Genomic DNA, 47,101 nt, shown 5'->3' on the forward strand with positions numbered 1-47,101 from the left:
GGTGGAGATCGGCGGTTTGGGGCGTGAGGCGGCGGTGGTCGGGCTCTGTGTGTGGGGGGCCGCTCTGGCCTGCGGGACGGCCGCCGGCGGCGATGTTTCACGTGAAACATCGCCGCCGGCGGCCGTTTGCGGTCCCCCTCACACGAGACGCCGCTCCTGCCGGCCCAGCAGCACCGCGGTCAGGGCGTAGAGGGCGGACACGCAGAGGATCAGGGTCACGGACCGTCCGTCGGCGGGGAGCATCAGGGAGGCCACGGCCGCCGCTCCCACGAAGGCGACGTTGAAGAGCACGTCGTAGACGGAGAAGACGCGGCCGCGGTAGTCGTCGTCCACCCGCGACTGCACCTCCGTGTCGGTGGCGATCTTCGCGCCCTGGGTGGCGAGGCCGAGCACGAAGGCGGCGACCAGCATCGGTCCCGGGGCGAAGAACAGGCCGAGGGCCGGCACCAGGACCGCGGCTCCTGCCGAGCAGGCCGTGATCCAGCCGAGGGTGCCCAGCCGGCCCGCCAGCCAGGGGGTCACGACGGCGGCCGCGAAGAACCCCGCTCCGGAGGCTCCGACCGCGACGCCGAGCAGGGCCAGCCCCTCGGCCTCGTTGTCCGACCAGGAGTAGCGGCAGAGCATCAGCAGCATGACGAACAGGGCCCCGTAGCAGAACCGCATCATGGTCATCGCGGCGAGCGCCCGGGCCGCCTCGCGCCGGCCGGCCAGGTGCCGGAGGCCTTCGGCCATGCCCCGCACGGTGAGGGCGGCCCCTTCGAGGACGGAGGGGTGGACCCGGCCGGCGGGATGGTCGGGCCCGAGGAGGCCGATGGCCAGGTGCAGGGAGACGAGGGCCGCACACAGGTAGAGCCCCGCCCCGAGCAGGACGACGAGGGCGTTGGAGTCCGAGGCCAGCAGCCTGACCAGGAAGGCCAGCCCTCCGCCGGCGACCGCCGCCAGGGTTCCGGCGGTGGGGGAGAGGGCGTTCGCGGTGACCAGCTGGTCGCGGCCGACGACGCGGGGCAGGGAGGCGGCGAGACCGGCCAGTACGAAGCGGTTGACGGCGGTCACGGACAGCGCCGAGGCGTAGAACAGCCAGTCGGGTACCTCCGCGACGATCAGCATCCCGGTGACGCAGGCGAGGAAGGCCCGCAGCAGATTGCCGTAGAGGAAGACCTGACGGCGGCGCCAGCGGTCGAGCAGCACTCCGGCGAAGGGGCCGATCACCGAGTAGGGCAGCAGCAGTACCGCCATGGCCGAGGCGATGGCCGCCGGCGAGGTCTGTTTCTCCGGGGAGAAGACCACATAGGTGGCGAGGGCGACCTGGTAGACGCCGTCCGCCGCCTGGGAGAGCAGCCGTACGGCGAGCAGATTGCGGAAGTCCCTCAGGCGCAGGAGTACGCGCAGATCACGTACGACAGGCATGAGGGCAAGGGTCACATACGCGGAGGGTCCCCGGGCATATTGCCCGGGGACCCTCCGCGGAAGAACAGTCGAAGTCCAGGTGTCCTCGCGGACCCTTGGGGTTCGACTAGCGCTCGACCTCGCCCTTGATGAACTTCTCGACGTTGGCGTAGGCCTCGTCGTCGAAGTACTGCACCGGCGGGGACTTCATGAAGTAGCTGGACGCCGACAGGATCGGGCCGCCGATACCGCGGTCCTTGGCGATCTTCGCGGCGCGCAGGGCGTCGATGATGACACCGGCGGAGTTCGGGGAGTCCCACACCTCGAGCTTGTACTCGAGGTTCAGCGGGACGTCGCCGAAGGCACGGCCTTCGAGGCGGACGTAGGCCCACTTGCGGTCGTCGAGCCACGCGACGTAGTCGGACGGGCCGATGTGGACGTTCTTCTCGCCGAGCTCACGGTCGGGGATCTGCGAGGTGACGGCCTGCGTCTTGGAGATCTTCTTCGACTCGAGGCGGTCGCGCTCGAGCATGTTCTTGAAGTCCATGTTGCCGCCGACGTTGAGCTGCATGGTGCGCTCGAGACGGACACCGCGGTCTTCGAACAGCTTCGCCATCACGCGGTGCGTGATGGTGGCGCCGACCTGGGACTTGATGTCGTCGCCGACGATCGGGACACCGGCCTCGGTGAACTTGTCGGCCCACTCCTTGGTGCCGGCGATGAAGACCGGGAGGGCGTTGACGAAGGCGACCTTGGCGTCGATGGCGCACTGGGCGTAGAACTTCGCCGCGGCCTCGGAACCGACCGGCAGGTAGCAGATCAGGACGTCGACCTCGCGGTCCTTGAGGACCTGGACCACGTCGACCGGAGCCTCGGCGGACTCCTCGATCGTCATGCGGTAGTACTTGCCCAGGCCGTCCAGGGTGTGGCCGCGCTGAACGGTCACACCCGCGTTCGGGACGTCACAGATCTTGATGGTGTTGTTCTCGCTGGCGCCGATGGCGTCCGAAAGGTCGAGGCCGACCTTCTTCGCGTCGACGTCGAACGCGGCGACGAACTCGATGTCACGCACGTGGTAGTCGCCGAACTGGACGTGCATCAGACCGGGGACCTTGGCCGCCGGGTCGGCGTCCTTGTAGTACTCGACGCCCTGCACCAGCGAGGCGGCGCAGTTGCCTACGCCGACGATGGCTACGCGAACCGAACCCATTCCGGTTGCTCCCTGTTTGTTCTCGGACGAGGTCTGCGAGATGCAGGCCTCATTTTTCAGTTTCGTCGGACGGCCCGGGTCGCATCCGATCCCGTCCCGCCCGCTCACTCTCGATGAGCTCGTTCAGCCAGCGCACTTCGCGCTCCACCGACTCCATGCCGTGCCGTTGCAGCTCGAGCGTGTAGTCGTCGAGGCGCTCCCGCGTTCGGACGAGGGAGGCGCGCATCTTCTCCAGACGCTCCTCCAGCCGGCTGCGGCGGCCCTCCAGCACCCGCATGCGCACCTCTCGTTCGGTCTGGCCGAAGAAGGCGAAGCGGGCGGCGAAGGACTCGTCCTCCCAGGTGTCGGGGCCCGTGTGGGAGAGGAGCTCCTCGAAGTGCTCCTTACCCGCGGCCGTCAACCGGTAGACGATCTTGGCGCGGCGCCCTGCGAGTGAAGCGGCGAGAGCGTCCTCCGGGGCGTTGCCCGGTTCTTCGATCAACCAGCCGTTGGCGACCAGCGTCTTGAGGCAGGGGTAGAGCGTCCCGTAGCTGAAGGCCCGGAACACCCCCAGCGAGGTGTTGAGCCGCTTGCGCAGCTCGTAGCCGTGCATGGGGGACTCGCGCAGCAGGCCGAGGACGGCGAACTCGAGGATGCCTGAGCGTCTGCTCATCCGCCTGCCTCTCCTCCGCCCCTGAGTCTTTATGCCGAGCTGATGTATCGACTCGATACATCCAGACGATAGAACGGGGCGCCCTGATCGACAAGGGGTGATCTGGTGACCGGTGTCACATCACCAATTCGCACCAGGAGAGTTGCCTGATTTGGGGTGAACTTCGGCACTGGTCAGGTTTTGACCGTGCGTAGTCTGTGCGCCATGACACCGGGGGAACCGGAATTCACCTGCCGCTTCCAGGCCACTCGCCTGCCCGAGGAGTAGTCGTTCGATGAGCGAGCACCGCCGCAAACCGCCGCAGCCCCAGGGTGGCGGGCGGGCCTCGGCCCGCCGCGCCGCTCCGCAGCGCCCCGGCAGGGGCGCCCCTGCCGGACGTGACGTCCCCACGGCGTCACACAGCGGCCCGTACGAGCAGCCCGCGCCGCACAGCCGCGCCGAGGCCCGCCGCGCCACCCAGAGAGGGGCCGGGGGCCGCGGCAGAGGCGCCGCGAACGCCGCTCGCGGCACGGGCCGCCCGGACAAGCGGCTGATCAACTATCCGCGGTCCGACCGGGACGGCTGGAAGCGCTTCGTGCCCTCCTGGAAGCTCGTCTCGGGCACCGCCCTCGGCTTCTTCGCGGTCGTCATCGCGGGAGCCGGCGTCGGCATCGCCATGGTGGGCACCCCGGACCCGAACAAGGCGGCCAAGGCGCAGAACAACGTCTTCTACTGGGCCGACGGCAGCCAGATGGTGGCGACGGGCGGTTCGATGAACCGGCAGATCGTGCCCATCTCGAGCATCCCCCGGTCGATGAGGGACGCCGTGATCGCGGCGGAGAACGAGTCCTTCGAGACGGACAAGGGCGTCGACCCGATGGGTGTCGGCCGCGCCGTCTGGAACATGGCCACGGGCGGTTCCACCCAGGGCGGCTCGACCATCACCCAGCAGTACGTGAAGAACACCTACCTGGACTCCGACCAGACGCTGAAGCGGAAGGTCACGGAGCTCTTCATCGCGATAAGGCTGGGTGTCTCCAAGCCGAAGGACGAGGTCCTCGCGGGCTACCTCAACACCGCCTACTACGGGCGGGACGCCTACGGGATCCAGGCCGCGGCCCGCGCCTACTTCGGCAAGGACAGCCAGGACCTGAACCCCGCCGAGTGCGCGTTCCTGGCCTCCGTGCTCAAGGGCCCGAACCTCTACAACCCGGACGGCGGCATCGGCGCCCAGGCCACCCCCGAACTCAACGAGGGCCGGGCCCGCGAGCGCTGGGCCTGGGTGCTGGACCGTGAGGTCGAGGTCGGCCGGATGGACAAGGCCGAGCGGGCGAAGTACAAGGACTCGGACTTCCCCGCACGCGTCGAGTCGGAGCAGGCCCGCGGCATGACCGGCCAGATCGGCTACCTGGTCGACACGGCCAAGGCGTACGTGATGAAGAACACGGGCGTCACCGCCGAGCAGATGGCCCTGGGCGGCTACCGGATCAAGACCACCTTCCAGAAGCCGAGGGTGGACGCCCTGTCCAAGGCCGTGGAGGACATCCGCAACGGCTTCATCGACGAGAAGAAGCGGCCCGACACCGACACCTTCGTCCAGTTCGGCGCGGCCTCCGTGGACGTGAAGACCGGGGCGCTCGTGGCCCTGTACGGCGGTCCGGGCTGGGACCAGAAGTACTTCAGCAACAACGCCAACACCAGCGGTGTCCCGGTCGGCTCGACCTGGAAGCCGTACGTGCTCGCGGCAGCCATGCAGCACGGCACCCAGAACTCCAACGGCCAGGGCATCTCGGCCGACAGCAAGTACCAGGCCAACGACCTCACGGTGATCAACAACCGTGAGGGCAGGCCGCTGCGCGACGCCAAGGGCCAGCCGTTCAAGCAGAAGAACGAGAGCCCGACCGCCTACGGGTACGTCACCCTCAACGAGGCGATGGAGAAGTCCATCAACGTCCCGTTCGCCCAGCTGATCTTCGACGTCGGCCACAGCAAGGTGCGGGAGCTGGCCAAGTCCACGGGCATCCTCGACGAGTCGATCAACCCGAACCCGGACGCCTCCTCCGCCCTCGGCACCTCGACCCCCAGCGCCATCCGGATGGCCGACTCGTACGCCACGTTCGCCGCCTCCGGCACGCACCACGAGCCCTACTCGGTGATCGAGGTCGAGAAGGACGGCGAGAAGCTGTCCGGCTTCGAGCCCCCCAAGGCCCAGCGGGCCATGGACAACGCCGTCGCGGACAACATCACCAAGGTCCTGGAGAACGTCGTCCAGAACGGCACCGGCAAGAAGGCCAAGAAGCTGGGCCGGCCCGCCGCGGGCAAGACCGGTACCACGGACGAGAACAAGTCGGCGTGGTTCGTCGGCTACACCCCGGAGCTGTCCACCTCCGTCGCCCTCTTCCGCACCGACCCCAACTCGCAGGACCGGAAGCTGCAGTCCATGAACGGCGTGGGCGGCATCCCGTCCATCCACGGTGGTGACATCCCGGCCGAGATCTGGACCGAGTACATGAGCGAAGCGCTCAAGGACACTCCGGAATCGGACTTCCCGGAGCCCGACGACGCCGGCGTCACCGCCGACTCCGCCGGTGCCCCCTCCCCCACGCCGTCGGCGCCCGCCTCGCCGTCCCCGTCCCCGTCGGCGACCCCGTCGCCCTCCCCGACGATGCCGTCCCCGACCCCGTCCAAGGGCGGGAAGCCGTCCTGCAAGCCGTGGGAGCTGTACTGCGACCCGGACGACCCCACGCGCGGGACGACCAACGGAGGCACGAACACCGGCACCAATTCGGGGGTCATCGCCGGCACCCAGGGCGGGCCCAGCGGATCGCCGTCCCCGTCGGGCACCGGCAGACCGGGCCGCCCGGGCGGCACCACCGGCACCGTGCCGGACTGACCCGCCGGACCGACCCGCCCCACCGCCCAGTGAACAGAGGAAGGCCGTCGCACCCGCCGTGCGACGGCCTTCCCCCGTGTCCGGCCCCGTACGGCAGGATGACCCCCATGACCCAGGTGCACGAGGACCGTCCCGTACCGCCGACGCAGCAGGACGAGGTCGCCGCAGCCGGCAGTGAGCTCATCGGAGGCCCGCTCGGCCGCTACGCGCGGCTCGGCGGCCACTGGCTGGGGCCGGTCCGCGTCGTGGCCCTCCTCGCCATCGGCATGTTCGCGCTCGGCATGGTGCAGAAGCTGCCCTGCTACGACTGGGCGTGGTTCCGGGGAGCGGGCTCGCAGTACACCCACGCCTGCTACTCCGACATCCCGCACCTGTACGCGGTACGCGGCTTCGCCGACAACCTGACGCCCTACTTCGACCGGCTGCCCGGCGACATGGAGTACCTGGAGTACCCGGTGCTCACCGGGCTCTTCATGGAGATCGCCTCCTGGCTGACCCCTGGCAGCGGCTCCATGCAGCACCGCGAGCAGATGTACTGGATGGTCAACGCCGGCATGCTGATGGCCTGCGCGGCGGTCATCGCCGTGTGCGTCGCGCGCACCCACCGCCGCCGGCCCTGGGACGCCCTGCTCTTCGCCCTCGCGCCCGCCTTCGCCCTGACGGCGACGATCAACTGGGACCTGCTGGCCATCGCCCTGACCGCCGCCGCGATGCTCATGTGGTCCCGCAGCCGGCCGGTCCTCTTCGGCGTCCTGATCGGCCTCGCCACCGCGGCCAAGCTCTATCCCGTCCTGCTGCTCGGGCCGCTGTTCGTGCTCTGCTGGCGGGCCGGGAAGTGGCGCGAATTCGGCTTGGCCACCTTCGGAGCGGCCCAGGCCTGGCTCACGGTGAACCTGCCCGTCATGCTCTTCGCCTGGGACGGCTGGAAGAAGTTCTACACCTTCAGCCAGGAACGCCCCATCGACTTCGGCTCCGTGTGGCTGCTGATCTCGCAGCGCTCGGGCAACCCCCTGGAAGACGCCAACACGTACGCGTCCGGGCTGACGCTCCTGCTGTGCGGGGCCGTCGGACTGCTCGCCCTGACCGCCCCGCGGCGGCCCCGGTTCGCGCAGCTGGTCTTCCTGGTCGTCGCCGCCTTCATCCTGTGCAACAAGGTCTACTCGCCCCAGTACGTGCTGTGGCTCATCCCGCTCGCCGCGCTGGCCCGGCCGCGCTGGCGGGACTTCCTGATCTGGCAGGCCGGCGAGGTCGCCTACTTCCTCGGGATCTGGTTCTACCTCGCCTACACGACCAGCGGGGACAAGCACCAGGGCCTGCCCGTGGAGGGCTACCAGCTGGCGATCGTCGCCCACGTGCTGGCCACCCTGTACCTGTGCGCGGTCATCGTCCGGGACATCCTGATGCCCGAGCGGGACGTCGTACGCCGCGACGGCTCGGACGACCCCTCGGGCGGCGTCCTGGACGGGTCCGAGGACGTGTTCGTGCTGTCGGACGCGGCGAGGGCGCCGCGGTACGCGGCGCCCTCGGAGGGACAGCGGGTCGACTGGGGCACGGGCCCCAAGGACTGACGGGCCTGCTCAGGCGTCGAGCACCCGGTCGAACTGCGTGGTGGTGTGGCGCAGGTGCGCCACGAGCTCGTCGCCGACCTTCGGCTCGCTCGCGTCCGAGGGCACGAACAGGATCGACACCTGCATGTGCGGCGGCTCCGCGAACCAGCGCTGCTTGCCCGCCCACACGAAGGGCGACAGGTTGCGGTTGACGGTGGCCAGGCCCGCCCGGGCGACGCCCTTGGCGCGCGGCATCACTCCGTGGAGCGCCTTGGGGGCCTCCAGGCCGACTCCGTGCGAGGTACCGCCGGCGACCACGACCAGCCAGCCGTCGGAGGCGGCCTTCTGCTGGCGGTAGCCGAACCGGTCGCCCTTGGCCACGCGCGTGACGTCGAGGACCGCACCGCGGTACTCGGTCGCCTCGTGGTCGCCCAGCCACAGCCGGGTGCCGATGCGGGCCCGGAACCGGGTCTGCGGGAACTGCTGCTGGAGCCGCGCCAGCTCCTCGGCCCGCAGGTGGCTGACGAACATGGTGTGCAGGGGCAGCCGGGCCGCGCGCAGCCGGTCCATCCAGCCGATGACCTCCTCGACGGCGTCCGAGCCGTCCGGGCGGTCCAGGGGCAGGTGCAGGGCGAAGCCCTCCAGCCGGACGTCCTCGATGGCCCCGTGCAGCTGGCCCAGATCCTGCTCGGAGATGCCGTGGCGGCGCATCGAGCTCATGCACTCGATGACCACGCGGGCGCCGACCAGACCGCGGACCCCGTCCAGCGAGGACACCGAGCGGATGACCCGGTCCGGCAGCGGCACCGGCTCCTCGCCCCGCCGGAACGGGGTGAGGACGAGCAGGTCGCCGCCGAACCAGTCCTTGATGCTCGCGGCCTCGTACGTCGTGCCGACGGCGAGTACGTCGGCGCCCATCCGGGTCGCCTCCTCGCACAGCCGCTCGTGGCCGAAGCCGTAACCGTTGCCCTTGCAGACCGGGATCATTCCGGGGAACTGGTCCTGGATCTGCTTCTGGTGCGCACGCCAGCGCGCGGTGTCGACGTAGAGCGTGAGCGCCATGGCCCGTCCGGCACCTTTCTCGATAACAGCGGGGGTCAGGGGATCAGCGGCGCGACATGTAGATGTCGAGCGCCTTGTGCAGCACCTTGTTGAGCGGGAAGTCCCACTCGCCGACGTACTCGACGGCCTCGCCGCCCGTGCCGACCTTGAACTGGATCAGTCCGAACAGGTGGTCGTTCTCGTCCAGCGTGTCAGAGATGCCGCGCAGGTCGTAGACGCTGGCACCGAGTGCGTACGAGTCGCGCAGCATGCGCCACTGCATCGCGTTGGAGGGCCGGACCTCGCGCTTGTGGTTGGCGGAGGCGCCGTAGGAGTACCAGACGTGCTGGCCGACGGTGAGCATCGTGGCGGCGGCCAGCGGCTCCCCCTCGTGCGTGGCGATGTACAGGCGCATCCGGTTCGGGTCCTCGGCGTTGAGGGCCGTCCACTGGCGCTGGAAGTAGCTGAGCGGGCGCGGGCGGAACTTGTCGCGCTCGGCCGTGATCTCGTACAGGTGCTGCCAGGTCGGCAGGTCGTCGTAGCCGCCCTGGACCACCTCGACGCCGGCCTTCTCGGCCTTCTTGATGTTGCGGCGCCACAGCTGGTTGAAGCCCTTGAGGACGTCGTCCAGCGAGCGGTTGGCCAGCGGCACCTGGAAGACGTAGCGGGGCTGGACGTCGCCGAATCCGGCGCCGCCGTCCTCGGCCTGCTGCCAGCCCATGCGGCGCAGCTTGTCGGACACCTCGAAGGCGCGGGGCTCGATGACCGAGGCCTCCACGTCGCGCAGGCGCTTGACGTTCGGGTCCTGGATGCCGGCCTTGATGGCCGTGGAGTTCCAGCGCCGGATGACGACGGGCGGGCCCATCTTCACGGTGAAGGCGCCCTGCTGCTTGAGGTGGGCCAGCATCGGCTGGAGCCACTCCTCCAGGTTCGGGGCGTACCAGTTGATGACCGGGCCCTCGGGGAGGTAGGCGAGGTATCGCTTCACCTTGGGCAGCTGGCGGTACAGCACGAGGGCGGCACCGACGAGTTCATTGGACTCGTTGAACCATCCGAGGTTCTCGGAGCGCCACTCGTTCTTCACGTCGGCCCACGCCGGGACCTGGCAGTGGCTAGCCGAGGGCAGGCTCTGGAGGTAACCCAGATGCTGCTCTCGGCTGATGGTCCTCAGGGACAGGCTCATGCGGGGCGTCTCCTCCGGCGGCTTCGCTGGCTATGGCGCGAAGCCTACTGCGACAGGGGCGCCACCCTTCTGGGGGACGGGCCGTGGGCCCGGGCCGGTGCACGGCCGGCGCCCTGCCGAGGAGGTTGCCCGGCCGGCTCGGTCAGCCCCCGAAGAGGCCGCCGTGGAACATGCCCAGGTAGAAGCCGATGGCAGACGCACCAAGGCCGAGGATCAGCGCGAAGCGCTCGCGTGTCGTGACGGAGACGAACTGTCCGTACGCGCCGGTCAGGATTCCGATCAGCCCGGCCCACGAGCTGATCAGGTGCAGGTTGTGGAAGAAGGCCGTGACGAACGCCACGGCGCCGAGGACCAGAGTGACCGCCATCAGGGCGTCCTGCAGCGGGTGGGGCTTGCCGTCGGTGGAGAGCAGCGAGATCTGAGGGGTCTGAGGGGACCGCATTGCCTGTGCCATCGGAAGGCACCTCCTGGCTGACGCAGAACGGTGTGGGGAGCCGCCCCGGCAGGGGCCGGGGCATAGCACCGGGCACACCCGATGGATACAGATTGGGGCCCTCTCCCGCCGGATTTCAACCGGAAGGAGTCGAGGAGGTAGTCTGTACAGCTGCGCGGTGTCTGCTTGCGGACACCGTGCGCACGCATCACGACCCTCCTGCCACGGAACGACCGTGGCCGCTGAGTCCAAAGGAGGTGGGTTCCACATGCGTCACTACGAAGTGATGGTCATCCTCGACCCCGATCTCGAGGAGCGCGCTGTCTCCCCGCTGATCGAGAACTTCCTCTCCGTCGTCCGTGAGGGCAACGGAAAGGTCGAGAAGGTCGACACCTGGGGCCGTCGTCGTCTCGCTTACGAGATCAAGAAGAAGCCCGAGGGCATCTACTCGGTCATCGACCTTCAGGCCGAGCCTGCGGTCGTCAAGGAGCTTGACCGACAGATGAACCTGAACGAGTCGGTTCTCCGGACCAAGGTCCTTCGCCCCGAGACCCACTGAACTTCGGTTCAGCGGTAATCGGGACCGAGTAGCACAGCAGCCCAGCAGCAATCCCCGCCGAGAGGTTCATCCATGGCAGGCGAGACCGTCATCACGGTCGTCGGCAATCTCGTCGACGACCCCGAGCTGCGCTTCACCCCCTCGGGTGCGGCGGTCGCGAAGTTCCGTGTCGCGTCCACTCCCCGCATCTTCGACAAGCAGACCAATGAGTGGAAGGACGGCGAAGGCCTGTTCCTGACCTGCTCGGTCTGGCGTCAGGCGGCGGAGAACGTCGCCGAGTCCCTTCAGCGGGGCATGCGCGTCATCGTGCAGGGCCGGCTGAAGCAGCGGTCGTACGAGGACCGTGAGGGTGTCAAGCGCACGGTCTACGAGCTGGACGTCGAGGAAGTCGGCCCCAGCCTGAAGAGCGCCACGGCCAAGGTCGCCAAGACCAGCGGTCGCGGTGGCCAGGGTGGGTACGGCGGCGGTGGCGGCCAGCAGCAGGGTGGCGGCGGTGGCTGGGGCGGAGCCCCCAGCGGCGGCGCCCCGCAGGGCGGCGGAGGTCCCTCCGACGACCCGTGGGCGTCCAGCGCGCCGGCCGGTGGCCAGCAGCAGGGCGGCGGCGGGGGCGGCTGGGGCGGAAGCTCCGGCGGCTCCGGCGGTGGCTACTCGGACGAGCCGCCCTTCTAGGGCAGCTCGCATCCCCACTTCTTGATCACACAGGAGAGACACAATGGCGAAGCCGCCTGTGCGCAAGCCTAAGAAGAAGGTCTGCGCATTCTGCAAGGACAAGACCGCGTACGTGGACTACAAGGACACGAACATGCTGCGGAAGTTCATTTCCGACCGCGGCAAGATCCGTGCCCGCCGCGTTACCGGCAACTGCACGCAGCACCAGCGTGACGTCGCCACGGCCGTGAAGAACAGCCGTGAGATGGCGCTGCTGCCCTACACGTCCACCGCGCGATAAGGAAAGGGTGACCGACTAATGAAGATCATCCTGACCCACGAGGTCTCTGGCCTCGGCACCGCCGGCGATGTCGTCGACGTCAAGGACGGTTACGCTCGCAACTACCTGGTCCCGCGTGGTTTCGCGATCCGCTGGACCAAGGGTGGCGAGAAGGACGTGGCGCAGATCCGCCGCGCCCGCAAGATCCACGAGATCGCGACCATCGAGCAGGCCAACGAGGTCAAGGCCAAGCTCGAGGGCGTGAAGGTGCGTCTGGCCACCCGTGCGGGTGACGCCGGCCGTCTCTTCGGCTCCGTGACCCCGTCCGACATCGCCACGGCGATCGAGGCTTCCGGTGGTCCGAAGGTCGACAAGCGCCGCGTTGAGCTGGGCGCCCCGATCAAGACCCTCGGTTCGTACCAGGTCTCCGTGCGTCTGCACGCCGAGGTCGCCGCGAACGTGGGCATCGAGGTCATCGCCGCCTAAGGGCTGCGCGTGAAGGGCCGCACCCCTCGGGGTGCGGCCCTTCGTCGTTTCCGGTGCTTCCCAGTGCTTCCCGGTGCTTCCCGGCGCCGGCCGATGTTTCACGTGAAACATCGGCTAGCGGGTGGCTCCCGCGATCAGCCAGCGGCCCGAGCGGGCGCGCACCCGGAGGGTGATCATCCGGACCAGCATCATCAGGGTCATGGCCCACCAGAGCGTCGTGATGCCGCCGCCCACGACCGGGACGAGGAGCGCGGCCGGGACGAACGCGGCCAGGGTCAGGAGCATGGCCCGGGCCAGGTAGCGGCCGTCGCCCGCGCCCATGAGGACCCCGTCGAGGACGAAGACGATGCCCGAGACCGGCTGGGAGAGGGCCACGACCAGCAGGGCGGGCAGCAGGGCCGCCTCGACCGCCGGATCGCTGGTGAACAGCGGAATGAACACCGGGCGGGCCAGGACCACCAGCAGGCCCAGTACGACGCCCGAGGCGATGCCCCACTGCACCATGCGGCGGCAGACGGCCTTGGCGCCTTCCGTGTCCCCCGCGCCCAGGTAGCGGCCGATGATGGCCTGCCCGGCGATCGCTATGGCGTCGAGCGCGAAGGCGAGCAGGCTCCACAGGGCGAGCAGGATCTGGTGGGCGGCGATGTCGGCGTCGCCGAGCCGGGCGGCGACGGCGGTCGCGATCATCAGGATGGCGCGCAGGGACAGGGTGCGGACCAGCAGGGGCGCTCCGGCCTGGGCGCAGGCCCGTATGCCGTCGGGGTCCGGGCGCAGGGAGGCGCCGTGCCGCCGGGCTCCGCGGACGACCACGACGAGATAGGCGGCTGCCATCGCGCACTGGGCGATGACCGTGCCCCAGGCGGAGCCGGCGATGCCGAGGCCCGCGCCGTAGACGAGGGCGGCGTTCAGGCCCACGTTGAGGGTGAAGCCGCCGATGGCCACGTAGAGCGGGGTGCGGGTGTCCTGGAGGCCGCGGATCACCCCGGTGGCGGCCAGGACCATGAGCATCGGCGGGATGCCGAACGCGGAGATCCGCAGATAGGTGACGGCGTACGGGGCGACGGTGTCGGAGGCTCCGAAGAGGGAGATCAGCGACGGCGCCGCGGGCAGCACCACGGCGACGACGGCCGCGCCGAGCAGCAGGGCGAGCCAGATGCCGTCCATGCCCTGCCGGATGGCCGCTTGCAGGTCGCCGGCGCCGACCCGGCGGGAGACGGCCGCGGTGGTGGCGTAGGCGAGGAAGACGAAGACGCTCACGGCGGTGGTGAGCAGTGCGGCGGCGATACCGAGGCCGGCGAGCTGGGGAGTGCCGAGATGTCCCACGATGGCGCTGTCGGCCATCACGAAGAGGGGCTCGGCGACGAGTGCGCCGAAGGCGGGGACGGCGAGCGTGAAGATCTCCCGGTCGTGCCGTCTCGGCCCAGCCTCGGGTGCGGTGAGGGCCTGTGTCATGCGCTCAATCTAATCTTCCACAGGTAATGGATGCAACCTAGCTGTGATCCTTACTGTGGCGTCGGTGTGAGCCTTCTCCGCGACTCGTTGGAGGCGATCTCGAGACCGTGGCCAAGATTTTTCTTCCCCACCGTCTCTGGAGAGGAAAATCCCAGGTCAAGTGGGGTAACGGGGTGGCGCGGGTGATTTTGTCCACAGCGTCGTCCCCCGGTCCGTACACAGCTTCCGGCGAGTTACCCACAGCATTGGCGCCGTCATCCACATCTCATCCACACAGCCTGTGGATAACAAGATTGGCTGACGCCGCTCCCGGCCCTACCGTGGTGCGTTGCCCGACTCGCCGACAGCCGATTCGGGTGCCCCAAATGTCAGAGCCGTGCCATAGAAAGAGTGGCACGGCGAGGTCCGCGTTGCGGACGGGAGGAGGCGCCCGGTGAGCATGCCCGAGCCCATGGACGACCCCTGGGCCGACAGCGGTCCAGGTGACCGTCTGCCCGCCCGTCCGCGCCGTAACAGCGAAGGCCGCGGCCGCGGGGACGAACAGCACGACCGGGGCCGCGAGGGCGGCTCCTGGGACGGCGGCGGGGGCGGCTTCGAGCGCGTGCCCCCGCAGGACCTGGACGCCGAGCAGTCGGTGCTCGGCGGCATGCTGCTCTCGAAGGACGCCATCGCCGACGTGGTCGAGGTCATCAAGGGCCACGACTTCTACCGGCCCTCGCACGAGACGATCTTCCAGGCCATCCTCGACCTGTACGCCAAGGGCGAGCCGGCCGACCCGATCACCGTCGGCGCGGAGCTGACCCGGCGCGGCGAGATCAGCAAGGTCGGCGGGGCCTCGTACCTGCACACCCTGGTCCAGTCCGTGCCGACGGCGGCGAACGCCGAGTACTACGCGGAGATCGTCCACGAGAGGGCCGTGCTGCGCCGCCTGGTCGCCGCCGGCACGAAGATCACGCAGATGGGCTATGCGGCCGACGGCGACGTCGACGAGATCGTCAACAGCGCCCAGGCCGAGATCTACGCCGTCACCGAGCAGCGGACCTCCGAGGACTACCTGCCGCTGGGCGACATCATGGAAGGCGCCCTCGACGAGATCGAGGCCATCGGCTCGCGCAGCGGCCAGATGTCGGGCGTCCCCACCGGTTTCACGGACCTGGACTCGCTGACCAACGGCCTGCACCCGGGCCAGATGATCGTCATCGCGGCCCGTCCCGCGATGGGCAAGTCCACGCTCGCCCTGGACTTCGCCCGGGCCTGCTCCATCAAGGCCAACCTGCCGAGCGTGATCTTCTCCCTCGAAATGGGGCGCAACGAGATCGCCATGCGCCTGCTCTCGGCGGAGGCCCGGGTGGCGCTCCACCACATGCGCTCGGGCACGATGACGGACGACGACTGGACCCGGCTGGCCCGCCGGATGCCGGACGTCTCCGCCGCCCCGCTCTACATCGACGACTCCCCCAACCTGTCGATGATGGAGATCCGGGCCAAGTGCCGCCGGCTCAAGCAGCGCAACGACCTCTCGCTCGTGGTCATCGACTACCTCCAGCTGATGCAGTCGGGCGGCTCGCGCCGTCCCGAGAGCCGTCAGCAGGAGGTCTCGGACATGTCCCGAAACCTCAAGCTGCTGGCGAAGGAGCTCGAGGTCCCCGTGATCGCGCTCTCCCAGCTGAACCGTGGTCCGGAACAGCGCACCGACAAGAAGCCGATGGTCTCCGACCTGCGTGAATCGGGCTCGATCGAGCAGGACGCGGACATGGTGATCCTGCTGCACCGCGAGGACGCGTACGAGAAGGAGTCCCCGCGCGCGGGCGAGGCGGACCTGATCGTGGCCAAGCACCGTAACGGCCCCACGGCCACGATCACCGTGGCCTTCCAGGGCCATTATTCGCGCTTCGTGGACATGGCCAACACGTAGCATCCGAGCATGGATGATCTTTCTGAGGACCTGGAACTGCTCCCCGCCACCCGGCGTGCTCTCAGGCACCGGATCGCCGTCGCGCAGAGCGAGGGGCGGGCGCCGTCCGTCGTGGCGGCCGTCGTGCGCGACGGTGAGGTGGTCTGGGAAGGCTCTCGGACCTCGGTCGAAGGGCACGGTCCGGACGGGAACGTCCAGTACCGGATCGGCTCGATCACCAAGACCTTCACGGCTGTTCTGGTGATGCGCCTGCGGGACGAGGGACTCCTGCGGCTTTCGGATCCGCTGGAGGAACACCTTCCGGGGACGGGCGCGGGCGAGGTGACCATCGCTCAGTTGCTGGCCCACACCGGCGGACTGGCGGCGGAGACCCCCGGCGAGTGGTGGGAGCGCACCCCCGGCGATCTGCGGCCCGAGCTCGCCGACGTCCTGGGGGAGGAGCCGTTCGCCCACACGCCGGGAAGCCGCCACCACTACTCCAACCCGGGCTACACCCTGCTGGGTTCGCTGGTGGAGGCGCTGCGCGGGCAGCCCTGGGAAGACGTGCTGCGGGCCGAGGTGCTGGAGCCCCTGGGGCTGGACCGCACGAGCGGGCAGCCGCAGGCCCCGCACGCGGGCGGCTGGGCGGTGCACCCGTGGGCGGACGTGATGATGCCCGAGCCGCTGGAGGACCTGGGGCTGATGGCCCCGGCGGGGCAACTGTGGTCCACGACCAGGGACCTGGCCCGGTTCGCCGATTTCCTGCTGCGCGGTGACGAGCGGGTCCTGAGCGCGGACTCCGTACGGGAGATGCGCACGTCGGCGGCGCCTCCGGAGCCCGGTTTCGCCGACCTCGGCTACGGGCTGGGGATGCAGCTGACGGCCGTCGGCGAGCGCAGGCTCGCGGGCCACAGCGGATCGCTGCCCGGTTTCGTCGCGGGGCTGTGGGTGAGCGAGGCCGACGACGTGGCGGCGGTGGTACTGGCGAACTGCACGTCGGGGCTTCCGGCCGCGACGGTGGCCGCGGAGCTCGTCAGGATCGTGGCGGACGCCGAGCCCCGGTTCCCCCGGCCGTGGCGGCCCTTCCTGGAGTCCGACCGGGTGCCGCTGGAGCTGTGCGGCCCCTGGTACTGGGGGACTTCGGCGCAGGTGGTGCGGCTGACGGCGGACGGGCTGCTGGAGCTGGGCCCGGTGGGCGCGACCGGGCGCACGGCCCGTTTCCGGCCCGGGCCGGACGGCACCTGGACCGGACTGTCCGGCTACTACGCCGGTGAGACGCTGCGGGCGGTGCGCCGCGAGGACGGCTCGGTGAGCCACCTCGATCTGGCGTCCTTCGTGTTCACGCGCGAGCCGTACGACCCCCAGGCTCCGGTGCCCGGCGGGGTGGACCCGCAGGGCTGGCGGGGCATCGGCTGACCGTCCGGGTCCGAACCGGCGCCGGGGCCAGGGCCGGGCCCCGGGCGGGGCTCAGGCGACGAGCTCGCGTTCCAGCGGGGTACGGAAGCGCGGGGTGATGCGGGCCTCGCCCACCCATGCGGCGAGGCGCGCGGCCTCGGCGGTGATCGCCTCCTCGGCGGCGCGGCCGGGGCTGCCCAGCAGCCTCCAGACGATCTCGCCGTCGGAGCGCTGGGCCCAGCCGCCGACGATCTCGCCGTTCCACCACACGGTGGGGCCGATGTTGCCGGCGTAGTCGAAGAGCGCGGGCCTGTGGGCGGGGTCGAGGTGGAAACCGCGGTCGGCCCAGCCCATTGCGGTCGGGTCGAGGCCGGGCAGCAGCGCGGCCCAGGGCTCCGGGGCCGGTTCGGGAAGGGTGTCCCCGGGGCCGACGAGGGCGGTGCTGCCGTCCTCGAGGCGGACCTGGTCCGGGCCCACGGCGGCGAGGGCCTTGCGGACGTCCGTGAGGGTCCAGCCGGTCCACCACTTGAGGTCGGCCTCGGTGGCGGGGCCGTAGGCGCGCAGCCAGCGGCGGGCGATCTCCGCGCGGGCCTCGACGGCCGGTACCGCGGGCCACGGCTCGGTGTGGACCCAGCGGTACTGGCTGGAGGTCCACGACCCGCGCGGCCGGTCGCGCCGGATCCGGCCGTCGGCGGCCAGCAGCCGGATGACACGGGTCGCGACACCGGTCTCCGTCTCGTACTTCTTGCCCCGGCCGATGGTGATCTTCCGGCGCAGGGCGGGCACGGCGGCCGACAACTGGCTTCCGGTGGCCGGCCCGTGGACGTCGAGGGCGTCGAGCGCGGCGGCCTCCGCCCGGGCCAGCCACTCGGCGTCGAGCCCCTGACCGTCCTCGTCGAGGTGCTTGAGGAGCGTGCGGCGCTCCTTCACGGCGATGGCCCGGGCGGTCGAGGCGTCGACATGGGGGGCGAGTTCCGTGGAGACCGCGAAGAGCGTGTTGCGCATGCTGAGCAGCCGCACGAGGCTGACGTCCTCGTAGAGCGCCCGCTCGACCACACCGGGACCGCCTTCGGCGAGTCGTGCACGGGCGGAGAGGAAGATCGTCGCGGCGTCGGTGGCGTGCAGGGCGACGACCGAGTCCGCTGCCTGCGCCACCGTGGCGGCGCGGGCCGAGGGAGCGAGGCGGTGCCGCCGGCCGAGCCGGTGGCGGCGCTCGGCGGTGGTGACGAGGGGGAGGCTGGGGCTCATCCTCCCGATCGTAGGCCGGGCCGCCGACACGGTGGCCCGGCCTGCCGGTCGGCGTGCTCAGAGCTGCAGCTTGAACCCGACGTGGGACGCGGTGAATCCGAGCCGCTCGTAGAAGCGGTGGGCGTCGGTCCGGGTCACGTCCGAGGTCAGCTGCACGAGGCTGCAGTTCTCGGCACGGGACTTCTCCACGGCCCATTCGATGAACCGGGTGCCCAGCCCGCCGCCGCGCTCGTCCGCGTGGACCCGGACGCCCTCGATGAGGGAGCGGGTGGCCCCCTTGCGGGACAGACCCGGGACGATGGTCAGCTGGAGGGTGCCCACCACACGGTCCGCGCGGACGGCGACGACCAGGTGCTGGTTCGGGTCGTCGGCGAGGCGCGCGAGCGCCGCGCGGTACGGGGCGAGGTCCTCCGGGGACTCACGGGTGGCGCCCAGTGGGTCGTCGGCCAGCATGGCGACGATGGCCGGCAGATCGGCCTCGGTCGCGGGCCGGATGGCCGGCTCGGGGGTGTCGGTCATGAGGGGCGCTTCCTCTCTCAGCCCGCGGCCACGGTGAGCGGAGCCCAGCGGCGGGTCCAGTCGCCGGGCAGGTCGGGGATGTCCCGGGTCATGACGGCGTTGAAGGCCACCGAGCCGAGACCGCGGTCCTTGAGCCAGGCGAGGAGCTCCTCGTGCCGCACGTCGACATCGGTGCGCAGCGGCCGGTCCGTACCCGCGGCGAGCGCGGTGACCAGCGACCGGGCGGTGCCGGTGTCCTTGGCGATCAGCGGGCCGATGACATGGGTGTCCATGTTGGGCCAGGCCGCCGCGTAGCCGGTGAGGGTGCCGTCTCCGCTGCCGTCCTCGGCGACGAGCAGCCGGTCGGAGAAGGCGGGCAGTCTGGTGATCATGTGGGTGCGGTCGGTGCCGAAGACCTCGGCGTCCAGACGCAGGATGCGCGGGAGGTCCGCGGCGGTGGCCGGCCGGATCCGCGGGGTGCCGGGGGCGGCGGGGGAGCCCGGGGTGCCTTCGGGCCGGAAGGTGCCCTTCAGCATCTCGGCTCGGCCCGTGGTCGTGAAGCCGAGCTCCTCATAGAGGGGACGCCCGTACGGAGTGGCGTGCAGGGTGAGCGGCACACCCTTGAGCACGTTGTCGCAGACGTGGGTCATCAGGCGCCGGCCGAGACCCTGACGGGCGTAGCGGTCGGCCACGAGGACCATGCCGATGGCGGCGAGCTCCGGGCCGGCGCCGGTGTGGCCGTACGGGGTGACGATGCACGCCGCCGCGAGTCCCCGGCCGTCCGGGGCGTCGACGCCGTACCCCGTTCCGGCGGCGAGGAGCAGACCCCACTTGTGGTCCTCGCGGAGCCAGCCGCGATCTTCGGAAAGGTCGGCGCAGCGGTGGAGATCGTCCACGGCCAGCGTCCGGATCGGCAGATCGGTGATGTGTGGTGGTGTCACCGCCTCAGACTGGATCATGGACCGGGAGCCGTCCAGAGGATTTGGGGGGAGATGTTTCACGTGAAACACGACCCCTGTTTCACGTGAAACGAACCCACTAACCTCGATGGCTATGACCCGCCTGCACCTCTTCGACCTCGACGGCACGCTGATGTACGGCTCGTCCGCGCCGGTCGAGATCTCCCGTCAACTCGGTCTGAGCACCGAGATCGCCGCGCTGGAACGGGCCTTCGGCGCCCGTGAGATCGGGCCGCACCAGTTCTCGGTGGCCGTCCACGCGCTCTGGGCCGAGCTCACGCCCGCGCATGTCCGGGCGGCGTTCGACGGGTCCCCCTGGCTCGCGGGAATCCGGGACGTCTGGCAGGAGATCCGGGAGCGCGGGGACTACTGCGCGGTGATCTCCCTGTCGCCGTCCTTCTTCGTGGAGCTGCTGCTGGAGTGGGGCGCGCACAGCGCGCACGGTTCGGTCTTCCCGGAGGTGCCGTTCACCCGGCCGGTGGAAGCTGCCGGGCTCCTCACGCCCGAGGGCAAGGTCACGGTGGCGGACCGGCTGTGCGAGCAGTTCGGTGTGAGCCGGGGCGACTGCGTCGCGTACGGGGATTCTGCGACCGACTCGGTGCTCTTCGAGGTGGTGCCGGTGTCGGTGGCCGTCAACGCGCGGCCCTATCTGGCGGAGCGTGCGACCCATGTCTACGAGGGCCGGGACCTGCGGGACGCATACCAGCTCGTAGGGGTGGCACGCCCGGGAGTTCAGGCATCTTAGGAGGAAAGTGGGTTCGAAACGCGGATTTTCCGCGTTTCCCCACCGGCCTCTGAGTCGGCTGGCACGCTGTGAAACCCGGAACCACGGATTCACAGACCGTGGCGTGTGCAGACCGACCGAGATGCTCGAAGCGAGGCACCGCATGGACGCTCCGCCCACCAGATCGGCCAGACGCGATGCGGCCCGGATACCGGCCGAGGGCGGTGGTGGTACGGCAGAGCCCTCACCGGATGCCGTCCTCATCCGCCGGACCCTCGCGGAGGTCGCCCCGATAGCCGGCAAGGTGACCTCCTACTTCTACGCTCTGGTGTTCACCGGCCACCCCGAAGTGCGGGGGATGTTCCCCGCGGCCATGGACGCGCAGCGCGACCGGCTGCTGAAGGCGCTGCTGACCGCCGCCGAGCACATCGACAATCCCGAGGTACTCGTCCCCTACCTGCGCCGACTGGGCACCGGGCACCGGAAGTACGGCACCATGGCCGGCCACTATCCGGCGGTCGGCGAGGCCCTCGTCGGGGCGCTCGCCCGGTACGCGGTGGAGAGCTGGGGGCCGGAGACCCAGGCCGCGTGGGTGCGCGCGTACACCGCGATCTCCCAGATCATGATCGACGCCGCGGCGGAGGACGAGGTGAAGGCCCCGGCGTGGTGGCACGCGGAGGTCGTCTCCCACGATCTGCGCACCGCGGACATCGCGGTGCTGACGGTCCGCCCCGACCAGCCGTACGCCTTCCTGGCCGGCCAGTACGCGAGCCTGGAGACCCCGTGGTGGCCGCGGGTGTGGCGGCACTACTCCTTCGCCTCGGCGCCGCGCGCCGACGGGCTGCTGTCGTTCCACGTCAAAGCCGTCCCCGCGGGCTGGGTCTCCAACGCGCTGGTGCGCCACGCCCGCCCGGGGGACGTGCTGCGCCTCGGACCGCCGGCCGGGTCCATGGTCGTGGACCACACCACGGACAACGGGATGCTGTGCCTGGGCGGCGGCACCGGCATCGCCCCGATCAAGGCGCTGATCGAGGACGTGGCCGAGCACGGCGAGCGGCGGCCGGTGGAGGTCTTCTTCGGGGCGCGCAGCGACCACGATCTGTACGACAAGGACACGCTGCTCGGGCTGCAGCGCTCGCATCCGTGGCTGTCGGTGCGCCCGGTGGTGGGCGACGGGCTGGCCGGTCAACTCCCGCAGGCCGTCGGTGAACACGGGCCGTGGAGTTCGTACGACGCCTTCATCTCGGGGCCGCCCGCGATGATCCGGAGCGGGGTGGACGAGCTCCTTCGGATCGGCATCCCCGGCGAAAGGATCCGCCACGACGCGGTGGAGGAACTGGTGGGCATCCCCGGCTGAGACCGGCGGGCAGCCCGCCGGTCCCAGTCCGGGCTCAGCCCAGGTCGGGAGCGTGCATGGCGCGTACGCCCTCGATGTTGCCGTCGAGGTAGTGCCGCAGGGACAGCGGGACGAGATGGACGGCGGCGATCCCCACGCGGCTGAAGGGCACCCGGACGATCTCGTACTCGCCCTCGGGTTCGTCGACCTCGGGACCGTGCCGCAGGCTCGGGTCCATCGATTCGAGGCGGCAGACGAAGAAGTGCTGCACCTTCACGCCGGTCACCCCCCGGTCGGCGATGTGCTCGACGGTGTCGACGAAGCAGGGCACCACATCGGTGATCTTCGCGCCGAGTTCTTCGTGGACCTCTCGGTGGAGGGCGTCGACGACGGTGGCGTCCGAGGACTCCACTCCCCCGCCGGGGGTGAGCCAGTACGGATCGACGCCGGGCTTGGTGCGTTTGATGAGGATCAGGTCGTCACCGTCGAGCAGGATCGCGCGGGCGGTGCGTTTGACCACGGGACGTTCGGTCATGGGAGAAGAGTGGCCCACCACTCCCCTTCTGAAACGCGCCACGGGCCGGAAAAGAGGGGCTCACCAGCGCACGGCGGCGTCCACCAGCCGGTCGTGCGCCCGCGCGAGGTGGGCGAGGGCGAGGCTCCCGGTCCGCACGACCAGGAACCAGGTGCGCAAGGGCGGTACGGAGGGCTCCGCCAGGGCCACGATGCGGCCGCCGTCGAGGGCCTCCTGGCACAGGTAGCGGGGCAGGACGGCGAGCCCGGCGCCGGCCCCGACGCATTCCAGTACGGCCCGCAGGTCGGGTGCCACCACGGTGGCGGCCAGGGACCGGGCATCGGGCCGGGTGTCGAAGACGGCGGCCCAGTAGCGGGTGACGAGCGGCAGGCTCTCGTGGACCTCCACGACGGGGATGCCGTCGAGTGCGGCCGGACCCTCTTCGCGCAGCCGCTCCGTGTCGACGAGCGCGGCCCAGTAGGGCGCGGCCACCAGGACCTGCTCCTCGTCGCACAGGGCGGTGGCGGTGAAGAGCCCGCCGCGCGGCTGGGCGGTGGTGACGACGAGGTCGTGGTGACCGGCGGCGAGCCCGTCGAGGGTCGCTTCGGCGCCGGTCTCCAGGGCGGCGCGCAGGGTGTGGCCCTGGCCGACGAGGGGCGCGAGGGCGGGCAGCACGCGCAGGCACAGGAACTCGGGTGGCCCGGCGACGTGGAGGGTGCGCAGCGCACCGGCGGCCTCCCGCCCGGCCTCGGTGATCCGCAGCAGCGCGTCGAGGTGCGGGGCGGCCTGGTGGGCGAGTTCGTCACCGACGGCGGTGGGGGTGACGCCACGGGCCCGGCGGTGGAAGAGGGGCCGCCCCAACTGGCGCTCCAGGGTGCGGATCTGCGAGGTCACGGCGGGCTGGGACAGGCCCAGGAGGGCGGCGGCACGGGTGAACGAGCCGGCCCGGTGAACGGCGACGAAGGTGCGCAGCAGGGCCAGGTCCATGGCGGCACCTCTCGGTGGGGGCCTTCAACTATAAATATGCCGATAGGCCCCTGTCGTTACCGTGATTGGACTCTGACGCAGAGTCAATTAGCCTTGTCGCGTGGTTCCTCGCGCGCGGAACCCGGGGCGGTCCGAGCCACGAGGGGGGAGGCTCGGACCGTCGTCCCAGGGCCTGCTCAGCCGGCGCCGCCTGCGAGGTCGAGGGCGCGCAGGACGTCCGCGACCAGGTCCTCGGTGTCCTCGGCCCCGGCGGAGAAGCGGATGAAGCCCTCCGGCACGGCGTCGCCGCCCCACCGTCCGCGCCGCTCGGCGGTGGACCGCACTCCACCGAAACTCGTGGCGTCCTCGACCAGGTGCAGGGCGGCCATGAAGCGTTCCGCGTGGGCACGGTCGGGCAGGGTGAAGGAGACCACCGAGCCAAAGCCGCGCATCTGCCGGGCGGCCGTCTTGTGCGAGGGGTCCGTGGCCAGGCCCGGGTAGCGCAGCCCGGTCACGTGCGGGCGGTCGGCCAGCGCCTCGGCGACGGCCAGCGCGTTGGCCCACTGCCGGTGCGCGCGCAGCTGGATCGTGGCGAGCGAGCGGTGGGCGAGCCAGGCTTCCATCGGGCCCGGGATCGCGCCGACGATCTTGCGCCAGCGCCGGACGCCGGCGGCGAGCTCCGGGTCGCGGCAGACCACGTACCCGAGCAGCAGGTCGCCGTGGCCGGTGAGGCCCTTGGTGCCGCTCGCGACGGAGAAGTCAGCGCCGAGCTCCAGGGGCCGCTGACCGAGCGGGGTGGCGAGGGTGTTGTCGACGGCGACCAGGGTCCCGCCGGTGTGCGCCGCGTCCGCGAGGCGCCGTACGTCGCAGACGTCGAGCCCGGGGTTGGACGGGGTCTCGATCCACAGCAGCCGGGCTCCGTCGAGGACCGCGAGCTGGGCCTCGTCGCGGGTCGGGGCGGTGCGCACGTGGATCCCGTACGCCTCCAGCTGCTCCCGCAGCAGGGGCAGCGCCTGGTAGCCGTCGTCGGGCAGGACCACGGTGTCGCCGGTGCGCGCCTGGGAGAGGAGGACGGCGGAGACCGCCGCCATGCCGGAGGCGAAGACGATGGTGTGCACCTCCTCGCCGGGGGCCTCCAGTTCCCCGATCGCCCGCTCCAGCAGGGTCCAGGTGGGGTTGGTGTCGCGGCCGTAGGCGTACGGGCCCTCGACGTCGCCGGGGAGGTGGAAGTGGGCGGCGAAGACCGGTCCGGGCAGGGTCGGTTCGTTCTTCACGGGCTCCGGCAGTCCGGCGCGGACGGCGCGGGTGCCGTCGCCGATCGCCTCGGCCCTTCTTTCGGGGGCGTACTCGTTCACGCGGTGTGCTCCTTCACGGCCTCGCGTACGGCGTCCAGCAGACCGGGGCTGGCCGCCTCGACCAGCTCCAGGCACTCCTCGAACCCGTCGAGGGACCCGTAGTAGGGATCCGGTACGTCGGTCTCCGCGGCCGCGGCCGGATCGTAGGACCGCAGCAGCCGGATCTTGGCGGCGTCCTGCGGGGTGGGTGCGAGTGCCCGCAGGTCCCGCAGGTGTCCGGCGTCGAGCGCGATGACGAGGTCCAGGCGGTCGAACCAGGAGGAGCGGAACTGCCGGGCCCGGTGGTCCTGCTCGTAGCCCGCGGCTTCCAGGACGGCGACGGTGCGCGGATCGGCGCCGTCGCCCTCGTGCCAGCCGCCGGTGCCGGCGCTGTCCACCTCGACCAGGTCGTCGAGGCCGGCCCGCGCCACGTGGGCCCGGAAGACGGACTCGGCCATGGGGGAGCGGCATATGTTGCCCGTGCAGACGAAGCAGACGCGGTAGAGGGGCGTCATGGGCGTTCCGTTCAGTTCTTGTCGGGCAGGACCATGTTCACGGCCCAGGAGACGATGGAGATGATCAGGCCGCCGAGGACCGCGGTCCAGAACCCGTCGACGTGGAAGCTGAGCTCGAGCTCCGAGGCCAGCCACGAGGTCAGGAGCAGCATCAGGGCGTTCACGACGAGGGTGAACAGGCCCAGGGTGAGGACGAACAGCGGCAGCGAGAGCAGCTTCACCAACGGCTTGACGATCAGGTTCACCAGGCCGAAGACCAGGGCGACCAGGATCAGGGTGAGCGTGCGGCGGCCCAGGCTGCTGCCGTCGTCGAGGGTGATGCCTTCGAGCAGTGCGATGGCGACGGCCAGGGCCGCCGCGTTGGCGAGCGTCTTGACTACGAAATTCATCATGTGTCTGATCGTGGCAGAGAAGATCCCGGTGGGACATCCGCAGATCAGCGGATGCGACGGCGCTACCGAGTACAAGGGGCACAACCACGATGAAAGCCTTCCGGCTTGACGAGCTCGAAGCGGAGCGGGCCGCCAACGACGGCGCCTATCTGCAGTTCCTGCGCGAGCGGAACATGTCCGTCGGGCTGTACGCGCTCGACGCCGGGCAGGTCGATCCGCAGCAGCCCCACCGCCAGGACGAGGTGTACTTCGTCGTGAGCGGGCGCGCCTCGATCACCGTCGGGGAGGAGACGACCACCGTGGCGCGCGGCAGCGTCGTCTACGTCCCGGCGGGCGTCCCGCACAAGTTCCACCACATCACCGAGGACTTGAAGGTGATGGTGGTCTTCTCCCCGCCGGAGAGCTGATCGGAGAGCCGAGCGCACCGGGCGGCTGAGGGTCGGGGTCCGGATTCCCCTAAGGGGCCGGTCAGGGGAGTCCGGGGGCTCGCGGGCCCCGATCCGGGGCCGTGGCCTCCTAGCATCGAGAGCAGGAAGTCAAGGACGAGGAAGAGGTCGAGGACATGGACGGCATCCGAGAGACGTTCGCAGGCATGCCCTGGTGGGTTAAGTGGGTCGCCGTTCCGCTGCTGGCGCTGTTCGTGTTCGGCGGTGTGATCACCAGCATCCTGACCGTGCTGATCGGCGTCGTCTTCAAGGTGCTCCTCTTCATCGGCCTCGTCGCCGGTCTGGTGTTCGTCGTGAAGAAGGTCGGCGGAGGCCGTACGAAGTCCTCCTCCGGCGACTGGTAGAGCGCGGCGGGGACGCGCCCGCCGGGGCCGCGATTGGGCCAGGTGAGGGAACGCGAGGCACTAAACCGCTCACACCCCCGGAACCGGCGGATAGAGTGGCAATCTGCGCCGGTCCCTGGGCATCGAAAGCCGGTACTGCCGCTCTGACCTGCGGTGATGCTAACGAGCCGCCGAGTACGACCCCCAGGAGACACGGCATGCGCGGGGGCGGCCCCCGCAGGGCGGGCCTCCCCGATGGCCCGTCGCCACGCCTGGGGGTGAGCTTTGTCTCCGGTTCACAACGCCGGTGTGCCGACGCTGATCGGCTCGGTCCAGAGGGCGCTGAGACTGCTCGAAGCAGTCGGGTCCCATAGTCAGGGAGCCCCGGCGAAACAGCTCGCGCGCGAGGCCGGGCTCCCGCTCCCCACCGCGTACCACCTGCTGCGCACCCTCACCCACGAGGGATATCTGCGCAGGGAGGGCGGAGTCTTCGTCCTCGGTGACGCCGCGGGTCGGCTCGCCGGTGGGGGACTCCAGCAGAAACGTCGCAGCATGATCCTCGACTCCCTCGCGCACTTCCGCGACGCGGTCGGGGCACCCGTCTACTTCGCGGTCTACCGCGAGGGTGAGATCGAGGTCGTGGGCGTCTCGGACACCCAGGCCAGTCCGGCCTGCGAGGAGTGGGCCGACTTCCGTGCGACCGGCCATGCGCACGCCATCGGGCAGTGCCTGCTCGGACAACTCGACGAGAAAACGCGCAAGGACCATTACGACCGATATCCGGTCGAGGCGATCACCGCTTATACCGTGCGGGATCTCCGGTCGCTCGAGGACCGGATCGGAGCCCTCGGTCGAATGCAGCCAGTAACCGAACGCCAGGAATATGCCCTCGGCACGGTCTGCGCGGCCATCCCCATCACAGCGGGCGATACCGCCGCAACCATGGCCATTTCTCTCCCCTTGCACCAGGAAGATCGATTGCGCTATGTAGTCGATCGACTACGGAGTGAAGTAGGCGCGCTGTTGAGTACCCTCTCGTTCTCTATCAGTATCTGAAAACTCACTCCTTGTGATCTGCTAGCGCTTCCACCACTCTTGTCAAGAGGAGCCTGGGGGATCATTCCTGGCCACTTCCACTACAGCGGGGTAGGCAATGCGCGAGTCGGTACAGGCAGAGGTCATGATGAGTTTCCTCGTTTCCGAGGAGCTCTCGTTCAGGATTCCGGTGGAACTCCGGTACGACGCCCGTGATCCCTACGCAGTCCGCCTGACCTTCCACCTTCCCGGAGACGCGCCCGTGACCTGGGCGTTCGGCCGGGAGCTCCTCCTCGACGGCATCAACAAGCCGTGCGGTGACGGCGACGTGCACATCGCCCCCACCGATCCGGAGGAGCTGTCCGACGTCCACATCCGGCTGCAGGTCGGCGGCGACCGGGCCCTGTTCCGCGCCAGCGCGGCGCCGCTCGTCGCGTTCCTCGACCGCACCGACCGGATCGTTCCGCTCGGACAGGAGCGGAACCTGGGCGACTTCGAGGAGAACCTCGACGAGGCGCTCGGCAAGATCCTGGCGGAGTCGAAGCAGAACGAGCAGAACGCGGGCTGACGCACGCGTCCACGCTCATCCGCCCCTCCCCATCGGGCATCCCCTTCAGCGCTTGCGCCGCCGGCCCCGGCCGCCGCGGACCGGCCCCGCGGCCGGCGCGACGTCCGGGGATCCCGGCCGGTCCGCGGAAACCACCAGCGAGGCCAGCGCCGTCGTCACGGGGACCGAGGCCACCAGTCCGATCGAGCCCACGAGGGTCCGTACGATCTCCACCGCGACCAGCTCGCTGTTGGCCACCGAGCCCATGCTGCTGTTCGCGATCGAGAACAGCAGGAGCAGGGGCAGTGCGGCGCCCGCGTAGGCCAGCACCAGTGTGTTGACCACCGACGCGATGTGGTCGCGGCCGATCCTGATGGCCGCCCGGTACAGGGCGCGCGACCCCATCGAGGGGTCCGCCTGGTGCAGTTCCCAGACGGCCGACGTCTGGGTGACCGTCACGTCGTCGAGCACGCCCAGCGATCCGATGATGATGCTGGCGAGCAGCAGACCGCTCATGTCGATGTCCGGGTACAGCCCGTGGATCAGCCCGGTGTTGTCGTCCGTGTTGCCGCTGAGGGACGCCCAGTCGATGAACACCGAGCCCAGCAGGCCGATCAGCACCAGCGAGACGAGGGTGCCGAGGACGGCGACCGAGGTGCGGGCGGTCAGGCCGTGGCACATGTAGAGCGCGATCAGCATGATGGCGCTCGCCCCGACCACCGCGACGACGAGGGGGTTCGAACCCTGCAGGATGGCCGGGAGGATGAAGAGCGTCAGGACGCCGAAGCTGACGATCAGCGCGATCAGTGCGAACAGCCCGCGCATCCGCCCGACGAGGACGACCGCGAGCGCGAAGATGCCGGCCAGCACCGCCAGCGGCATCTTGCGGTTCACGTCGATCACCGAGTACTGGAGGTCGCGGGGGGCGTCGGGCGCGTAGGCCACGACCACCTCCTGGCCGTCCGTCAACTGCCGCGGCGCACCCGGCTGGACGACCTCCACGAAGGTGCGGCCCTTGTCCGGACCGGTGCCGATCTCGACGGTGGCCTTCTTGCACTCGCCGGTCTGCGCGGCCTGGGCCTCACGGCCCTCGGGGGTGGTGGGGTTCGCGGTCGTCGGTACCTGAGCGGCGTTCACCGATTTGCAGTCGACGTGTTCGAGGGAGACGACCTTGCCCTGCTGGGTCTGCCGGTCGAAGCCCACCCCGGTGCGCTCGTGGGCGGGGGCGCCGCCCGGCCAGAGCACCACCATGCCGATGAAGACGGCCGTGGCGAAGGGGATCAGTACGGCCGCGATGACCTTGCGCAGGTGCTTCGAGACGGGAGCCGCCGGGCCGTGCCCGTGGCTGTGACCGTGGCCGTGGGAATGACCGGCGGAAGGGCCGGCGGAGGGCCCGGACGAGTGCCCGGCGGAGTGCCCCGGGCCGTCGTGCGCGTGGCCGTCGTGGCCATGGGGCTCAGTGGGCTCGTTGGGGGGCTGCGGCGAGGACGTCACCAGCAGATCATCGCAAGAGATGAGGGGGCCCACTGTTCAGCACGCCATGGATGACGCTAGCGTGGGGGCTACTTTGCACAACGCGGGAGCTCGGAGCACCGGGCTGAGAGGACGCTGATCACCGTACGCGCATCACGGATGCGTACGGGAAGAGGCTGCGTCGACCGCCGAACCTGTTACCGGGTAATGCCGGCGTAGGGAGATCAGGTCTCATGACCATTCAGGACGCACGCACGCCTGCCGTCAGCCAGGACGCCGACGGCCAGACCGAGCGCCAGCCCGGCTGGCACAAGGGCTACGTGGCGGGCTCCCGCCCCGACATCCGGGTGCCGGTCCGCCAGGTCCACCTCACCAACGGCAAGGACGTGACGCTCTACGACACGTCCGGTCCGTACACCGACCCGCAGATCGAGACCGACGTCCGCCGGGGCCTCGCCCCGCTGCGCGAGAACTGGATCATCGGCCGCGGCGACACCGAGGAGTACGCGGGCCGTCCCGTGCGCCCCGAGGACGACGGCATCAAGCACACCTCGCCGCGCGGTGGCCTCAAGAACCTCGACGCGGTCTTCCCGGGCCGCCCGCGCCAGCCCCGCCGGGGCCGTGGCGGCGCCGCCGTCACGCAGCTCGCGTACGCCCGCCGGGGCGAGATCACCCCGGAGATGGAGTACGTCGCGATCCGCGAGAACGTCTCTCCCGAGGTCGTCCGCGAGGAGATCGCCGCAGGTCGCGCCGTGCTTCCGGCGAACGTGAACCACCCCGAGATCGAGCCGATGATCATCGGCAAGCGGTTCCTGGTGAAGGTCAACGCCAACATCGGCAACTCCGCGGTCACCTCCTCCATCGAGGAGGAGGTCGACAAGATGACCTGGGCGACCAAGTGGGGCGCCGACACGGTCATGGACCTCTCGACGGGCCGCAACATCCACACCACCCGCGAGTGGGTGCTGCGCAACTCCCCCGTCCCGATCGGCACCGTGCCGCTCTACCAGGCGCTGGAGAAGGTCGACGGCCGCGCCGAGGACCTGACCTGGGAGATCTACAAGGACACGGTCATCGAGCAGGCCGAGCAGGGCGTCGACTACATGACGGTCCACGCCGGCGTGCTGCTCCCGTACGTCCCGCTGACCGCCCGCCGCAAGACCGGCATCGTCTCGCGCGGCGGCTCGATCATGGCCGCGTGGTGCCTCGCGCACCACAAGGAGAACTTCCTCTACACGAACTTCGAGGAGCTCTGCGAGATCCTCGCGACGTACGACGTCACGTACTCGCTGGGCGACGGCCTGCGTCCCGGCTCCATCGCGGACGCCAACGACGCCGCGCAGTTCGCGGAGCTGAAGACGCTGGGCGAGCTGAACACGATCGCCAAGCGGCACAACGTCCAGACCATGATCGAGGGCCCGGGCCACGTCCCGATGCACAAGATCAAGGAGAACATCGACCTCCAGCAGGAGATCTGCGAGGAGGCGCCGTTCTACACGCTCGGCCCGCTGACCACGGACGTCGCGCCCGCGTACGACCACATCACCTCGGGCATCGGCGCCGCGATGATCGCCTGGTGGGGCACCGCGATGCTCTGCTACGTCACGCCCAAGGAGCACCTGGGCCTGCCCAACCGCGACGACGTGAAGACCGGCGTCATCACGTACAAGATCGCGGCGCACGCCGCCGACCTGGCCAAGGGGCACCCCGGCGCCCAGGAGTGGGACGACGCCCTGTCGGACGCGCGGTTCGAGTTCCGCTGGGAGGACCAGTTCAACCTGGCCCTCGACCCGGACACGGCCCGCGAGTTCCACGACGAGACCCTTCCCGCCGAGCCGGCCAAGACCGCGCACTTCTGCTCCATGTGCGGCCCGAAGTTCTGCTCGATGAAGATCTCGCAGGACATCCGCCGCGAGCACGGCGGCGACCTGAAGGCCGACGAGATCCAGGCGGGCATGGCGGAGAAGTCCGCCGAGTTCGCGGCCTCCGGCAACCGCGTCTACCTGCCGCTGGCCGACTGACCCCCACGGTCCGTGTGAGCGGCGGAGGCTCCCGTCCGGGCTTCCGTCGCTCATCGCGCGCGGAGGTCACTCCGGGCGGTTGTCCGGACCGCCGAAGTCCGGGCTGGTGAAGTCCGGGGGTGTGTAGCCGGGGCGGGGGCTCTCCGAGGGGGAGCCCGGGCTGGTGAAGTCGGGACGGGTGTATCCCAGGTTGGGGATGCGCCCGGCCGCCGGCGTTCTGGGGGTCGGGAAGCCCGGCCCCGCACTCGGGTCGGCCAGGGCGTCCCGCAGGAACGGCATGATGCCCCGCTCCAGCAGCGCGTGCCGCCAGGCCTCGCGGGCCCGCGCCACCTCGTCGGGTACGGCCTCGGTCTCGTCCGCCACGACTTCGGTCGCGCTGTTGCGGACGGCCGTCACCAGCAGCCCGATCACCGCGAAGAGCAGCGCGGCCACGGTGAGCGCGCCGAACAGCCAGCCCGCCGTCAGCATGGTTTTCGCGAAGGCCGGTTCGGGCTCGATGAGCTTGAGGCTGTAGCCCACGAGCAGGAAGATCAGCATGGCGGTGCCCGCCAGGACGGGCGCGAGGACCGCGACCACGGCGCCCGCTCCCGCGCCGCCGCCCATGCCCTGCACGCCGTCCTCGTCCCCCGCGGCGCCGGGTGCGGACAGCACCTCGTCGCGTCGTTCCCCGCGGACCTTCACGTAGTGGCCGTACTCGGCCGCGGCCGCGGCCGCCAGCAGTGCGCTGGCCCCCTGGGCCATGGTGCGCAGCTGTTCGGCGTTCAGACGTTCGCCGAGGGTGGCGAGCTCGGGCCGTTCGTTCGCGGTGCGCAGCGCCTCGTCGAGGAGGCGGTCGAACTCCGGTCGGTCTTCGGTCAGCAGGTGCGGAGCGCTGGTCATGTGCATCCCCCGATACTCCGTAGAAGCCGGTATCCCCGCGTAGAACGGGGCGCCGGCACAAACGGAGGAGAGCCTGCTACGGATAGAGCGATGGTAGAGCGCCCGCACCACGCCGTGACAGGGGCTTTGCCGAAATACCCCCGTGGTGACAAACCTCAGTCGTTCAAGGGGAGCTGTACGACGAGCAGCTTGCCCGCCATCGTCACCCCACCGTCCATCGCGATGGCGAGCCCTTCCGCGTACACGTGCGGGCCGTCCACGGCCTCCGGGCCGCGCGACTCGTCCCCGTCCTCGGTGCCCACCTCGCCGAGCAGGTACGGGATGGGGCTGTGCCCGTGCACGACGCGGCTGCCGCCGTAGGTGTCGAGCAGTTCGCGTACGGCCTGCGGACCGGTTCCCTCGTCGCGGAAGGCGAACCGCTTGGTGAACTTGCGGAAGAGGTCCCAAGTGATGTCGGCGTCGCCCCGGTTGAGGAGCTCGTGGATGGTGTCGTTGACGTCCTCGATGGAGTCGCCGTAGTCGAGGTAGGCCGTGGTGTCGGAGTGCAGCAGCAGGTGGCCCTCCTCCAGGACGGCCGCGTCCAGCCGCGACATCCACTGCAGGTGTACGTCCTGCAGGCGCTCCATGTCGGAGCGCTGGCCGCCGTTGAGGAGCCACGCGGCCTGGAAGGTGGCGGTGCCGGCGCCGGAGACGACGGGGGTGTCGCCGAACCGCTTGGCGCCGATCAGCAGCAGCTCGTGATTGCCCATCAGGGCCTTGCAGTAGCCGCCGGCGGCCGCGGCCTCGGCGGAGAGCCGCATGACGAGGTCGATGACGCCGATGCCGTCGGGGCCGCGGTCGGTGAAGTCGCCGAGGAACCAGAGCCGGGCGTTGCCGGCGGACCAGCGGCGCTCCGCGTCGATGAGGCCCTGGGCGTGGAGTTCGGTGACGAGCTCGTCGAGGTAGCCGTGGACGTCGCCGACGACGTAGAGCGGGCCGGGGCCGTCGGCCGCGGCCTCCTGCGGGACGTACTGGACCTGCACGGTGTCGCCGGGGCCGCCGAGGGCACCGCGGCCGATGATCGGCAGGTCGCGGTGGGTCGGGGTGTAGCCCTCGAAGTCGTCGTCCTCGGGGGTGTGGCTCGTCGCGTGCACGGGATGCGAGGCCGGCGGTGCGGCGGGCGGCGTGGCGGGCGGTGCGGCCGGCGCCGGCGCGTAGCCGGGCTGCGGGGGCACGGCCGGTGTGCCGTCGTCGTAGTACGCCGGGTACTCGCCGTAGACGGGAGCCTCACCGGGATGCCCGGTGGATGCGGCGTACGCGGCGGGTTCGGTGACTGGAACCCGGAAGTCCCGCAGCGTGTCCGTCCGCATCGCGGGTCCCTGACCGGCCCCCTGAGTCATCGACCCCTCCACCACCGTCGCGCTGCCGTACACCTGCGGACCCTCCTGACCTCCGGGGAGGAGGGTCCGTGATGTCGTGCGCCCATCATAGGAATGCGGCTCGCGCTCTGTGACGCACCAGGGGTGGTGAATCCTTTGCGGAGCCGATCGTTCCTACCGCTTTCTACCGATATAGGTGTTGCTGAAATGCTCGGCCGGTTCGCCGACAGGCCGACCGGACGGTCTGGCGGTCAGTCCTTGGCCGGGGAACGCGGTGGGCTGACGGTCGTTCGCGGCTGCCTGCGCTGCGACGACGTACGGATGATGAGCTCGGTCGGGACCACCTGTTCGACGGGTCGTCCGGTGTCCACTCCCTCGATCGCGTCGATGAGCAGCTGCACGACGGCAGTGCCGATGCGGCGCGGTTTGAGGGAGAGGGTGGTGATGGGCGGCTCGGTGTTGGCGTAGACGGTGGACTCGCTGCAGCAGACGAGCAGCAGGTCCTCGGGGACGCGCAGGCCGTAGCGCCGGGCGGCGGCGAGCAGGTCGGTGCCGTTGGGGTCGAAGAGCCCGTAGACGGCGTCGGGCCGGTCGGGGCGGGCGAGGAGCCGGTCGGCGGCGACGGCGCCCGCGCACGGGTCGTGGGCGGGGTAGGACTCGTAGACGGGGTCCTGGCCGACGCGCTCGCACCAGTTGAGGTAGGCGGTGGTGGAGAGCCGGGTGTACGTGTCGGTGGTGGTGCCGGTCAGCAGCCCGATCCGGCGGGCGCCGGCGGCGGCGAGGTGGTCGAGCAGGCCGAGTACGGCGGCCTCGTGGTCGTTGTCGACCCAGGCGGTGACGGGGAGGGAGCCTGCGGGGCGGCCGTCGGAGACCACGGGCAGACCTTGGCGGACCAGTTCGGTGACGACGGGATCGTGGTCGGAGGGGTCGATGACGACGGTGCCGTCGAGGGCGACGTTGGACCACACGTCGTGGCGGGAGGTGGCGGGGAGGATGACGAGGGCGTAGCCGCGGGCGAGCGCGGCGGAGGTGGCGGCCCTGGCCATCTCGGCGAAGTAGGCGAATTCGGTGAAGGTGAAAGGTTCATCCCCGTACGTCGTCACGGTCAGGCCGATGAGGCCCGACTTGCCGGTACGGAGGGTGCGGGCGGCGGCCGACGGGCGGTAGCCCAGCCGGTCGGCCACCTCGCGAACGTGGCGGCGGGTGGCGTCGGGCAGCCGTCCCTTTCCATTGAGCGCGTCGGAGACGGTTGTGATGGAGACGCCCGCCGCGGCGGCCACGTCCCTGATGCCGGCCCGGCCCTGTCGGCCGGCGGCCCGCCGGGTGGTCTCGGTCCGGCTCACCTGATGCTTCCCTGCTGCTGTCATGGCGAGCCGATAGTAGGGCTCGGTGGGGTGGGTGGTCCGGGTGCATATGCACCCGTTGACAGGCACGATTCTGCATGGTTCGCCACCCCCAATGACCTTGGAAATAAAGGTATTTGGTCGCTGAGAGTGAGGGTGGGGCTTGTCGGCGGGTCCGGGCATGCCAAAACGGTGTGGTCTCGGGACGGTCTCAACTCACCTGCACGAGGGACGCGCGCCACGGCGCAGGCCACCGGCGCGCGCATATATGCGCGCGCTCCCCCGCATTCCAGGCGCCCCCATTCTCGGAACGGCGGAATCCTCATAAGGTGAGCAGTATTGAGTCGACGGCGACGTCGTACGGGACGGTCGAGGAGGACCTGCGGTGAGCGAGAAGAGCCCGAAGCTGCGCGCCGAGCTGGACGGCATTCCGACGTACAAGCCCGGGAAGCCGGCCGCCGCGGGAGGGCCCGTCGCGTACAAGCTGTCGTCGAACGAGAACCCGTACCCGCCGCTGCCGGGGGTGCTGGAGACCGCGGTCTCGGCGGCCGGCAGCTTCAACCGGTACCCCGACATGGCCTGCACCGGCCTCGTGAACGAGCTCGCCGAGCGCTTCGGGGTGCCGGTCGAGCACATCGCCACGGGCACCGGCTCGGTGGGCGTGGCCCAGTCCCTGATCCAGGCGGCGGCCGGCCCGGGCGACGAGGTGATCTACGCCTGGCGCTCCTTCGAGGCGTACCCGATCCTCACGCAGATCTCGGGCGCGACCTCGGTGCAGGTCCCGCTGACCGACGGGGACGTCCACGACCTGGAGGCCATGGCGGCGGCGATCACCGACCGGACCCGGCTGATCTTCGTCTGCAACCCGAACAACCCCACCGGCACCGCCGTGCGCCGCGCCGAGCTGGAGCGGTTCCTGGACCGGGTCCCGTCGGACGTCCTGGTGGTCCTGGACGAGGCCTACCGAGAGTTCGTGCGCGACGCGGACGTCCCGGACGGCGTCGAGCTCTACCGCGACCGGCCGAACGTGGCCGTGCTGCGTACGTTCTCCAAGGCGTACGGCCTGGCCGGCCTGCGGGTCGGCTTCGCCATCGCGCACGAGCCGGTGGCCGCGGCGCTGCGCAAGACGGCGATGCCGTTCGGTGTCAGCCAGCTCGCGCAGGACGCGGCGGTGGCCTCGCTCCGTGCCGAGGACGAGCTGATGGGCCGCGTCGGGGCGCTGGTGGGCGAGCGTGCGCGGGTGCACGAGACGCTGCTCGCCCAGGGCTGGTCCGTGCCGGACACCCAGGCGAACTTCGTGTGGATGCGGCTGGGGGAGCGGACCGCCGAGTTCGCGGCGGCCTGCGAGAAGGCCGGTGTGGTGGTCCGGCCCTTCGCGGGCGAGGGCCTGCGGGTCACGATCGGTGAGACCGAGGCGAACGACCTCTTCCTGCACACGGCGGAGGCGTTCTTCAAGGAGCTGTAGGCGGCCGTGGGTGTCCTGGCGGCCGGACCCGGGAGGGGCCGGTCAGGCCAGTTCCACGCGGATGGGATCGCCGTCGCGGACGGTGGAGAGCAGGCGGGGGTCGCCGTCGAACGAGCCGAGCACGTTGCAGGGGCTCGCCAGGCGGCTCTCGCCTCCGCGCGAGATGGGCGTGGGGCCGTAGGGCAGCGCGAGCGCGTCGCCCTCGGTCCAGAACGCGACCGTGCCCGGCTCGACGACCTGCCGGGCGTCGTGTTCCAGGGCCACCGAGACGCCGGTGTCGAAGTAGACCTCCTCGCCCCAGGTGTTCGCGGAGGCGGAGATCGGAAGGGCCTCGGCCAGTGCCTTGCTGGTCGGGGTCTCGTCGAGGGTTGCGGTGAGCTGGCCCGCAGGCCAGGAAATCCGTATCTGCATGAGCCGCATTCAACAATCTGTTGAATGGATTGGCTAGGGGGGTCCCGAGGGGTACCCCGCCTGAAGGTTGCCGACAGCGGTACGACATAATGCTTGTGAATGTGAACGCGTTCACAAGCGTGTCCTGCTTTCTCCCGGATTGAGTGGGACACAACAGGCAGACTGCCGCGTGACCACGGCGACGCGAAGGAGACGAGGACGTGGACCTAGCTTTGGCGCCGGAGACTCTGGCGCGATGGCAGTTCGGAATCACCACCGTCTATCACTTCCTCTTCGTACCCCTGACGATCTCGCTCGCCGCGCTCACGGCCGGCCTGCAGACCGCGTGGGTGCGCACCGAGAAGGAGAAGTACCTCAGGGCCACGAAGTTCTGGGGAAAGCTTTTCTTGATCAATATCGCGATGGGTGTCGTCACCGGCATCGTCCAGGAGTTCCAGTTCGGCATGAACTGGTCCGACTACTCGCGCTTCGTCGGCGACATCTTCGGGGCCCCGCTGGCCTTCGAGGCGCTGATCGCCTTCTTCTTCGAGTCGACCTTCATCGGCCTGTGGATCTTCGGCTGGGACAAGCTGCCGAAGAAGATCCACCTGGCCTGCATCTGGATGGTGTCCATGGGCACCGTCCTCTCCGCCTACTTCATCCTGGCGGCCAATTCCTGGATGCAGCACCCGGTCGGGTACCGCATCAACGAGGAGCGGGGCCGGGCCGAGCTCACCGACTTCTGGCTCGTGCTCACCCAGAACACCGCCCTCACCCAGTTCTTCCACACCATCACGGCCGCCTTCCTGGTGGGCGGCGCGTTCATGACCGGCATCGCCGCCTTCCACCTGGCGCGCAAGAGGCACATCCCGGTCATGCGGAGCTCGCTGCGGCTCGGCCTGGTCGTCATGATCATCGCCGGTATGGGCACGGCCCTGAGCGGTGACCTGCTCGGCAAGGTGATGTTCAAGCAGCAGCCCATGAAGATGGCCGCCGCCGAGGCGCTCTGGGACGGCGAGGCGCCGGCTCCCTTCTCGGTCTTCGCCTACGGCGACGTCGAGAAGGGCCACAACAAGGTCGCGATAGAGATCCCGGGCCTGCTGTCCTTCCTCGCCAACGACGACTTCACCTCCTTCGTCCCGGGCATCAACGACGTCAACAAGGCGGAGCAGGAGAAGTTCGGCCCCGGCGACTACCGGCCCAACATCCCGGTCGCCTACTGGGGCTTCCGCTGGATGATCGGCTTCGGCATGGCCTCCCTCGGCATCGGCGTGCTGGGCCTGTGGCTGACCCGCAAGAAGTTCATGCTGCCGCCGGGTCTGCGGACCGGGGAGGACGAGGTCCCGAACCTGGTCCTCTTCAAGAAGGCGCTGAGCCCGAAGTTCGCCAACCTGTACTGGATCGTCGCGCTCTGGACGATGGGCTTCCCGCTCATCGCCAACTCCTGGGGCTGGATCTTCACCGAGATGGGCCGCCAGCCCTGGGTGGTCTACGGAGTCCTGCGCACGCGGGACGCGGTCTCGCCGAACGTCTCCCAGGCCGAGGTGCTCACCTCGATGATCGGCTTCACCCTCCTCTACGCGGTGCTCGCCGTCATCGAGGTCAGGCTCCTCGTCAAGTACGTCAAGGCCGGACCGCCGGAGCTCACTGAGGCCGACCTCAACCCGCCCACCAAGATCGGCGGGGACGACAAGAACCCCGACCGGCCGATGGCCTTCTCGTACTGAGGCTGAGGAGACCGCACCATGCAACTCCACGACGTCTGGTTCGTACTCATCGCCGTCCTGTGGACCGGCTACTTCTTCCTGGAGGGCTTCGACTTCGGAGTCGGCGTACTGACCAAGCTGCTCGCCCGCGACCGTACGGAGAAGCGGGTCCTGATCAACACCATCGGGCCCGTGTGGGACGGCAACGAGGTCTGGCTGCTCACGGCGGGCGGTGCGACCTTCGCCGCCTTCCCCGAGTGGTACGCCACCCTCTTCTCCGGCTTCTACCTGCCGCTGCTGCTCATCCTGGTCTGCCTCATCATCCGCGGCGTCGCCTTCGAGTACCGGCACAAGCGCCCCGAGGACCGGTGGCAGACCAACTGGGAACACGCGATCTTCTGGACCTCGCTGATCCCGGCGTTCCTGTGGGGCGTGGCGTTCGCCAACATCGTCCGCGGCGTGAAGATCGACGAGAACATGGAGTACGTCGGCACCCTCTTCGACCTGCTCAACGTCTACTCGATCCTGGGCGGACTGGTCACCCTCACCCTCTTCACCTTCCACGGCGCGGTCTTCACCTCGCTCAAGACGGTCGGTGACATCCGGGACCGCTCGCGGAAGCTGGCGACCGGCCTGGGCGTGGTCACCGCCGTGCTGGCCCTGGTCTTCCTGGTCTGGACCCAGGTCTCCCGCGGCGACGGCAAGAGCCTGATCGCGATGGCCGTCGCCGTGCTCGCACTGCTCGGGGCGCTCGGTACCAACCTGAAGGGCCGCGAGGGCTGGTCGTTCGCACTCTCCGGGGTCACCATCGCGGCGGCCGTCGCGATGCTCTTCCTGACGCTCTTCCCGAACGTCATGCCGTCCTCGCTGAACGACGCCTGGAACCTCACGGTCACCAACGCCTCGTCCAGCCCGTACACCTTGAAGATCATGACCTGGTGTGCGGCCGTGGCCACCCCGCTCGTCCTCCTCTACCAGGGCTGGACGTACTGGGTGTTCCGCAAGCGGATCGGCACCCAGCACATCGTCGACGTGCACTGAGTTCCCGCGCCACCCGGCCCGTTCGTCCGACCCTCCCCTGGGGGATGTTTCACGTGAAACCGATCGACCCGCGCCTGCTTCGGTACGCCCGCTCCACCCGCCTCTTCCTGGGCGCGGTGGTGGCCCTGGGGCTCGTCGGGGCGGGGCTGGTCGTCGGTCAGGCGATGCTGATCGCCGAGATCGTGGTCGGTGCCTTCGAGAAGGGGCTGGGCGGCGAAGCGCTCCGGACGCCGCTGCTGCTGCTCGCGGCGGTGGCGCTCGGACGCGGCCTGGTCGCCTGGCTGACCGAGCTGGCCGCGCACCGCGCCAGTGCGGCGGTCAAATCGGAACTGCGGGGCCGGCTGCTGGACCGGGCCGCCGAACTCGGCCCCGGCCGGTTCACCGGGCAGAAGACCGGATCCCTGGTGTCCCTGGCGACCCGCGGTGTGGACGCGCTCGACGACTACTTCTCCCGCTACCTGCCCCAGCTGGGGCTCGCGGTGGTCGTGCCGGTGGCGGTGCTCGCCCGCATCGTCACCGAGGACTGGGTGTCGGCGGCCATCATCGTGGTCACGCTCCCCCTGATCCCCGTGTTCATGGTGCTCATCGGCATGGCCACCCAGTCCCGGATGGACCGCCAGTGGCGGCTCCTGTCCCGGCTGTCGGGGCACTTCCTCGACGTGGTGGCCGGCCTTCCCACGCTGAAGGTCTTCGGCCGGGCCAAGGCGCAGGCCGAATCCATCCGCAAGATCACCGACGACTACCGGCGCGCGACGATGCGGACCCTGCGCATCGCCTTCCTCTCCTCCTTCGCGCTGGAACTGCTGGCGACCCTCTCGGTCGCCCTGGTCGCCGTGACCATCGGCATGCGACTGGTCCACGGCGAACTGGACCTGTACACCGGCCTGGTCATCCTGATCCTGGCGCCCGAGGCGTACCTGCCGCTCAGGCAGGTGGGGGCGCAGTACCACGCGGCCGCGGAAGGACTGGCGGCCGCGGAGGAGATCTTCGAGGTGCTGGAGACCCCCGCCACGGGTCCGGCGGGGACGGCAGGGCTGCCCGGCGACGCCCCCCTGCGGATCGAGATCGACGGGGTCGCCGTCCGCTACGAGGGCCGGGGCGAGGACTCGCCCGGGCCGGTCTCGCTGACGGTCGCGCCGGGGGAGTGCGTGGCCCTCACCGGTCCGAGCGGCGCCGGCAAGTCCACGCTGCTCCAGGTGCTGCTGGGGTTCGTGACGCCGACCGCGGGGCGGGTACGGATCGCCGGGGTGGACCTGGCCGATCTGTCGCCCGAGGACTGGCGGGAGCGGATCGCATGGGTGCCGCAGCGGCCGCACCTGTTCGCCGGGACGATCGCCGAGAACGTACGGCTGGCCCGCCCGGGCGCCTCCGACAGCGACGTGGCCGCGGCTCTGAAGGACGCCGGGGCATGGGAATTCGTGACCGCGCTGCCGCGCGGGGCGCAGACCCTGCTCGGCGAGGGCGGTGTGGGACTGTCCGCCGGGCAGCGGCAGCGGCTGGCCCTGGCCCGGGCCTTCCTGGCGGACCGGCCCGTGCTGCTGCTGGACGAGCCGACGGCGGCCCTGGACGGGGAGACCGAGGCGGGGATCGTGGACGCGGTCCGGCGGCTCTCCGCGGGGCGGACCGTCCTGCTGGTCGTGCACCGGCCGGCGCTGCTGGCGGTCGCGGACCGGGTGGTCCCGATGGCGGCGGCGGGCGGGCCCACGAGGTTCCTCGCCGACGGGCACCGGCTCGAGGGGATGCTCCCCCACCGTGGTGTCGTCGGGGACGGGGCCGACGGTCGGTCCCCCGGCGACCGCGCCCCGGACGCCGGGGAGTGGATCCTCGGTGCCGCACCCGAGCGGGCACGGGCCGGCGGCGGCGGGGCCGATACGGGCGGGGCCGATCCGCTGCGCCGGGTGCGGGCGGTGGCCAAGGCCTGGCAGGGACGGTTCAGGCTCGGGCTGTTGCTCGGCGCGCTGGCCGTCGGGTGCAGCGTCGGCCTGATGGCCGTCTCCGGCTGGCTGATCTCGCGGGCCTCCGAACAGCCCCCCGTGCTCTATCTGATGGTGGCCGTCACCGCCACCCGGGCCTTCGGAATGGGCCGCGCCGTCTTCCGGTACGCGGAGCGGCTCGTCTCCCACGACGCCGTGCTGCGGATGCTCGCCGACCTGCGGGTATCGGTGTACCGGCGGCTGGAGCGCATCGCGCCCGCCGGGCTGCGCGAGCACCGGCGCGGGGACCTGCTGGCCCGGCTGGTGGCCGACGCGGACGCCCTGCAGGACTACTGGCTCCGCTGGCTGCTGCCGGTCGGCACCGCGGTGCTCGTCGGAACCGGTTCGGTCGCCTTCACCACCTGGCTGCTCCCCGAGGCCGGAGCCGTGCTCGCCGTCGGGCTGCTCGCCGCCGGCATCGGGGTGCCGCTGGTCAGTGGGGCCTGCGCCCGCCGGGCGGAGCGCAGGCTCGCACCCGCCCGGGGCGAGCTCGCCACCAGGGTGGCCGATCTGCTCACCGGTACCGCGGAGCTGACCGTGGCCGGCGCGCTGGAGGACCGCAAGGGCCGGGCGCGGCAGAGCGACGGCCTGCTGACCCGCATCTCCGCGAGGGGCGCCGCCGCGAGCGGGCTGGGGGGTGGGCTGTCCGCCCTCGTGTGCGGGCTCACCGTGGTGGCCGCCGCGGCCGTCGCCGCGAACGCCGTCCACGACGGACGCCTGTCCGGGGTGGCCATGGCCGTCGCGGTCCTGACCCCGCTCGCCGCCTTCGAGGCGGTGAACGGACTGCCGCTGGCCGTCCAGTACCGCCAGCGGGTGCGCCGCAGCGCCGAGCGGGTCTACGAGGTCATCGACGCGCCGGTCCCGGTCGCCGAGCCGGAGCGGCCCGCCGCGGCCCCCGCCTCGCCCTTCCCGCTGCGCCTGACCGGGCTTGCCGCCCGCCACCCCGGCCAGGACCGTGACGCCCTGCGCGGGCTGGACCTGACCCTGGAGGCCGGCCGTCGCATCGCCGTCGTCGGCCCCTCGGGCTCCGGCAAGACGACGCTGGCCCAGGTCATGCTCCGGTTCCTGGACCCAGGCGAGGGCGCGTACACCTTGGGCGGGACTGACGCGCGCACCCTCGACGGAGACGACGTACGCGCGCTCGTGGGCCTGTGCGCCCAGGACGCCCACATCTTCGACAGCTCGGTGCGGGAGAACCTGCGCCTGGCCCGCACCGGGGCGAGCGAGGAGCAGCTGCGGGACGCGCTGGCCGCGGCCCGGCTGCTGGAGTGGGCCGACGGCCTTCCGGACGGTCTGGACACCCTGGTCGGTGAGCACGGCGAGCGGATCTCGGGCGGTCAGCGCCAGCGCCTCGCCCTGGCCCGCGCGCTGCTCGCGGACTTCCCCGTACTGGTCCTGGACGAGCCGGCCGAGCACCTGGACCTGGCCACGGCCGACGCCCTGACGGCGGACCTGCTGGCCGCGACCGAGGGCCGGACCACCGTGCTGATCACGCACCGGCTGGCCGGACTGGAGGCGGTCGACGAGGTGCTCGTGCTGGACCGCGGCGAGGTCGTGCAGCGCGGCGCGTACGCGGAGCTGGCCTCGGCCGAGGGACCGCTGCGGCGCCTGCTGGAGCGGGAACAGGCCACGGAGGGGACTTTGGCCAACTTTCCCCTCTAATGGGGACTAACTAGGCTCAAGGACATGTCAGCGCAGCAGTCGCACCCGTCGCCGGATTCATCGGATCCCCTGCCGGATGCCTCGCCGGTCACACCGGTCGTGCCCGTGACGCCGGACCCGCTGGCGGCCGCGACCGAGGCCACCAGAAGCCTGCAGGGCCTGTCGACCGAGCTCACGGCCCGGGTGCCGCAACTGCTGGAGGCGATGCGGTCGGTCGGGACCGGCCTCGAACTGCACTCCACGCTGGACCGCATCTGCGAGACAGCCGCCGAGCTCGCGGGCGCCCGCTACGCGGCGATCGGCGTCGTCGACACGGAGGGCCGCGGGCTCTCCGACTTCGTCACCCACGGGATCAGCCCCGAGCTGGCCCGGAAGATCGGACCCCGGCCGGACGGGAAGCGGGGCCTGCTCGGAGCACTGATCTCGCACTCCGACACCGTGCGGCTCGCCGATCTGACGAAGGATCCGCGCTCCGCGGGGTTCCCGGCGCACCACCCGCCGATGAAGACCTTCCTCGGCGTCCCGATCCGGGTACAGGGGGAGATCTTCGGCAATCTGTACCTCGCCGAGAAGAACGGCGGCGGGGAGTTCAACGACTACGACGTCCACATGGTCCGGGTGCTGGCCACCGAGGCGGGCATCGCCATCGGCAACGCCCGGCTGTACGAGGCCGCCACCCAGCGCGAGCGCTGGATCGACGGCTCGGTGGCCGTCACCACCGCCCTCCTGTCGGGCGGGGACGCGGACGACGCCCTCGTGGTGGTGGCGGAGCAGGCCCGACGGCTGGCCGACTCCTCCGCGGGGATCGTCATGCTGCCGGCCGAGGAGGGCGGGATGGAGATCGTCGCCGTCTCGGCCGAGAACCCGGCCACCTCGCTCGGTGTGGTGATCCCGGCCGACAGCCCGGTGGTGGACAGGCTGTTGCACGGCGAGCCGGTGTTCGTGGACGACGCCGCGTCCGACCCCCGCATGGTCAGCAAGCTGACCAGCCAGTTCGGGCCCTGCATGATGCTCCCCCTGCACAGCGGCGGGCGGGTGCTGGGAGCGCTGGTCACCCCCAGGGCGCGCGGCAAGCGGCCCTTCAGCGAGGCCGAGCGGACCCTGGCCACCCAGTTCGCCTCGCAGGCGGCGCTCGCCCTGATGATGGCCGAGGCACAGCGCGACCGTGAGCGGCTGGCCGTGTTCGAGGACCGCGACCGGATCGCACGCGACCTTCACGACCTGGTCATCCAGCGGCTGTTCGCCACCGGGATGATGCTGGAGGGCGCCCAGCGCCGGTCCATCGTTCCCGAGGTCCGCGACGGCGTCGGCAAGGCCGTGGACGAACTGGACGTGACGATCCAGGAGATCCGCACCGCCATCTTCGCCCTCCAGCAGGGCCCGGCCGAGGCCCCGTCCGGATTGCGCACCCGGGTGCTGCGGGAGATCAACATGGCTGCCGTACCCCTGGGTTTCAAGCCCGCGCACCGTTTCCTCGGCCCGATCGACACCGTGGTCGACGAGCTGGTCGGCAAGAACCTGATCGCCGCACTGCGCGAGGCGCTGTCCAACGCCTTCCGCCATGCCGACGCGTCCCGGATCGAGGTGGTCCTGGACTCCACCGTCACGCTCGCCGACGGCCGTCCCGGGGTCCGGCTGGAGGTCGCCGACGACGGGGTGGGCATCTCCGAAGGGGGCCGGCGCAGTGGGCTGCGCAATCTGCGCCGACGGGCCGAATCGCTGGGCGGCGCGAGCTCGTACGGTCCGGGCATCGGGGAGGACGGCGGCGGGACCACCCTGGTGTGGGAGGCCCCGCTCTGAGGCGCGGGTGCCAGCTGTCGCGGCAGGCTGCTCGGGCCCCGTTGCCGGGGCCTTTTGCCGGGCCTGCTGCTCAGGCCTGCTGCTCAGGCCTGCTGTCGGGCGATGCGTTCGGCCAGGATCTGCTCGATGACGAGGGCGACCCCGTCCTCGTTGTTGGCGACCGTACGGCCGGACGCTGCCGCGATCACATCCGGGTGGGCGTTGCCCATCGCGTACGAGGTGCCGGCCCAGCTGAGCATCTCCACGTCGTTCGGCATGTCCCCGAAGGCGACGACCTCGGCGGGCGAGATGCCCCGCTCGGCACAGCACAGCGCCAGCGTGCTGGCCTTGGAGACGCCGTGCCCGCTGATCTCCAGCAGGGCGGTCGGACTGGAGCGGGTGATCGACGCGTACTCGCCGGCGGCGGAGCGGGCCAGGGTCAGGAACGCGTCCGGGGCGAGCTCGGAGTGGTGCGCCAGCAGCTTGAGCACAGGCGCGGCGCCCCCGGCCGTGTCCTCCTTCAGCAGCTCCTCGGCCGTGGCGATCCTGGCGGCCGGGTCCTTGAAGAACGGCGGGTACGCCGGCTCGTAGTTGATGCCGGTGGTCAGCTCGACCGCGAAGGACGTGCCGGGTGCGGCGGTCCGCAGGGCATCGACGACGGCGAGTGCGGCGGCCCGCAGGAGGGACCTGACCTGCACGAACTCCCGTCCGGCATGCAGGTCGACGACCGCCGCGCCATTGGCGCAGATGGCGAGGCCGTGCCCGTGGACATGGTCGCTGACCACGTCCATCCAGCGGGCCGGGCGTCCGGTGACGAAGAAGACCTCGATCCCGGCCTCCTCGGCGGCGGCGAGCGCGGCGACCGTGCGAGGCGAGACGGATTTGTCGTCGCGCAGCAGGGTGCCGTCGAGGTCGGTGGCGATGAGCCGGGGCGTGGGGATTGGCCCGTCCGGGCGCTGGGGAGCCGAGGTCACGGCTCCATCTTCGCCCATGGTCGGGGACGGCCGGACCATGATCGGGTTCGGCTGTCGCGCGAGGCGATGTTTCACGTGAAACGAGGCGATGTTTCACGTGAAACATCGCCTCGCCGTAGGCTCGACGCATGAGTCTGCGTCTGAGCACGGTGATCCTTCCGGTACGTCGATGGCACGAGGGAGGCCGCGATCAGTGGCTCCGGGCGGAGCAGCTCGGATTCCACACGGCCTACACCTACGACCACCTGTCCTGGCGGACCTTCCGCGACGGCCCGTGGTTCGGTGCGCTGCCCACCCTGACCGCGGCAGCCACCGCCACCGAGCGGCTGCGCCTGGGCACGCTCGTCACCTCGCCGAACTTCCGTCACCCGGTGACCCTCGCCAAGGAGCTCATCTCCCTGGACGACATCTCCGGCGGGCGCATCACCCTCGGCATTGGAGCCGGCGGCAACGGTTTCGACGCGACCGTACTGGGCCAGGAGGCCTGGTCCCCGCGTGAGCGCGCCGACCGCTTCGCCGAGTTCGTGCCGCTCCTGGACCGGTTGCTGACCGAGGGCGCGGTGAGCCACGAGGGCACCTTCTACTCCGCCGAGGAGGCCCGCAACCTCCCCGGCTGCGTGCAGGGGCCGCGGCTGCCGTTCGCGGTCGCCGCGACCGGACCGCGCGGGCTGCGGCTCGCCGCCCGCCACGGCCAGGCCTGGGTGACCACCGGTGATCCGAAGCTCTTCGAGGAGGGCACGCCCGAACAGTCGCTGGAGGCCCTGCGCGGGCAGCTCGAACGGCTCGACAAGGCCTTCGTGGAGATCGGGAGGGACCCCGAGCCCATGGAGAAGATCCTGCTGACCGGCTTCACGCCCGAGGCCAACACCGTGCTGGAGTCCGTGGACGCGTTCGTCGACTTCGCCGGCCGCCACCGCGAGCTCGGCTTCACCGAGCTGGTGATCCACGCGCCGATCCCGGACTCCGACTTCGCCGCCGACGAGGCCGTCTTCGAGAAGATCGCCACCGAGGCCCTGTCCCAGCTCGGCAGCTGACCCCGTCGGGGGGGGGGGGGGCCCCCCCCCCCCGCGGCGCCCCCCCCCCCCCCCCCCCCCCCCCGGGCGCCCGCCGCCGCCGCCCCCCCCCCCCCGGCGCCCGCCGCGGGGGCGCCCCCCGCCCCCCC

General features: G+C 70.6%; 42 protein-coding genes and 1 riboswitch. Of the genes, 21 read left to right on the forward strand and 21 right to left on the reverse strand.

All coding sequences use genetic code 11. The features are described 5' to 3' along the window. Positions 1-138 precede the first annotated feature (138 nt). From ACIPYQ_RS18750 to ACIPYQ_RS18760, 3 genes are all read right to left on the reverse strand, one after another. A complete protein-coding gene (locus ACIPYQ_RS18750; protein WP_401252342.1) occupies positions 139-1,407 on the reverse strand; it encodes an MFS transporter in 1,269 nt (422 codons plus the stop codon). Positions 1,408-1,513: 106 nt separating this feature from the next. Continuing rightward, complete coding sequence (locus ACIPYQ_RS18755; protein ID WP_385168483.1) at positions 1,514-2,596, reverse strand: inositol-3-phosphate synthase; 1,083 nt, start codon at positions 2,594-2,596, stop codon at positions 1,514-1,516. 49 nt (positions 2,597-2,645) lie between these two features. Then, entirely contained in the window at positions 2,646-3,248 is a 603-nt protein-coding gene (locus ACIPYQ_RS18760; RefSeq protein ID WP_361765428.1) for a PadR family transcriptional regulator, read from the reverse strand. 274 nt (positions 3,249-3,522) lie between these two features. Between ACIPYQ_RS18760 and ACIPYQ_RS18765 the strand changes: the two genes are divergently transcribed. After that, positions 3,523-6,120 carry a transglycosylase domain-containing protein gene (locus tag ACIPYQ_RS18765; protein ID WP_401252347.1) on the forward strand — a complete coding sequence of 866 codons (2,598 nt, stop codon included), beginning with the start codon at positions 3,523-3,525 and terminating at the stop codon, positions 6,118-6,120. A gap of 107 nt (positions 6,121-6,227) precedes the next feature. Continuing rightward, positions 6,228-7,688 (forward strand): glycosyltransferase family 87 protein, encoded by a 1,461-nt coding sequence (locus ACIPYQ_RS18770; RefSeq protein WP_401252350.1) that lies wholly within the window; start codon positions 6,228-6,230, stop codon positions 7,686-7,688. A gap of 9 nt (positions 7,689-7,697) precedes the next feature. On the opposite strand, the gene ACIPYQ_RS18775 is transcribed toward ACIPYQ_RS18770, so the two are convergent. The 3 genes from ACIPYQ_RS18775 to ACIPYQ_RS18785 form a co-directional block, all read right to left on the reverse strand. After that, positions 7,698-8,729, reverse strand: coding sequence for an alanine racemase (locus ACIPYQ_RS18775; RefSeq protein ID WP_401252353.1), 1,032 nt, complete (start codon positions 8,727-8,729; stop codon positions 7,698-7,700). A gap of 43 nt (positions 8,730-8,772) precedes the next feature. Beyond that, positions 8,773-9,891 carry a peptidoglycan bridge formation glycyltransferase FemA/FemB family protein gene (locus ACIPYQ_RS18780; protein ID WP_361765418.1) on the reverse strand — a complete coding sequence of 373 codons (1,119 nt, stop codon included), beginning with the start codon at positions 9,889-9,891 and terminating at the stop codon, positions 8,773-8,775. 142 nt (positions 9,892-10,033) lie between these two features. After that, entirely contained in the window at positions 10,034-10,345 is a 312-nt protein-coding gene (locus ACIPYQ_RS18785) for a hypothetical protein (protein WP_401252357.1), read from the reverse strand. Between the two features lie 247 nt (positions 10,346-10,592). Between ACIPYQ_RS18785 and rpsF the strand changes: the two genes are divergently transcribed. From rpsF to rplI, 4 genes are all read left to right on the forward strand, one after another. Next, entirely contained in the window at positions 10,593-10,883 is a 291-nt protein-coding gene (gene rpsF / locus ACIPYQ_RS18790; protein WP_004950685.1) for a 30S ribosomal protein S6, read from the forward strand. A 72-nt stretch (positions 10,884-10,955) separates the two neighbouring features. Beyond that, positions 10,956-11,552, forward strand: coding sequence for a single-stranded DNA-binding protein (locus ACIPYQ_RS18795; RefSeq protein ID WP_319721203.1), 597 nt, complete (start codon positions 10,956-10,958; stop codon positions 11,550-11,552). A gap of 43 nt (positions 11,553-11,595) precedes the next feature. Continuing rightward, a complete protein-coding gene (gene rpsR / locus ACIPYQ_RS18800; RefSeq protein WP_005315025.1) occupies positions 11,596-11,832 on the forward strand; it encodes a 30S ribosomal protein S18 in 237 nt (78 codons plus the stop codon). Positions 11,833-11,850: 18 nt separating this feature from the next. After that, complete coding sequence (gene rplI / locus ACIPYQ_RS18805) at positions 11,851-12,297, forward strand: 50S ribosomal protein L9 (RefSeq protein ID WP_351290121.1); 447 nt, start codon at positions 11,851-11,853, stop codon at positions 12,295-12,297. Positions 12,298-12,411: 114 nt separating this feature from the next. Here rplI and ACIPYQ_RS18810 read toward each other — a convergent pair whose 3' ends face one another. Beyond that, positions 12,412-13,749 carry an MATE family efflux transporter gene (locus ACIPYQ_RS18810; RefSeq protein WP_401252362.1) on the reverse strand — a complete coding sequence of 446 codons (1,338 nt, stop codon included), beginning with the start codon at positions 13,747-13,749 and terminating at the stop codon, positions 12,412-12,414. Between the two features lie 451 nt (positions 13,750-14,200). Here ACIPYQ_RS18810 and dnaB point away from each other — a divergent pair, with 451 nt between their 5' ends. After that, on the forward strand, positions 14,201-15,664 hold the full coding sequence (gene dnaB, locus ACIPYQ_RS18815) for a replicative DNA helicase (protein ID WP_361765440.1): 1,464 nt from the start codon (positions 14,201-14,203) through the stop codon (positions 15,662-15,664). Positions 15,665-15,673: 9 nt separating this feature from the next. Next, positions 15,674-17,059, forward strand: a complete 1,386-nt coding sequence (locus ACIPYQ_RS18820; protein ID WP_401252365.1) for a serine hydrolase — start codon at positions 15,674-15,676, stop codon at positions 17,057-17,059. 51 nt (positions 17,060-17,110) lie between these two features. Here the strand turns inward: ACIPYQ_RS18820 and ACIPYQ_RS18825 are convergent, their stop codons facing one another. Genes ACIPYQ_RS18825 through ACIPYQ_RS18835 form a run of 3 tightly spaced genes read right to left on the reverse strand, consistent with a single transcriptional unit; the run spans position 17,111 to position 19,725 of the window. After that, positions 17,111-18,286: a winged helix DNA-binding domain-containing protein gene (locus ACIPYQ_RS18825; protein WP_401252368.1), complete on the reverse strand. Its 1,176-nt coding sequence runs from the start codon at positions 18,284-18,286 to the stop codon at positions 17,111-17,113. A 57-nt stretch (positions 18,287-18,343) separates the two neighbouring features. Continuing rightward, on the reverse strand, positions 18,344-18,805 hold the full coding sequence (locus tag ACIPYQ_RS18830; protein ID WP_401252370.1) for a GNAT family N-acetyltransferase: 462 nt from the start codon (positions 18,803-18,805) through the stop codon (positions 18,344-18,346). Between the two features lie 17 nt (positions 18,806-18,822). Next, entirely contained in the window at positions 18,823-19,725 is a 903-nt protein-coding gene (locus ACIPYQ_RS18835) for a GNAT family N-acetyltransferase (RefSeq protein WP_401252373.1), read from the reverse strand. A gap of 112 nt (positions 19,726-19,837) precedes the next feature. Between ACIPYQ_RS18835 and ACIPYQ_RS18840 the strand changes: the two genes are divergently transcribed. Together ACIPYQ_RS18840 and ACIPYQ_RS18845 are read left to right on the forward strand one after the other, a co-directional pair. Then, entirely contained in the window at positions 19,838-20,488 is a 651-nt protein-coding gene (locus tag ACIPYQ_RS18840) for an HAD family hydrolase (protein WP_401252376.1), read from the forward strand. A gap of 142 nt (positions 20,489-20,630) precedes the next feature. Next, positions 20,631-21,824 carry a globin domain-containing protein gene (locus ACIPYQ_RS18845; protein ID WP_361765393.1) on the forward strand — a complete coding sequence of 398 codons (1,194 nt, stop codon included), beginning with the start codon at positions 20,631-20,633 and terminating at the stop codon, positions 21,822-21,824. A gap of 34 nt (positions 21,825-21,858) precedes the next feature. Here the strand turns inward: ACIPYQ_RS18845 and ACIPYQ_RS18850 are convergent, their stop codons facing one another. The 5 genes from ACIPYQ_RS18850 to ACIPYQ_RS18870 all read right to left on the reverse strand — a co-directional run bounded on the left by ACIPYQ_RS18850 (position 21,859) and on the right by ACIPYQ_RS18870 (position 25,524). Next, the gene (locus ACIPYQ_RS18850) at positions 21,859-22,338 is read right to left on the reverse strand and encodes an NUDIX hydrolase (protein ID WP_361765390.1); all 480 of its coding nucleotides are present in this window, start codon (positions 22,336-22,338) and stop codon (positions 21,859-21,861) included. A gap of 60 nt (positions 22,339-22,398) precedes the next feature. Next, on the reverse strand, positions 22,399-23,304 hold the full coding sequence (locus tag ACIPYQ_RS18855; protein ID WP_401252380.1) for a LysR family transcriptional regulator: 906 nt from the start codon (positions 23,302-23,304) through the stop codon (positions 22,399-22,401). Positions 23,305-23,480: 176 nt separating this feature from the next. After that, positions 23,481-24,638 (reverse strand): cystathionine gamma-lyase, encoded by a 1,158-nt coding sequence (locus tag ACIPYQ_RS18860; protein ID WP_401252383.1) that lies wholly within the window; start codon positions 24,636-24,638, stop codon positions 23,481-23,483. Beyond that, positions 24,635-25,132 (reverse strand): low molecular weight protein-tyrosine-phosphatase, encoded by a 498-nt coding sequence (locus ACIPYQ_RS18865; RefSeq protein WP_401252387.1) that lies wholly within the window; start codon positions 25,130-25,132, stop codon positions 24,635-24,637. The genes ACIPYQ_RS18860 and ACIPYQ_RS18865 overlap by 4 nt, the downstream gene beginning before the upstream one ends. An 11-nt stretch (positions 25,133-25,143) precedes the next feature. After that, entirely contained in the window at positions 25,144-25,524 is a 381-nt protein-coding gene (locus tag ACIPYQ_RS18870) for a phage holin family protein (RefSeq protein WP_361765378.1), read from the reverse strand. Positions 25,525-25,613: 89 nt separating this feature from the next. Between ACIPYQ_RS18870 and ACIPYQ_RS18875 the strand changes: the two genes are divergently transcribed. The 4 genes from ACIPYQ_RS18875 (at position 25,614) to ACIPYQ_RS18890 (ending at position 27,896) form a co-directional block, all read left to right on the forward strand. Then, on the forward strand, positions 25,614-25,931 hold the full coding sequence (locus tag ACIPYQ_RS18875; RefSeq protein ID WP_319721218.1) for a cupin domain-containing protein: 318 nt from the start codon (positions 25,614-25,616) through the stop codon (positions 25,929-25,931). 155 nt (positions 25,932-26,086) lie between these two features. Beyond that, entirely contained in the window at positions 26,087-26,314 is a 228-nt protein-coding gene (locus tag ACIPYQ_RS18880; RefSeq protein WP_401252390.1) for a DUF5326 family protein, read from the forward strand. Positions 26,315-26,611: 297 nt separating this feature from the next. Next, entirely contained in the window at positions 26,612-27,349 is a 738-nt protein-coding gene (locus ACIPYQ_RS18885; protein WP_401252725.1) for an IclR family transcriptional regulator, read from the forward strand. A gap of 97 nt (positions 27,350-27,446) precedes the next feature. Beyond that, on the forward strand, positions 27,447-27,896 hold the full coding sequence (locus ACIPYQ_RS18890; RefSeq protein ID WP_319721220.1) for an SsgA family sporulation/cell division regulator: 450 nt from the start codon (positions 27,447-27,449) through the stop codon (positions 27,894-27,896). Between the two features lie 45 nt (positions 27,897-27,941). On the opposite strand, the gene ACIPYQ_RS18895 is transcribed toward ACIPYQ_RS18890, so the two are convergent. Further along, a complete protein-coding gene (locus ACIPYQ_RS18895; RefSeq protein ID WP_401252394.1) occupies positions 27,942-29,369 on the reverse strand; it encodes a YibE/F family protein in 1,428 nt (475 codons plus the stop codon). Between the two features lie 72 nt (positions 29,370-29,441). Next, a riboswitch (TPP riboswitch) is annotated at positions 29,442-29,587 on the forward strand. Here ACIPYQ_RS18895 and thiC point away from each other — a divergent pair. Continuing rightward, positions 29,582-31,369, forward strand: coding sequence for a phosphomethylpyrimidine synthase ThiC (gene thiC / locus ACIPYQ_RS18900; protein ID WP_361765366.1), 1,788 nt, complete (start codon positions 29,582-29,584; stop codon positions 31,367-31,369). (Overlaps the previous riboswitch by 6 nt.) A 66-nt stretch (positions 31,370-31,435) precedes the next feature. Here thiC and ACIPYQ_RS18905 read toward each other — a convergent pair whose 3' ends face one another. The 3 genes from ACIPYQ_RS18905 to ACIPYQ_RS18915 all read right to left on the reverse strand — a co-directional run bounded on the left by ACIPYQ_RS18905 (position 31,436) and on the right by ACIPYQ_RS18915 (position 34,973). Continuing rightward, entirely contained in the window at positions 31,436-32,254 is an 819-nt protein-coding gene (locus tag ACIPYQ_RS18905; RefSeq protein ID WP_401252397.1) for a hypothetical protein, read from the reverse strand. A 149-nt stretch (positions 32,255-32,403) separates the two neighbouring features. After that, positions 32,404-33,627, reverse strand: a complete 1,224-nt coding sequence (locus ACIPYQ_RS18910; protein ID WP_401252400.1) for a metallophosphoesterase — start codon at positions 33,625-33,627, stop codon at positions 32,404-32,406. Positions 33,628-33,857: 230 nt separating this feature from the next. Further along, positions 33,858-34,973, reverse strand: coding sequence for a LacI family DNA-binding transcriptional regulator (locus ACIPYQ_RS18915; protein ID WP_327414982.1), 1,116 nt, complete (start codon positions 34,971-34,973; stop codon positions 33,858-33,860). A gap of 361 nt (positions 34,974-35,334) precedes the next feature. Here ACIPYQ_RS18915 and hisC point away from each other — a divergent pair, with 361 nt between their 5' ends. Beyond that, complete coding sequence (gene hisC, locus ACIPYQ_RS18920; protein ID WP_361765359.1) at positions 35,335-36,414, forward strand: histidinol-phosphate transaminase; 1,080 nt, start codon at positions 35,335-35,337, stop codon at positions 36,412-36,414. Between the two features lie 42 nt (positions 36,415-36,456). Here the strand turns inward: hisC and ACIPYQ_RS18925 are convergent, their stop codons facing one another. Beyond that, positions 36,457-36,825, reverse strand: a complete 369-nt coding sequence (locus ACIPYQ_RS18925) for a cyclophilin-like fold protein (RefSeq protein WP_361765355.1) — start codon at positions 36,823-36,825, stop codon at positions 36,457-36,459. Between the two features lie 200 nt (positions 36,826-37,025). Between ACIPYQ_RS18925 and ACIPYQ_RS18930 the strand changes: the two genes are divergently transcribed. Genes ACIPYQ_RS18930 through ACIPYQ_RS18945 form a run of 4 tightly spaced genes read left to right on the forward strand, consistent with a single transcriptional unit; the run spans position 37,026 to position 44,986 of the window. Next, a complete protein-coding gene (locus tag ACIPYQ_RS18930) occupies positions 37,026-38,531 on the forward strand; it encodes a cytochrome ubiquinol oxidase subunit I (protein WP_319721231.1) in 1,506 nt (501 codons plus the stop codon). Between the two features lie 18 nt (positions 38,532-38,549). Further along, entirely contained in the window at positions 38,550-39,551 is a 1,002-nt protein-coding gene (cydB, locus tag ACIPYQ_RS18935; protein WP_361765352.1) for a cytochrome d ubiquinol oxidase subunit II, read from the forward strand. Between the two features lie 53 nt (positions 39,552-39,604). Beyond that, positions 39,605-43,186: a thiol reductant ABC exporter subunit CydD gene (gene cydD, locus ACIPYQ_RS18940; RefSeq protein WP_401252406.1), complete on the forward strand. Its 3,582-nt coding sequence runs from the start codon at positions 39,605-39,607 to the stop codon at positions 43,184-43,186. Between the two features lie 24 nt (positions 43,187-43,210). Beyond that, positions 43,211-44,986, forward strand: a complete 1,776-nt coding sequence (locus ACIPYQ_RS18945) for a GAF domain-containing sensor histidine kinase (protein ID WP_401252409.1) — start codon at positions 43,211-43,213, stop codon at positions 44,984-44,986. 83 nt (positions 44,987-45,069) lie between these two features. Here the strand turns inward: ACIPYQ_RS18945 and ACIPYQ_RS18950 are convergent, their stop codons facing one another. Continuing rightward, complete coding sequence (locus ACIPYQ_RS18950) at positions 45,070-45,957, reverse strand: Cof-type HAD-IIB family hydrolase (RefSeq protein WP_401252728.1); 888 nt, start codon at positions 45,955-45,957, stop codon at positions 45,070-45,072. A 110-nt stretch (positions 45,958-46,067) separates the two neighbouring features. On the opposite strand from ACIPYQ_RS18950, the gene ACIPYQ_RS18955 reads away from it, so the two are divergent. Further along, positions 46,068-46,973: an LLM class flavin-dependent oxidoreductase gene (locus tag ACIPYQ_RS18955; protein ID WP_401252412.1), complete on the forward strand. Its 906-nt coding sequence runs from the start codon at positions 46,068-46,070 to the stop codon at positions 46,971-46,973. Positions 46,974-47,101 lie beyond the last annotated feature (128 nt).

It is taken from the genome of Streptomyces sp. NPDC090045, assembly GCF_044747975.1.
Classification (GTDB): domain Bacteria; phylum Actinomycetota; class Actinomycetes; order Streptomycetales; family Streptomycetaceae; genus Streptomyces.

What these genes read in the sequence shown, in the direction of transcription:
- ACIPYQ_RS18955 (WP_401252412.1), top strand. Translation starts at nt 46,068, where the DNA reads ATGAGTCTGCGTCTGAGCACGGTGATCCTTCCGGTACGTCGATGGCAC.
- ACIPYQ_RS18910 (WP_401252400.1), bottom strand. Translation starts at nt 33,627, where the DNA reads ATGACTCAGGGGGCCGGTCAGGGACCCGCGATGCGGACGGACACGCTG.
- dnaB (WP_361765440.1), top strand. Translation starts at nt 14,201, where the DNA reads ATGGACGACCCCTGGGCCGACAGCGGTCCAGGTGACCGTCTGCCCGCC.
- ACIPYQ_RS18925 (WP_361765355.1), bottom strand. Translation starts at nt 36,825, where the DNA reads ATGCAGATACGGATTTCCTGGCCTGCGGGCCAGCTCACCGCAACCCTC.
- ACIPYQ_RS18755 (WP_385168483.1), bottom strand. Translation starts at nt 2,596, where the DNA reads ATGGGTTCGGTTCGCGTAGCCATCGTCGGCGTAGGCAACTGCGCCGCC.
- ACIPYQ_RS18785 (WP_401252357.1), bottom strand. Translation starts at nt 10,345, where the DNA reads ATGGCACAGGCAATGCGGTCCCCTCAGACCCCTCAGATCTCGCTGCTC.
- rpsR (WP_005315025.1), top strand. Translation starts at nt 11,596, where the DNA reads ATGGCGAAGCCGCCTGTGCGCAAGCCTAAGAAGAAGGTCTGCGCATTC.
- ACIPYQ_RS18870 (WP_361765378.1), bottom strand. Translation starts at nt 25,524, where the DNA reads ATGATGAATTTCGTAGTCAAGACGCTCGCCAACGCGGCGGCCCTGGCC.
- rpsF (WP_004950685.1), top strand. Translation starts at nt 10,593, where the DNA reads ATGCGTCACTACGAAGTGATGGTCATCCTCGACCCCGATCTCGAGGAG.
- ACIPYQ_RS18825 (WP_401252368.1), bottom strand. Translation starts at nt 18,286, where the DNA reads ATGAGCCCCAGCCTCCCCCTCGTCACCACCGCCGAGCGCCGCCACCGG.
- ACIPYQ_RS18865 (WP_401252387.1), bottom strand. Translation starts at nt 25,132, where the DNA reads ATGACGCCCCTCTACCGCGTCTGCTTCGTCTGCACGGGCAACATATGC.
- ACIPYQ_RS18845 (WP_361765393.1), top strand. Translation starts at nt 20,631, where the DNA reads ATGGACGCTCCGCCCACCAGATCGGCCAGACGCGATGCGGCCCGGATA.
- ACIPYQ_RS18750 (WP_401252342.1), bottom strand. Translation starts at nt 1,407, where the DNA reads ATGCCTGTCGTACGTGATCTGCGCGTACTCCTGCGCCTGAGGGACTTC.
- ACIPYQ_RS18905 (WP_401252397.1), bottom strand. Translation starts at nt 32,254, where the DNA reads ATGCACATGACCAGCGCTCCGCACCTGCTGACCGAAGACCGACCGGAG.
- ACIPYQ_RS18890 (WP_319721220.1), top strand. Translation starts at nt 27,447, where the DNA reads ATGCGCGAGTCGGTACAGGCAGAGGTCATGATGAGTTTCCTCGTTTCC.
- ACIPYQ_RS18810 (WP_401252362.1), bottom strand. Translation starts at nt 13,749, where the DNA reads ATGACACAGGCCCTCACCGCACCCGAGGCTGGGCCGAGACGGCACGAC.
- ACIPYQ_RS18880 (WP_401252390.1), top strand. Translation starts at nt 26,087, where the DNA reads ATGGACGGCATCCGAGAGACGTTCGCAGGCATGCCCTGGTGGGTTAAG.
- ACIPYQ_RS18875 (WP_319721218.1), top strand. Translation starts at nt 25,614, where the DNA reads ATGAAAGCCTTCCGGCTTGACGAGCTCGAAGCGGAGCGGGCCGCCAAC.
- ACIPYQ_RS18765 (WP_401252347.1), top strand. Translation starts at nt 3,523, where the DNA reads ATGAGCGAGCACCGCCGCAAACCGCCGCAGCCCCAGGGTGGCGGGCGG.
- thiC (WP_361765366.1), top strand. Translation starts at nt 29,582, where the DNA reads ATGACCATTCAGGACGCACGCACGCCTGCCGTCAGCCAGGACGCCGAC.
- ACIPYQ_RS18850 (WP_361765390.1), bottom strand. Translation starts at nt 22,338, where the DNA reads ATGACCGAACGTCCCGTGGTCAAACGCACCGCCCGCGCGATCCTGCTC.
- ACIPYQ_RS18795 (WP_319721203.1), top strand. Translation starts at nt 10,956, where the DNA reads ATGGCAGGCGAGACCGTCATCACGGTCGTCGGCAATCTCGTCGACGAC.
- ACIPYQ_RS18770 (WP_401252350.1), top strand. Translation starts at nt 6,228, where the DNA reads ATGACCCAGGTGCACGAGGACCGTCCCGTACCGCCGACGCAGCAGGAC.
- ACIPYQ_RS18855 (WP_401252380.1), bottom strand. Translation starts at nt 23,304, where the DNA reads ATGGACCTGGCCCTGCTGCGCACCTTCGTCGCCGTTCACCGGGCCGGC.
- ACIPYQ_RS18945 (WP_401252409.1), top strand. Translation starts at nt 43,211, where the DNA reads ATGTCAGCGCAGCAGTCGCACCCGTCGCCGGATTCATCGGATCCCCTG.
- ACIPYQ_RS18840 (WP_401252376.1), top strand. Translation starts at nt 19,838, where the DNA reads ATGACCCGCCTGCACCTCTTCGACCTCGACGGCACGCTGATGTACGGC.
- rplI (WP_351290121.1), top strand. Translation starts at nt 11,851, where the DNA reads ATGAAGATCATCCTGACCCACGAGGTCTCTGGCCTCGGCACCGCCGGC.
- ACIPYQ_RS18830 (WP_401252370.1), bottom strand. Translation starts at nt 18,805, where the DNA reads ATGACCGACACCCCCGAGCCGGCCATCCGGCCCGCGACCGAGGCCGAT.
- cydB (WP_361765352.1), top strand. Translation starts at nt 38,550, where the DNA reads ATGCAACTCCACGACGTCTGGTTCGTACTCATCGCCGTCCTGTGGACC.
- ACIPYQ_RS18915 (WP_327414982.1), bottom strand. Translation starts at nt 34,973, where the DNA reads ATGACAGCAGCAGGGAAGCATCAGGTGAGCCGGACCGAGACCACCCGG.
- ACIPYQ_RS18775 (WP_401252353.1), bottom strand. Translation starts at nt 8,729, where the DNA reads ATGGCGCTCACGCTCTACGTCGACACCGCGCGCTGGCGTGCGCACCAG.
- ACIPYQ_RS18950 (WP_401252728.1), bottom strand. Translation starts at nt 45,957, where the DNA reads ATGGGCGAAGATGGAGCCGTGACCTCGGCTCCCCAGCGCCCGGACGGG.
- ACIPYQ_RS18780 (WP_361765418.1), bottom strand. Translation starts at nt 9,891, where the DNA reads ATGAGCCTGTCCCTGAGGACCATCAGCCGAGAGCAGCATCTGGGTTAC.
- ACIPYQ_RS18760 (WP_361765428.1), bottom strand. Translation starts at nt 3,248, where the DNA reads ATGAGCAGACGCTCAGGCATCCTCGAGTTCGCCGTCCTCGGCCTGCTG.
- ACIPYQ_RS18820 (WP_401252365.1), top strand. Translation starts at nt 15,674, where the DNA reads ATGGATGATCTTTCTGAGGACCTGGAACTGCTCCCCGCCACCCGGCGT.